Consider the following 57,671-nt stretch of genomic DNA (forward strand, 5'->3'; position numbering starts at 1 on the left):
CGCGCGGCAAACGCAAATCGTAGAGGTCGTGCAGTGAGATCGTTACCGAACAATACAGGATCGGCATCCGCGCTCTTACCGCCAGGTTGGCCTTCGACAACCCGACCCTACCGGAAAACATGATGACCGCCCGCGAAGCCGCCCGCTCGCTACAGCGCTATTGAGGGCGCGCTCGCGAGCGGCTTCGCTACCTCCGTCACCTGCACCAGGTGCGGGGACACGATCGGAACAACCCGTGAGGCATTCGAGAACATCCGAGTGAGGCAACGGCATTATTCTCTGGGAACACTCTTGGGTGAGGCAATACGAATCTCACCTTGATTGCCGCCGCGCACGAAATACCCCATCGTTTCATCGGAACTATCGTACCGGGAATGCGCCCGGAGTACACCATTGACCTGGTTCATCATCATCATGGGCAGGTGCGGTTCACGTTTCGGGCAGGCCGACCCACGATGCGAAAGGGTCTGACCACTTATCGGCGGAGCTGTCATATCAAGGCGGATGCGCTGGCCGTCGGCGCTTCGTCCTTCCACGAACGATCCTTCTCGATCGTGCTACCGCAAAAAGAATATGCCGGCGCCGAATTCCCGGACTTCTATCGGGAAGGAAGGCGCATTCGTATCGAAGTAGCTTGGCGGGAGACTGGAGCGAGTAGGCCCGTCCCCTCCCATGGACATTTCCGATACCCAATCGCCTATGCCGACACAGGCGCTTCAGCCTTCACGGGTATCGGTGTGCACTTTTCAGCGCCGTTCATCTCAGATACCGAGCGGCATGGCTTAGCGGAAGGCGCCATCCGGTGGAACGGTGACCTCATCGCCGCCTGTGACGGGCTGCTTATCCGTGCGATGCGGCAGATCCTGCCAAAGGTTGGACCTCGGGCCTTCGACTTGCTGTTGGATCCTGATCACCCGGACCTCGAGCGAACCTCCCATGTCCTGGCACTCGCACTTCAGGAGCGAACCGTTCCGAAGTCCGGCAGTAGCGTCCGGAAGCGGGAACCGGCAGCCCCGCTGGTCGTTCCGATAATCTCATCGGATCCACGTGTTATCGATAAGGACCTGGCGCGCATCGTTCCACCAGATTTCGAACAGATCGCTGCTGGCGTTCATCCGGACATCGTAGGCCTTCTGGCTTCTCGTTCTCTCCAGGGCTACGGCGAAACTCACATCGTTTTCGACGAGGAGGACGCTCTCCTTCGGCTGCAAACCAAGATGGACGCTAACCCCCGCTTTCCTTGGACCGACAAATCTGCCCATGAAAAGGCATTGGCGGATCCTAGCTTCGCTAAAATTCATCTGGACGTCATCTGGAAGCCGGTCGCTGCCAAGCGAAAAGCCGCAAAAGCGAAGGTATCCGCACCACTGCTTCCCGAAGCGTTCGCTCTGCCCAGCGCGAAGGGCAGGATCTGCTTGGTCAAGTCGATGTTCCTTTGGTCGGACATCCCTACGGACCTGCCCGGCATACTCGTTCCCCTACTTGTGGATCAGAGCTTGGCAGGACACCCAATTCTTGGCAGATCAGGGTGGAACCGCCCCACATTCACGTTCGAGGAGTTTCTGAGCAGGTTCTCGAAAGCTAATCCTTCCACTCAATCGCGGCTGGCGATGTTTAAGTGGGTCCAGCAGAATGTGAAGAAGTTGCGATCGGCGACATGGCCCGCTGTGAGAGATCTAGCGATCTGGCCCGACGCGAGCGGAAACCCGAATGAGCTCAAAGAGCTCTGCCATGCCACCCACAAGGAGAGCGACAAGGTGTTGGGGGCCGCTATAAAACGGCCATCGAGAGATCTATTAAACCTTGCCTCAGCGCTCAAACGAAGAAAGCTCAGATTTGCGTTTCGAACGCACCCCAGCGTCGAAGAACTGAGAGCTTGGGCTCATGAAAGCTTCCGGGAGTTCCCCAGGGACCGCCCTCTCAGTTCGACTGAGCGATCTCAATTCCGCAAGTTGGAGGAGGATTTGGACATCCTGTTGAGCGACGGCGCTACCGCCGAAAACATCTCCGGCATCGCCGATGAGATGCCGGCCTTAAACATGGACGGAGGACTGGGCCGCTGGTCAGAGTTGGTCCGTGATGCGGGAAGCATCCGGACCCTTCAGTTGCGGCCTGTCCACCTGCTCGATCGCCCTCGCCTTGCGCTAGACAAGTTCTTTCCGCCGCTGCCCAAGCCTACTGTGGACATGGTCAGGCACGCACTGCAGGTAGACCCCCGTAAACCTGATGCGCTTATTCCTCGGCTCCGGGTGATGTCTGAAGGCGGACCCACGGATCTCGGAGTTGGCGGCATCTCCTGCATTCCTGTTCACGGTGAGTATCGGCGTCCGAACGATCTCTCCTTCAAGGGAAACAAAGGAAACTTTTGGGGAGACTGGCGGCTTGCCATTGGTGCAACTGGACTGTCCGATGCTGACCAGCGACTTTACAAGCGGGCCGGTGTACTGTCGGCGGAGCCATCGGCCGAAACATCTTTGGCCTTTTTCCGGTGGCTTGCCGACGACCCGTCGAGAGTGGCTCGCCATCTACCACAAGTGATCCGGCATTTCGGAAGCGAAAATGGTCCGCGCTCGTGGTGGGAAATCCAGGACAATGTGCCCTGCTTGCCGGTCTCCGGGCCGGGTGGCTACCTCCTGGTCAGCTACAAGGAGGCCGTGAACAAAAGCTCAGCTTACTACGTGGACGACTTCCCTGAACTCGCCGAAGCGCTGCAAACTGGAGAATACCCCATACACCTCGTCGTTTCCCAAAGTCAGGGCGTGCGGATTTCCATTTCCGAGCACTTGCTAGAAGCAGGGGTGAAATCGTTACGGGCGACGGCAGGGCAGCCCAAGAGCGTAAGAGGCTCCGACATTCAACCTGTTCCGGCTTGGGTGATGACTATCCTGGGTGAATATCAGTCACGCCGCATTGCTGAAGACCTTCAAAAGGCGCTGGTCGCACTGGGAGTTTCTTCCGCTCTCATCAATACGCGGTGGTACAGCCAGATAGGTTCAATAAAACAGGTGGTCGGCGCACGTGATGTTATCGCTACGTACAAGATCGGCCGGATGAAGGTGTCCGGTCGCGTACGCCATGCATTTGATCCCGAAACCGGGGTCCTTTGGCTTGCCGAACTCAACGAAAGCGAAATGGAGGACGCCTTCTTCGACGCTCTTGCGGAACGGATCTTCGTTCCCAATGCCCCTGGCTACTGCGCGCCTGCTCTCGACCGAGCTCTTCGCGCCAAGATACGGCAGGCTGAGCACTTGCAGGCGGCGCAGGGCACTACACAGGACGAAGAGGATCTCGACCGCGAGAACGATGAGGTCGGCGAGGCTCCTCCGGCACATCACGATTGGAAGCCTGATCCGTCCAAGAATATCCCGAAGCCGAACGCAATTCCTGGGAACCCGGCGAAGTCCCAAGCGCGAAAAGGCTCGAAGTCCGGCAGGGCGAGACAGCGCGCTTCGGTGCCCAACGAGTTGGAGCAGATCCGGGAGCTCAAAGAAAATCACTACGCCTGGCACTGCCAGATCGCGCTCGCGACTAACCAACCGAAATCACTCGCGCCTGATGGTAGCTATGTTCAGCACCAGGAGAATCGGAAGCGCCTAATCGACGCTCATCATCCCGACCTTGTCGAGGCAGGGGGAGCCAGGCACGCTGGAAACATCGTTGTCCTGTCGCATCTAGCGCACCATCAGTATGGACGTCACCTCAGCCGGGAGAAGATAACGGCCGCCTTGAAGGCAGGAGGAAAGCCTAAGCAGGTCCAGTTCGGATCAGCGGAAAACGCCATCACCGTAGACGGCGTGATTATTAACGTGGGCCTTCCAGCGACGCAATCGTCAGTCTCGCTCTTCTTCACGGATTGGCATCGGCGGTACTGGATAGAGAATGTCTGACAACGTGCACCCGGGTCATCTGGTTTTTTGGTTGTGGCCGCCCCCTGGAGGACAGAGGCACTCTCCCACGGCCGTCGCAGATTTTTGCGTGGAAAGGCCGCATCGGCGGACATTTGATTGCCAATGCCGACTGAAAGTTTGAGTAGGTACCTGCTGCGAGTTGCAGTTCACACAGTGAACCGACCCGCCTTGATCTTCTCAGCCTGCCCTAATGCTGCCAAGCTTTCCAACAGGGGCTCTACAGCGGTTGTACGCGCGCGAATGAACCGCCGTGCAATCTGCTCGGAAGTGGCCTCGCCCATCTCTGAAAGAGCCTCGCGGACGGCAGCAATCTGTTCGGGAAGCGTATTGGGCCAAGGAGCCTTCTTGACGTTCTCAATCGCTGTAAGGTCCAATTCGCTGGTTCTGCCTTTAGCAACCAGCACCCCGGTGGGGTTCTGAGACTTGGGTCGAAGCCAGCGGACTTGGCCACGAGCCTCTTCCGAAGCACGTTCTTTGTTTAGCGCCACGAGGCGGAGGAGAACCTCTTCATCGGACAGATTTGCTGGCCATCCGTAGGCCTCGGCCACGGCAGCGTCGATCTTGTCGTGCAAGTCGCGCAAAATCCCAATTAAGCCTTGGTCGTAAATCGCACGCTCTTTGCCATTGATGGGCCGGCCGGTACGAAGCTTTTCAAGCACGTTGTACATCTGAGTTAGCGTCAGCTTGGGGTGGCCGGCCTGCTGACGTTTTCGGTGGCTGTCAAGCTGGTGCCCCAACTCGCGGAGATGCGTTTTCTGATCATCGGTGAGGCTGGGGAAGGGAAAGGGGGAAAATGTGTTGGCGCTGTTGTAGCGCGGACGGTCTTCCAGGGTGCCCGTACATCCCCTGCACCAAATCAAGTGAATCCTAGAGGACAAACAGGCAAGCACTTCGGCTTTGTTGGATGCGACGCTGTAGACCATTGCGTCTGGTATTATCTCACTGTCACAGAACTGAAAGACACGATGTTTCGCCGTGTATGTCGTTCCGATGTAGGAATCGAGCCCAACAATCGCCTTGCGAAAAGCAGGACGTGGTTCCGCGAAGATCCACCACAGCTTCTTGTATTGTGGTCTTGGGTTTTCATCACGAATTGGTTTCACGCGATCCAGAAGATGGGCGTAGAGCGTAGGAAACTCTGACTTGAGTTCATCGTAATCGACTCCAAACAAATCAATAATGAAAATACTGCGCGGGCGCTCTATAATATCTTTACCAATAAAGTAACGCTTGATCTTATCCTTCTCCTTTCTAGAGAGGCGCTTGCTAAGTTCAACGAACTCGCATTCGGAAAGCTTGAACCCATCGCCAGCGGGAACGACCCCCTGAAAGCACATCCGGAAGTTGGCTTGCAGCGGCTTAAGTTCAGAAAAATCCGGAACATCTGCTAACCGACTGTTTATTTGATCGACTACGACTTCACGCTCGCTTTCTGTTCCAGCGAACTCGAGAATGCGGGGTTGCTTGACCTTACGCATTGACGCAACCGTCATCGCAATACGGACAGCAGCCCCATCAGCGGTATCTACCCATGGATGGTTGGTGGTGGCGAACGCCAGACTGAGTTCGGTCTTCGCCGCCGAAATATACTCATCGACAAGCTTCCTAGAATAGTCTTGGGTGATGCTATTCGTTGTGATAAATCCGAACCGTCTCGCAGTCTTTTGCTTGAGAGCCTCTGCAGCTTTGGCCCACCAGTACATCACGAAGTCGACCGTGTGAGGTACGTTTCTATATGCTTCCCGCAGCGCATCGACATATTCGGGAGTAAGGGCTGACTTTATTTTCCGGGCCCCGATAAACGGAGGGTTGCCGACGATAAAATCCGCTCTCGGCCAAACCGTTGCCGTGGGCCTGATGTAGTCATAAACATGCACGCGCGCGCTCGGGTCAGGCACTTCTTCGCCCGTCACCGCATGTCGCATGGTGGTTAAACCGTCCCAGCGTGTCACCAGCGCGCCATTTCCGTCCGTCCGGGCGATAAGATCCTTCCATTGCAGCACGGCATCGGCGTTCTTAATGTTCTTGAAGTCACGCAGCACGGGTTCGGAGGGCGCGGCCTGACCATGGGTGCGGAAGTGCCATTGCAAATAACCGATCCACAACACCAACTCGGCCACGTTAGCTGCCCATGGATTCAGTTCAATTCCAAGAAATTGATGCGGATCTACGGTGATGAAGCTTTGCTGTTTTTCACCGAGCTCGGCCAAAAGTGCAGTCACTTCGCCTTCAAGGCGCTTCATCATTTCAAGCGCGACATAGAGGAAGTTTCCCGAGCCACAGGCCGGATCGAGTACTTTGATCTCGCATAATTGGGCATGAAAATCGCGGACGATGCTTAGAGCCTGATCAGGATCCCCGTCCTCGGTCAACCGCTGCACCGCCGTTTGCACGTCGCGCCAATCTTCGCGAAGCGGCTCTATGATTGTGGGCATGACCAACCGTTCGACGTAGGCACGAGGCGTATAATGCGCACCCAGTTTGTGGCGCTGACGTTTGTCGAGCGCACGTTCGAGCAACGTGCCAAAGATTGCCGGTTCGACCTGTTTCCAGTCCGCTTCGGCCGCTTCGATCAGCAGGTCCAGTTGCAATTCGTTCAGCGGCAGGGCAGACGGATCCTTGAAGAGACCTCCGTTAAATTTCTTAACCTTAGTCATGAAAGCGTGGGCGAATTCACCCTTGTCCATTGCATCCCACAGGCCAGCAAGAGCTGGTTGCGCGTCTTGCGGATGGCCCCGCAGTTTGTGCAAAAGGTCGCCAAAGCTGTTCTTGGGAATAAGCTCGACATCCTCAGCGAACATAGAAAAGAGGCAGCGCATGAGGAAGCGGGCGACAGTCTCACTGTCGTGGCCCTGCCCCTCGAAACTCTTGCCGAGTTCGGCAAGATGTTCCGCTATGTCGCGCGTGACCTCCGCGGCCTTGAGGGAGGGGTCGAGGCTAAACGGGTCGGTCCAAATGGTTCGCAGAAGGTTGAGGGTTTCCTCTTTTTGCAGATCGTCAAGGGAGACCCGATAGCGGTTGCCATCTGGGAACTGGTTGTAGCCCTGCCCCTTTCGTGAGAAGTCTGCATACAACTCGATCACATGACCCACGTCGACGATTATTAGGAATGGTGGCCAGCCACCCTCTTTCGAAACGGCTCGGGCGTAGTTGTCTGCCTGATTGCGGGCCTTGAGCATGGTGTCATCCCATGCAGCTGTTCCGCGCACTCCGTGGCCGATACGCTTTTGTTTGCGTTCGGGCGTACCTTTGGCAAGATTGGTGGCGCGGTTTTTCTTTTGATTCACGCCCTGCTTTGTTTCAAGAACAAAATGCCCACTGCGATAGACATCTATAAAGCCTGTGGAGCGTTTGTTTGTATGGGTAAAGGTGACGGGCCGCTCGAACCTGTAGTGGTCGTTGCTGTCATCGTCAGTGGCGGGATTCGGGCGCTCCACTTTCAGAAGCTCCGTTAGTTCGATAACGAAGAGCTGATAATTAGCATGTTCGCTGCCGCCGGTATCTTTCCAACGATCGATAAAGTTATCAATATTAGTTCGGAGCAATTCAGGGGTTCCCGCTTACAAACGAAGGGACTTTAGCCCCCTCTCCACACACACACAATAAGCTACGAGTCTTGCCCGCATCTGTCGTTTTGCATTTAACCGCAAGACTCCGACGACGTAGGTTCAATAAGGGGAGCGGGAAAAAGGTGGGCCTCATATCTTCGGAAAGCGTGGGCATACGATCTCAAATTAACTGCCAAGAGCTGCTGAACGCATTCTAACGGTTAACTGCCAAACGACATTCGGTGCGGCTGCCGGTGGACTGCTTTTCGATGCCATGGGCGGTCGAGCCCGTTCATCCTCGCCACAGTCCTGTTGACAGGATCAGCCTTGGTCGCCGCGCGAGCGGTCCCAGCGGGACGATGTTGAGGAGTGTCAGCGGCAGCAGGCGTTATCGACCAGCCTCCTGGGCGCCACTCGGCGAAATCTTTGTGGGCCTCAACCCGGCTGATAGCCTTTGTTGTGGCACAGCCCCTGTTCCCACATATCCCCTGTATCTCTTCTACCATCGTGGGGGAACAAGCCATCTGGCTTCCAAAGACGGGGTCAGCGGGCTACTGGGGGTTAACGTCGCTGACGGCTACGCGATCGAGAGTCTCGTCCGGACAGCACGGAGCAATGTTGGCCTGCGGACGAGAAATCGCAACTACGGACGGTTCGAGCTGGGTCGATCCTGTTGTAGAGAGCGCCGCTCTCTAGCGGCATTCGTGGAAGATTAAATAAATGTGGGAGCTCCATGCTACCATAAGAAGTTGTTCTTGCGGACCAGTCTTTCGGTCGGCATGTTTCTACAAACAATTGAGATTCGAGGGAAAATGATGCCTCAATCTACAGACGTCTCTCAAATCGACCTATTCATTGGGCATAACGTGACAACTTCTGATCTGCTTACCGTGCTTCATGTTAGCGACTTCCATTTCCACACTCGCCGAAGGAAAGAGCAGGAAATTGTAATCGAGGCATTATTGGAAGACGTGAGGTCTTTGTGCATCGGCCATCGCAAGCCGGACCTTATCGTTTTTAGCGGTGACCTGACGCAAGCTCCACCGACAGATACCCACGCAGAAGCTTACGATATCCTGCTTGAGCCACTGCAGAAGGCTGCAAACATCTCGAGCGAGCGCATGTTCATCGTAGCGGGAAACCACGATGTGGACCGCGTGGCAGTGTCCCGTCATCAAGCTCAGCATCAGAACTGGCGCGAAACGTCGAACTCTATGGAGATGATGAACCAAGCCTACCTCGAGGACGCGTTCTCCGACGCCTACTTCGACAAGTTCGCGAATTATCTCGATCTTGAGGACTACATGAGCAAAGGCACGAAGGTGTATGGAAACATCTTCTGCAGCGTCTACTACATCGACGCCCTAAACACCGACCTAGTGATTTTCAATTCATCGATGTTGTCGACGGGCGGTTTACCAGGAACCGGCCGTGACGAAGGTCTGCTGATGATTCCGGAATATGCGATTCGAGACGCGATAGCAAAGTTGACGCCCGGCTCGTTCCGCATCTTCACCACGCACCATCCTCTCAACGCGTTTACCGAGACCGGCGCTTCGTATCTTTCGAAAGAGATACAAAAACACGCCAATCTGCATCTGTTTGGACATATGCATGATCCATCTGGAGCCCAGATCATCGGTTTTAACGGTAGCGTCGTGAGCAACCAAGCCGGCGCGGTCTTCACGCAGCGCAGGGAATACTACATCGGCTATTCACTGATCTGCATCGATAAGACCAAGGGATTTGTCCAGACGCTCGTGCGAAGCTACTTTCCGGAACGCGGCATATTTAACGATGGGGTGGACCGGATCGATGAAGGTCGATTCTACAATTCTCCAGAGGCTAGACAGTACTGGCGGAGCCTGGCGAACCCGGTTGATGAAGCTAAGTTTAAGGCGCAGTTGGCCGGGCAAGTACGGGATGATCTCGTAAAGGAGTGGGACGATCTTGGCCTCCTAGACAATGGTGGCAGACAACATTTCGTCGCTCCACGATTGAATAAGATCGACATCGATTCCAACCGCGACAACAAGATCAAGCTCGACGCTCCTCTTCCGTTTCAAAGCCTCTCAACGGGACAAGCGAACATCATCCTTTACAGCCCACAGGAATATGGGCGGACAACCATACTGAGAGAGGTGCAGTACGAGTATCTCGCTGGCGCGGCTGAGCTCGCCCAGCCTCGGCTCCCTATCATGATCCGCTTCGAGGAGATTGCCCAAAACCTCCATCACATGACGCGGGTCGTGCGCAGCCGCTCGTTGATCGACACCAAGGCCTTTGACACCGATGTCCTTCTCAAGCTGGGAATGATGTGCCTGTTAGTCGATGACGTTGAATTCGCAGATAAAAAGCGGATGGCGATCCTTCGTGCATTCATATCTCAATATCCCCAGTGCCGATACATCTTCACAAGCCTGAAGAACTCGGCGGCCCCCTACGGTGCGCATGTCGTCACCGAAACACCTGTTCGCTTCGAATTCGTCGAATTGTGTGAGCTAAAGCGCAAGGAAATGCGCGAGCTTGTAAAAATGAAGGTTCCCGACGCAGGTGACGTCGAAATCATCCTCGATCGCCTCCATTCGGAAATTTCGGAAATCAACCTGCCCTTCACCGCCGCAAACGGCACGATCCTCATCACGATCTACGAGCAGAATAGCAATTTTCAGCCAATTAACAGGTCTGTGGTTATCGAACAGTTTATCGATGCGACCCTTCGCAAAAGCTCGATAGAGCAAGTGCGACGAGAAACATTCGATTATTCTAATAAGACCTCGCTCCTAGCTCACCTTGCGGGATGGATGGCGACCAACAATTGTTACACACCGACGTACGAAAGCCTTCGTTCAGAAATGCGGTCGTACGTGGACAATCTTGGCTTGGAAGTCCCCCTTGATGACCTCCTCGCCGAATTCTTCGCAGCTCGGATCATGCGGAAGCTGCCGGAAAATTGCGTTTCGTTTAGGTATCGCGCTGTTCTTGAATACTTCATCGCGACGCAGATGATCAAAAGCACTGTCTTCAAGAACTGGGTTCTCCAAGAGGACAGGTACCTGACGTACATCAACGAGCTTCACTACTACGCGGGTCTAGTTCGGAACGATGCAGACCTGATGAACGTCGTGGCTATGCGCTTCGAAGGCATTATTGCGGAGATGGAGAAGGAAAGCTCTATTAATCCCGACCAGATCGCAACGATCGAACTCCCCAGAACTGCCGGATCTGACGCGCTCGATCATATGTCAGCCCATCTGCTTGGTCAGCCATTGTCAAAGGAGGAGCGTGACGAAGCCCTTGAGGGAGAGATTCCACGCGATGTCGAAGAGCGTCAAAATGTGTTTCGACCGCGAATCGAACATACGGGACATAAGCTACTTGTAGGTCTTTTCCTGTTCTCTGGCCTCGTCAAGAACATGGAGCAGATTAACAAGAACGAAAAGCAACGACTCCTCAAGCTGGCCTGGCGGGGGTGGTCCCTGCTTCTCAGCTCGTCGCTCGCGATCGTCAGTGAACTGGCAAAGCAACGTCAGATGCGCATTAATGGCGTCCTTTACGAAATCTTCGCGCCCAAAGCGATGTCCGATGAAGACCTCGGACGGAAGATCGCGCTGAACATGCCAACCGCAATCACCAAATTCATAGCGACGTCACTAGGTACCGAGAAGCTCCAGCGCCAGCTTACCGAACCCGACCTCGAGGAAGCGGACGAACCACTCGTATACGAATTCTTCCGTTCGTCTCTCATCGCTGATCTAAGGTTGCCAGCAACTCCCAATGCCATCCGGAACGCGTTCAAAAAGCTACATGGTAGTAGCTTCCTGTCAGAAGCGCTGGTTTGGAAGATCGCGAACATGCGCAGGATGGACGAGATCAATCAGAGCCATTTTGAAGCCGTCCAGTCCGACGTGGCGGGCATGATCGCCCGTTTGGGAGGCGGGAAGCCTTCCGAGTTGGCAAAAGACAAGACCAGACAGATTGAAAAATTCCGTAAGGAGGGATTGCTACTAAAAATGCAACGACAGAAGGAAGATAAATGAAGATCGTGCGCCTTCGCCTCGTTTGACCCGATCGGACGTCTCCGTCGTTCACGATACCCTCCATCGCGTCTCGTTCGACTGAGGTTCAACGTCTCGAGCTTCTCGACGATTGACGGGACTTAACTTTCTTTCTCTCAGGTTGCACCAGTGCTACTAGGGCACGGGGTTCGGGGAATTTTACATGCCAGTTTGGTTGAACCGCGAGAACAGCTTCATGGTGATATCGCTCGCCATTGCCGGGCTGTTCGGTTGGGGCTTTTTTACTGTCGCGGGAATACCGCCCACAAACGTCAGCGACAACTGGCAACTACTGCTGGTCTTTATGATTTTCCTGATCGTCCCGTTCGCGAAGAAGCTCGACGTCTTCCAGTTCTTCTCATTTGAAGCCAGGATCGCCGAGGTCCGAAAGGAAGTCGGTGAAACCAAGGATAAAGTTGCCGATGTTCGGGAAGACGTCCGCCATGTGATCGCTCAACAGAACGCGCTGTCCGCGTCAGTTCAATCGATGAACCACCAGGCGGTCACGGTGAACAACTACGAAAGACCGCGACAAGAGCAAGTGGAAGCAGCGGCCGCGGAAGTTGCGAATGTCGATCCGGTAGAGTCGGAGACGAGCCCGCACCTCGGAGACCTGACACCTGAGGACAAGTTGCTGAAGGCTATTTTCGGTGACGTCGAGGGGAAAACAGCAGGTGATTTTGTAAAGGACCTCCGACTGGCTGATCTGTTTGTAGACATGGAGGATATCAACGAGCTGCGTAAGATAAACATGAGCGAGCAGGTAGCTATCCTGCGTATCCGCGTTGAAAGGGAACTCAAGCGGTTGCTCAAACCACATGCAAAAGAGATCGCTGCCGGAACAAGGTTTCGGGGCTTGAAATTGCCGGCTAGCCAGCTTGTGGGCGCAGCGATGAACTACCACCAGGAGCTAACGGGACAACGCGATAGCTTCGACGTATTTTTCAGAATTGCGAACGCGGCCAGCCACGCAGATGAAGTCCCCTATAAAGATTTGGAGACTGCCATTTATCTCGGAGAGCGGCTGCTAAGCCTCTTGAGTAAAATGGACCCGGGTGAATCCAACACTCCGGAGCTGCCTTTTGATTGACCGGCTACATGACGTAGGAGCGGCCGTGGTAAACCTCGGGCTGAGTAGTGTCTTCGAAATTGTGTATCTCGAAACTGGTAGTGTCGACTTTTCCATGGTCGGCGGGAAGGGACAGGTAAACGTCCTTCAACTGCTCCAGCAGAACGAAAAGCTTGATCATAAGCTGACCAAGAATCTCTGCTGAATCACTTTGGATCACGACCTCAACGTAGCCGCGACGAGACTTTTCAGACGTCAGCGCTGTCAAAACGTCCTTCCATTGGGATCGTGTCAACAAAACTTGACGCGACTCACTGTCCTCAACGATCCCAAGTTTACTGATCTCGAAACTTATAGATTGTGAAATCCGACGGTACATTCTCTGCTCACTCCGCCTCATGGCGGCTTCACATACCTGTATGATCGCGACCAGGCGGTCCATATTTCTCAACAGGCCCCCAATGGTGACATCTCGCTCTCCGGACGTCACGATATCCGCTGCGATACTCTTCATCTTCCGGATCGAGGTATACCGGAACGTGCGATCATTCTCGTTTTTGTTTGGTATATCTAGCGACCGACGGGACACTGGCCCCTTGATATTTGAGCTATGTTGTTTGGGGAGCCTCCGCTCAAGCTCCTCCAGTGTTGAGATCACCTCCGCTTGGAAGATCGACGAAAACGTATGAACAAAAGAAGTGACATGCGACTTGTCATCATCGTGCTTCACCAGGTCCAGTAAGGGAGTGCTATCGGGCAAGATGGTCTTATCGTCGATTTCGGCTCCCTTTAGTAACGCCCCTCTAAGATGGAAGCGGGCCAAGTCAGTACTACGCAAGTCTGCGCCATTGAATTGAGCTCCATCGAAGAATGCGGGATCATCGGGAGATGCAATTTCGGCCAAATCAGACAGGTTGTCGGTTTTTGCATCGCATATCGCGCGCAGTCTATCGAACATCAGTGCTCCTCCACTGATACTGCATCAGCAAGGATCACCGTCGCGAAAACATCTGAAAGGTCTCCACACGGCAGGCCCATCGAGAGTATTTCCTTTTTGATGTATTGCTCCACGGCGATTTGCTTATTCCGGCTTAGAAGCCCGCCGTTTAATATGGTCGCATCGACGATGACGATATCCTCGATGTGAAGGTCTTCACGCTTGCACCGGATTTGGACAGTTAGCTCCGGAGGATCACCTCGTTTGCGGGTGGGCTTCGTATCTCGAAGCCGCATTCTAGGAACGCTCGGGTCCCATGCAGAGCCGGCCAACGTGCCAGCTGTGCTGGATTGAATAGTGAAAACATAGCCTCCACCATCGGGCAATTTGCGATGCGCGATGCGCATCTCACCCAGCTCCTCGTCTTTCTCGACGCGCCTTGTTACCTGGGTAGCACCACTCGCACTAACTTCTGCATCAAGCCGTGGTTGGCCTCCAGCAAAGGCAGCCTTCAGCCTGCCACCGAATGAACGTGACTGCGTCGTCGTCGTTTTAGCTTTACTGGAGACGAGTGCCTCTCTAGCCACGCTACTGGGTGGGATTTCGATAAATTTCCCCTGATCGCGGATGACGTGGATTTCGGCCCTCTTGAGACTAAGCCGAAATCGAACCGGGGTCCCAGCGATAGTGTCGCCCCCTATTCGTCCTTCGTCGAAGACGACATCAATATGCAGGTCCGCCTCCGCGGCACCACCAGAGTAAGGGGTTCTCCAAACGTCAATTGATACTACTTCAGCAAATGCTCGCGGATTATTTGGGCGATCAACCATTGGGGCTTTTCAACGCGTTGGGAAAAACAACTGCAGCGGGCCCACAGTAATGGCTGGTAGCCTTTATCGTGTAAACCCTCTGCAACGAACGGCACACTGAATTGGCCGAAGGATACTGGATGCCGGATTCTCAGAGTCCCACACCGCATACGACCGTCCAACCGCGATGAGAACATGATAGGAACATTCTCACTCAGACGAGGACAGCGGTTATGATATCATCACTGAGCGCAAATCAAGCTCTTGCTCGGAAGCCGCCGCCCCTCGTGAATGATCGTTCCGACCTCCTCGCCCGCGGGGACAGACGCTCCATGGGTTTCCGTCACAGACCAGCCAGTAACCGCAACAGCGACAGCCAGGTACATGAAAGCTCCCTAGCCTTTATTCGCATCGGTACCATTAGATAACTCCCCACGCCCGAAACCTCCCCCTCCCGGTCATCTCCCGCAGGCCCAACTCCGACACGATCCGCCGCGCCGCCTGCGGCGTGACGCCGAGCGTCTCCGCCACCATGCCTGATGCCACCAGCGGCCGCGCCATCACCAGCTCTACCAGCTCCGGCAGTTTCGAAGACGTTCGTCTTCCCGCCAATTTGCGTTCCATGATCTGCCGAGCCAGCGCCAGCCGGTCGTGCTCCTTCAGGCCGATCTCGGCGGCCGCCGTAAATCCCTGAGCGATCGCCAGCAGCCGGGTGTCGCGATCGCGATGCCGGCGCCGATCGACGGGTATGGTTTTCAGGCCGAGATTGACCGCCACAAGATGCGCGCCGGTGGCAATGCCACCCTGGCGCAGCGTCGCCGCGGCCAGCAACCGGCCGAGCCAGGGCGCATGCTGTGACACCGCCAGCTCGTTCCAGGCGTCGAGGGCAACGATCGCAGCCAACACCGGCGGCAGCTCCTGTGCCGACCGCACGACGTCGCGCCATTCCTCCAATCTGGCATCCTCGTCCCAGTCGAGATCGTAAACCAGCGCCTTGGTGTCGGCGGCGCGACCGCTAGCGGCCTGGCTAGGTCGCTTTGCTTCTTCAATTGCGGCGGCCGAGCGGGCCAGCACCGCGTCGATGGCGGCGAAGACACTCGTGTCCGCGCCGTCGTCACTCTCCCCCTCCCCTCCCCAAAGTGGCAGCGCATCCGCAGCGGCGCCCTCGCTATCGTCAGCTCCGCCGTCATCACCAAATGAGGCTGCAGGCCCCGCCTGCGCCTGCCGGAGGGTGCGCAGGCCGTCGGGGGTCAGCGCCCAGCCGGGCGGCTGCGCGGCGATGCGGCGTCGGCTACGCAGCACATCGCGGGCGATCGTTAGTTCATGCGTCGGCGTGCGGATGTCATGGCCGGCGTCGTGCAGCACCAGGTCCTCGAGATGGACGAGCTCGCCGTCGATCCACAGCGAGGAGCAAGCATCGGCGAAGTGCATGCGTTCGAGAAAGCCTTCGCCGACGGCGGAGCGGGCGATGCGCTCATCGAGACGGGCGAGCCCGATGCCGGCGTCCGAAACCGGCCGCAGCAAGGTCTGGATGGGCAATTTCACGATATCGTAAGCCATTGATATCATGGTAAATGATTTGCTAAGAGAACTCTATCTCAAAATTAGGGTTCCTCACTTCGTATGCCTGATGGCTACGTCAATTGCTATCGATAGGTTTCAAGTATCGATGGTGATCGTTTTGACTCTGCAGAACCGCGATAATCGCGCTAGTCCCACGACAGTTGATCCTTCGGAAGCCGCCCACTTGGATCATGGACCTCAACTTTGTGTGGCAACTTGCTCCCCCAGTTCCAAAGCACGAGATTTCGGTCCAATTCCTCGGCGCCAGGAGCAAAGCTAGGGACAAGGACACCCGCAGTGCCGATCCCCTTCAAGCGGTCATAGATTGCCCACGATGCGGGTCTCCTCCCCTCCGCGAGCGCGGTTGCCCAACTACAGGCCATCTCTTCCATCGACACACCATGCTCGGCACGGTCTGCTTCCGAAGTGAGGTCTGCTACGTCCTGGCAATCGACCTCGTAGGAACAGAGCACGCATGGATCGATGCGATGCGCAAAGCCTTGGTTGGCCTCCTTGACCGCTGTCATAACGCTGAGCGCAAGGTAGAGGGCTGGCACTCCTTTTGGATTGAATCGTGCGCCCCGTATGGCCGCACCATCTCCCGAGACAGGTTTGAATGCCCAACGCGGGTCGTGCGCGCGGTAGCAACTTCCAACAAACCTCAAGCGAAACCACCGAGTGCCATATGGTCCAGGTAATCTCGAACGGCTGCAGCCTTCCCGTCTTTTACGAGAGATTCTGCCGTGCGTCCCCCGAATGCTGGCAAGGGCTGCGCGCGGTACCAAGCCATCGCCTGTTCCTTGCCACCCGCCCAATCGGAAACACGACTGATAATTTCCAACATTTCCTTCAGGCGGCTTTGCGTTTTCGCGCCGTGACTGCGTTCGCTCCGATAAAGCGTTTCGCGCGCAAGCCCCGCCGTCTCGGCCAACTGGGTCTTGGACATCCCGAAGCCGGTCGCGACGCGTTCCACGGCTATCTTTCCCGCCCGGTCCATGTAGGAAAGGACCAGAGGGCCGCTCTGCTCCGAAGTAAATTTCAAGGCTTGAGCCATTCTCGTTCCGCCACATCAGATAGCCGATTTATTGTGCAACATATATGGCATGTTGGCCACCAAATGCAAGCAGTGGCGACTACCGATTTTGGTCGCAGCTCCTCTCCCAGGATAGTTTTTGTTGCGGCGGCACGCCTCGTGCTGAGGCATCGGTCCGGACCAAGCTGCCACCGCCCCTGCATTTCACGAGACACGGGGATTGGCCACTCCATGCGCCGTTCAAAGAGCGGGGGCGGACATTGCATCAATTGAAATTCGGCTTGGTCCGCCAAGTGCTCAGAGGGCAACGGTCACGGGAAAGCTCGTTGGAGCCCTATCTCGAATGGCTCGACGCGCAATGGGCTGCCGGCAAGCGGAACGGCGCTGAGCTGTGGCGGCGTTTAAGAACTCAAGGCTTTCGTGGTTCGCGCCGGGTCGTGAGTGAATGGGCGACACGGCGGAAGCGGGCCGACAAGGCCGATGCGGAATCATTGACCCGCATTCCCTCCGCCCGAACGATTGCCCGCCTTTTGACAACCAGCAGAGACAACCTGACTAAATCCGAGACCGTCACGATCGCGGCGATCGAAACCGGTGTTCCCTTGCTCGTTACGGCTCGCGATATCATCGCCGACTTTCATTTGATGATCCGGCGCAAGGTGGAAAACCAGCTCGCCGTGGATCGAGCCTGCCCGCGACAGTCTGGTTTCCTCCTTTGGCAACGGCGTGGCGAAAGACATAGAGGCGGCCCGGGCAGCGATAATCTCGCAGTGGTCCAACGGACAGACAGAGGGGCAGATCACCAAGCTCAAGCTGGTAAAGCGCCAGATGTACGGACGCGGCAAACTTGATCTTCTTCAAGCTCGCCTCATCGGCGCGACATGAGAGAATTGCACCAAATCTGCGTCAGAGCCAAAATTGGACGCCGATTACCCCGCCAAGGGGATCAAATTTGCATGCCGAAACACAGACATTGCTATGTCCGTGTAAATGCACCCTGATTGTGCTGGCCGCTGGTCCGTCGAATACCCGGCAGGCTTCGCGTTTCGACGTGGGGGACCGAACGGGGGGAACCTCTAAGGTAACCCTGGCAAGGGTTCGTATGACGTGCCCATAAAAACAGACAAGTGCCCGTCGCGGGCTTCCGATTACGTGTAATTAACCAACTGTATTAGCGCCTTAAAATTCATAAACGGAAACGAAAAGACATCATGCTTCCGTCATCCGGACGCCATTTTCTTTTTCTATTCACTATCGATAGTTACTCAGTCTTGATAGTGCTGGCTCCGCGAACGCAAAGACTGGGGTCCCCGGAGCAGCACGGGGAGAATCACCTACAAGACAGAATGGACTGACCCAAGAGGCTGGTCCAGTGTGAGCGCTAGCCGTCTCCCTTTATTATCCAGATTCTCCTTCCAATGAGTTACGACGCCTTGCGATCTCGTTTGGACCTGTTAGCCAGCACGATTTCGCCCACAGAAGCCCGCTGGAGCGCTTTCTCTATCGATCACGAGCGTCCGACCATCTCCCCTTCCATTTTGCGTCTGACGGCCTCCAGTTCTAACCATAAAACACGCTTGCAAATTATCTGTTTCTCACGCACTTTCTGACCATCAATCAAGTGGCGGTCCGAAGGCGCGATGGCGAAGCAACAAACAGCTGATGTCCAACCTTTGCAGCGGCTAGTCGGTTACGCCCGCGTGTCGGCGGATGACCAGGCCAACGATACCCAGCTGGACGAGCTACGGGGCGCCGGCTGCGATCGGATCTATCAGGAGCATGGCACCGAGGTTTCGCGCGCTCGGCCCGTCTTGACCAAATTGCTGGGCGAACTCACCTCGGGAGATGTCCTCGTCGTCGTCCATCTCGATCGGCTAGCCAGATCCGTAAGCCATTTGCTGCAAGTAATCCGGGATCTTGAACATCGCGGGGTGCACTTTCGGTCACTCCACGATCCGATCGATACCTCAACTCCGCAAGGCATGTTTTCCCTTACGGTCCTCGATGCTGTCGAAAAGCTCGAGCGTTCGCTGAACGCCGAGCGAACCAAAGCGGGCATCAAGGCCGCGAAGGCTCGGGGCAGGCTGCCTGGAAACCCGGGTCTTCGAGAAAGGCGGCCGGAGGCGATTGCCGCGGTTTCAAAGGCGCGGGAGAAACTCTATCTCGATGAGCTTATCGCGTCTTCACAGGCGTGGCTTCCGATGGTGCGGCAGCTCCGGCCTCAGCACAGCTGGGATAACGTCGTTCGCGTTCTCAACCGACGTGGCCAGGACTGGACCGTCGAACGCCTTCGTCGCGCCGTGCATCGCATGGTCCGCGCAAAGCTCGCAGAAAATGACCTCCTCGCCCGATCCCCGCGTCGCGCGCCGGAAGACCATTTAATGCAACTGGTCGCGGCGATCGCGATTGCCGATCCCGATCTGTCGCTCCGCGAAATTGCCGCCGAACTGGACAAACTGGGAGAGCGGCCGAAGGGAGGCACCAGAAAATGGGTCACCTCCTCCGTCCGAGACTTGCTGGACGAGGCGCACCGGTTCGGCCTCATGCGCCGCTGAGGCACAATCAATCAGGCGCCAAAGCCGGCATTCTGCCTACGGAATGTCTGCGACGGCGAGCCCCTGACGTGACACGATCACTGCGCCGAACCCGCCTTGCTTGCGTGGCCGCCAGTGATCGAGTGGACGGCCTGCGCGATGCCGAACTTAAAGACGAGCTCGAGCCCCGCCTCCCAAGGGTCCGTGCCGCGGCAGTCCCCTCCCCCCGATCCCCCCCGGCCATACATGGACAACGGCCAGCCTGCCCAGACAGGCGCGGCCGCCACGCAGGCCGCCGCTACGACAGTGCCACAGAGCGCCGACAGTCAAGGCAGCGCACGTGAACATTCGTTACCCGGGCACACCCGCATTCTGATGCATGACCATCGGTTCACGTAGGCCCAGCTCCGTTCGCGCACGCAAGCACGGGGTACGGTCCATGCCGTTCCAAACGCGAACCTGATCCGAAACGTAATCATGGTGCCCAACAGGTTCCCTTGCTTTGCTTGTTGACCCAACCGTCTCAAAAGGTTGAAGTGCACTCACATATCGGTGAGGAGTTTGGCCCTGAAGCGCATCCACGATTTTACAGCAGCTGGGCCAATTGAGCGCCTAATCGAAACCTACAACTGGCAGGCCAGCCCTATCGGACCCAGGGAGCGTTGGCCAAACTGTCTAAGCGCCGCAATGGATATTCTGCTGCCGGCGCAGGCCCAGATCGTGCTGTTTTGGGGCGAAGAATTCGTCGCCCTTTACAACGAAGCCTATGCACCCACCATCGGTGATAAGCACCCTCGCGCATTTGGACGTCCTGCCCGAGAAAACTGGGGTGAACTCTGGAACGATCTGGAGCCCCTGCTTCGACGGGTCCTTGACGGCGGGGAGACGGTCTTTGCGAAGGACCGTCCCTTCTACATCGAACGCCATGGCTACCCGGAAACAGTCCATTTCGACATCTCCTATTCGCCCGTCCGCGATGAGGAGCGCCGCGTTCGCGGGGTTCTTTGCATCGTCAACGAAACAACGGACCGGGTGAAATTCGAGAGTGCATTGCAGGCGAGCGAAGAGCGACTGAGGGCGATTTTTTCGCAGTCCGCCGCAGGGATCGTGCAGACAGACCTCACGGGCCGCTTTCTCCTGGTCAACAACCGCTTCTGCGAGATCCTCGGCTATAGCGAAAGCGAGCTGCTATCGATGCGAATGCGGGATATCTGCGTTGCCGGAGACATCGCCGAGGCAGACCGGCTCTTCAATATGATGGCTGAACGCGGCCAGAGTTTCGAGATGGAGAGCCGCCTTCTGCGAAAAGATGGCAGTTTGGTCTGGATGGCGAGCTCGGTTTCGGCGCTTCGCGACAAAGATGGCGGTTTCCAGCAGGCGACCGCCATCATCGTCGACATAACCGAACGCAAGCGCGCGCAGGACGTCGAGCGTCGCCTGGCCGCGATCATCGCTTCGTCCAACGATGCCATCCTTGGCATCGACCTAGGCATGAAAATCACGAGTTGGAACTCCGGCGCCGAACGGCTCTACGGATATACGGCTGACGAGGTCATAGGCCGATCGGTCCTCGTCTTGGTTCCTGAGGACCGCCAGGGTGAGGAGCCTGCGATTTTGCGCCAGGTCAGCGCCGGCCTGAAGGTCGAGCCCTACGAAACGGCAAGGCTCCACAAGGACGGCAGAAGCGTCCCTGTCCTCCTCAGCGTCTCACCGATCTATGACGCCTATGGCGTGATCGTCGGCGCATCGAAAATTGCGCATGACATCTCGGCCCGAAAAGACGCTGAACGCCTGCAGAGCGTCCTCGTCGGTGAACTGAACCATCGGGTGAAGAACCTTTTTGCGACTGTCCTTGCGATCTCGCGCCAAACGCTTGGCCACGGCCAAATAGATGCCGCGGACGTGCGCTCATTCGAGGCGCGGCTATCTTCAATGGCACGCGCTCATAATCTTTTGACCCACGGGACATGGGAGCAGGCCGAATTACGAGCGATCGTTGAACAGGCGATTTCACCCTATTCGCCGGCTCGATTTGCGGTCACCGGCCCTGCAATCCAGGTCCCTCCAAGGGCGGTCGTGTCGATCTGCCTGGCGCTTCATGAACTCGCCACGAATGCAGCCAAGTACGGCGCACTTGCGGTCGACCAGGGCCGCGTCTCGATCGCTTGGACAGTACAAACTGGGACCGGGTGTCACGCCAGACTGGTCCTGCGTTGGGAAGAAACCGGAGGCCCGCCTGTGACCCCACCGACCCGCAGAGGTTTTGGATCCCGGCTCATTGAGAGCTTGTTGGCCGCCGAGCTCAATGGCACGGTCAAAATCACCTATGACCCAAAGGGCGTCGTATGCGAGGTCGATGCCAATCTTCTTAGCGAATGGGATCAGCAGCCAAAATCTCATTGAGCAAAAAGCCTGGGGTGCATCTCCTGCCATCAAGGTCAATTGGGTGCGCGATCGCATTCATCCCCGAGCGGACCTTTTCGTTTTCCCTCACCGCCGGTGTCATCGCCGCGGGGCAAGTAGCCAGTGATCGTTTGAGGTAGTTTTTCCGGAAGCTGGGCGGCGCCATGATCTGCGTCCTTATCACCTGCGCGTCCGAATGCTTTTGAAGCCGCGCTGGCTTTGTTCCCTGATCGCACATGTCGAAGGAAATACAATAATCCGTCACGATTTCTGTGGCGGGCTGCTGGTCGGTTTAAAGGCCGACGGTCGTTCTCATTTGCGCCGACGCGCAGTGTTTTCTGCAAAGAGCTGAACAACGCGCAGGTTCCCCAGTGCCGGCGTCACAGCGAAGCTTCAGTGACCAGTTCAAACCATGAAACCGTAAATTCCAGAACCCTGACAGCTGTCAGGGTTTGATGGAAATCACGCGGCAAACCGCGCAGGGGAGCGTGGTGCTTTGGGGCCCTGTGCTGGCAATCTGGGGCACAAGGCGTCCGGCACCTTCATCACGGTTGGGAGGCCCGGTATGCAAAAACCCTGACAGCTGTCAGGGTTTCTCGTCGGCCAGTCCGTTCAACCCGCCCACCCGGAGCCCGCTTCATGCACGACATCCATCAGTAGACGGCACCGCTATGGAGCGCTCACGTCGCGCAAAGGAGCAAATATGCATGCGAGCACGCCCGTGAACGCCGGTCGCGTTTGCCCGCAATCCTAACTCCGCTCTCGCCTCCGCCCTCTCGTCAACCGTAGCGACACTTCATTGTCCGGGTCGTAGCCAACACGAGAACCGCCAATGGACCAAGCCGGACCGGGTTTCTGTTCAGCGGATGCTTGCGATCTGCGTACCGGGACGGGTGAGATCGATAGCCAGCTCAGTGAAAGGGAAGGCGGAGTGAATGACCAATGAAGCCGCTTTTCACCTTAGTCACGAACAGCCGCCATTGAGCACCCCACAATGTCCAATGGTCGAACGAGCCATTTAAGTGTCAGACGCTGATTCTCACCACGTTAAAATTGCCGCCCTTTGAGATCGGGCCCACCATACCGATCGGAAGCCGTTTCTCGTCATCAGGTCCGTTTCCATTTCGGCAGCGATCAGCTCGTTTCGCGAACTGATTTCGATCTACAGCGACAAGAGATGGTAGCCGGCTGAGAGCTCACCCAGCGCGCCGATCCGAGCCTCCATTTGCCCTCAACAAAGCCATCAGCATTGGGCCGAGGGAGAATTCGCCGAGCCGCGCCTTTGTCGTCAGGTCGCGCAGGTAACCTCCGGCCGAATTGATGTGTCCTGCCCGCTCAAGGATGCAAGCGACCGCAACCGCTGCATTTTCAGGCCCCATCACATCGCAAGCGTCCTGGTAGGCGTTCGGGCTCACTCCCAACATCGAACGCACCACAATGGCCGCGGACATCAGGTCACGCCAGCTCGATATGGCACCATCCTGGCCGTACAGTGCGATCTCGGGGCAGGCCCGCATCACCATACTGAGCGGAAAAGCCTTGATCGGCTCGTTCACCACCAGCTTTGCTGGTTCGGTTTTTTCCTCCAGCTCCTCTCCAGAGCCAGGTTCAAGTTCATATAAGGATTCGGTATGTGAATTCTGTATGTGGCGCTCATTTTGGGCATCATTGCTGCTCAAATTTCCGGAATTATCCAAAATATCCAACTGATTGACGATCTCCGCGCAAAGCAGTTCCATCTCGTCGAGGATTGGTGTCAGGTCGTGGATGGTTGGAGAGCGCGGTATCCGGGCAACGAGCGCTTGATAAATACCTTCGATCTTTCTCCAATCGCCGCAGGCACCTTCTTCAATTGCCGCAGAGATGAGTTTGCGGGCGTCGCGTCTACGGATCGTAAGCGCTTCTTTGGTTTTCCGAAGCAAGGCGTGCTCGGCCGCCACCTGCTGCGCCAACTGCGCAAGTTCCTCCGATCGGACGAGAAGTGGGGAAAGATCGAAACCGAAAGCATCCTGAACATCGCCAGCCCTGTCCTTGCGGGCGTAGCGCTTCCCGTTCGCACTGTCTTTGCGATTGATCAGTCCGGCATCAACAAGCGCTGCCAGGTGCCGCCGCAGCGTCGCGCCGGCAATACCGTGCGCACGCACCGACAGTTGGGCATTCGAAGGAAAAACGATGAGAGAATCTCCCTGTCGGAGATAAGTCTCAGGATAGAAGCTCAAAAGCGCGTCAAGGACGGCAAGAGCACGATCCTGTAGCCCAAGATGCGCCCTGGCTTCACAGGCATCTCGGAACACTTTCCATTTGTCGGCCGATTTGTTCGGCCTGATCTCGATGGACGCTCTTTGTCGCTTTAACAGCGCAAGCGTCATCGGCCGCCGCCCAAAAGGCGTCGTCACACTTCCACTTTGCATCTTCCTTCACCCTTCAGAAGGCAAAAGATGTCCGCTCACCCAAATCGGTGCCAAAAACTCTTGACTGGGATTCGTGGAAATGCGATTCTCAGATTGTCCAGATATGAGAGAGGCTTCCACGACGGCAACGTTAAGGGGGCCTTTTTCTTTTGCGGTATTCCTTTCCGTATTTTCCTTGTCGAATAGACCAGCTGACAGCTTGGCTATAACGTCTAGCTTTGACGCTCACGCGAGAAGCGTTCGATGAGAGCCGGCAATTCGTCGCCGACGAACTTCACGAAGTCCTGACCGAGCGGGCCATCTGCAGAAATCCGAAGCTCCTTGGTCGAAATTTTCCAAGAGCCGAGCTTCGATCCTGCCTGGTCCAAAAGTTCACGACTGTCCTCCCGCGGAGGGCTCGAAGGCTTTATTGCCTCGAACGCACGCTGGAAGCGTTGATCCGATAGGGAGCCGCCTTCACGGGCTTGCAAGAGGACCTGCCGCACCACGCCAAGCGATCCAGGATCGCTCGCTATCGTTCTTGCAAACTCTATCCAGCGCGGCCGACCCACTTTGGGGGCACGTCCAATCGCTTCGATCACGTCTGCCGGGATCGTTCGATAAACGCCGCGCATTCGAGCAAGTTCTGCGTCCGCAATCGACAGTGCCGCATAGATGTTGCGGGCCTTGATGCCGGCGTCATCCATTCGCGATGCAAACAATGTGCGCTCAATCCAGGTCAGATCTTGCCGGCTCGCGTTCTCGATGCCTTGTGCGACGACGAGATCGAGATCGGAGATGTCGACCTCAAGCGCGCGAACGCCCCGCCCCAGCTCCTTGGCAGCACGCCAACGCCGGTGACCGTAGACAATTTGATACCGCCCTTTAGATGAGGGATGCTGCCTAACCTGGATGGGTACCTTTTGGCCCTCGGCCTCGATCGAGCGTTTGAACGTCTCGAAATCGCTGCCGTCATCATCCGACAATCGGTCCGGGTAGGGCGAAGGATCGATCAGCGCGGGATCGAGCTCAAGGACCGTTCCGCCGCCGGCTTCGACGATTGCCTTTAAACGGTCCCGCTCTGCCCTGATGTCGTCGATCGCACGATGCGCTGCGCCGACAACGCCAGCCCCGACACGCGGCGACGGGGCTGGCGGCGCAGGTTGCGGATCGTCCGCGAGCTTGTTCTCCAATTCTTGCGACAGCAGACCGAAGCTCGCGACAATTGATTTGCGAGATGACTTGCTCATGTCCGCCCCCAGCTATCGTTGATAAGGCGGATAATCGCCTCGTTGACCGAGTCGACGGCTTCACGGGCGCGCTTATGGGTGTCACGACCAATCTGGCCCATTTCGAGCTCGTAAATCGAGCGCTTGGCGAGGCCCGCGGCTTCGACGGCCGTGCTTTCGATGGCGGTCGGCAAAAGGACGTCTGTCCCGAACATATGTCGCAACATCGCAACGACCTGCGATTGCGGCGCATCGTTCGGATCATGCCGCGTCACGAGATATCGGATGAAATCCTGGTCGAGCTGGGCACCGCTTTCATTCAAGACGCTGATCAGATCGCCCATCATCAGCAGGAACTGGCTCATGGACGCCACGTCCAGCATCGCAGGATGGACCGTGATGACCATACTGGTTGCCGCATAGATCGCGCTTAAGGTCAGGAAGCCAAGGGAGGGCGGGGTGTCCAGGATGACGACGTCGTAGTCCTGTTCGACGTCTGCCAAGGCAAGCTTCAGGCGTTCGAAAAAGATCGCGCCAGAGCTCGACTTGTTTGCCAGAACACGAGGCGTTTCGTGCTCGTATTCCATGACTTCAAGGTTGCCCGGAACAAGATCGACGCCATCGAAATAGGTTTTACGAATGATGTCCTTGATCGGTCGCCGCTCGGCGTCATCGTAGCGAAGTGCTGCGTAGATCGTTTCGTTCGCACCGACATCGATTTCCGGCTGCGCACCGAACATTGCAGAGAGCGATGCCTGGGGGTCAAGATCGAGTGTGAGGACGCGATAACCATGGAGGGCAAGGTAATGCGCCAGATGAACACACGTCGTGGTCTTGGCACTACCACCCTTGAAGTTCGCGATCGCCAGCACCTGGAGGTGTTCACCCGGTCGGCGGCGAGGCAGGAAGCGGAGTGCTTCCGCAGGCTTCTGCTTGGCAAACAGCTCTCGCAGTTCGTTGATCTGTGCGAGCGTGTAGACGCGATGGTTGTTCTCAAGGCGGCCCGGCGTCGGCCCGCGCCCTTCCGATGACATCAGCTTCAGGGTCGAATCCGGTATGGACGTCAGCTTCGAGACTTCGTTCGTGAGAAACGACCTCAAGGCCTTTTCCGACCTCGGCGGGTACATCCGTGTCCGCAGTTGCTGCAGCTGGTTCGACAAAAGACCGGCGTGCCGCAAGATCTTCGCGGCTGCGTCTTCCTTGAGTTGAACGTCATTTTCTGCGCGTTGAGCTATCGCCATTTTTCCCTCTTGGCGGTCAAAGACCGGTTTGACGGCCGTTATCCGCCAAGAGATAGAACACGATTCTCCTGAACCGTCCAGAATTATAGGGTTAACAAAGCTTTAACGTCGATTGTGACGACTCGGTGACCAAACCAGCGCTACTCGTTGGAATCGCGTGGGTTTTTGCCAAACGCAACGCTCCCGGCGGCTGAAATTGCGCACACATTTGTTGCGTTCGACGCCGTCAGTTGCAGGACGATCACCGGTGCGTTGTCCTCCTGTCACCCGAATCAGTGTCGGCAATGCGACAGGAATTATCAACGCCCGCCGCCTTACAGCCTGGGCCTGTGCCTGTGCCTGTGCATGTGCATGTGATTGCCGGATCGGGAGAGACGGTCTTCCCCGCCTAACCTCACCCCCCTGGAATAAATGTAACGAAATCTCGGGAGCGCCTTTCACCCTCATACGATTTCTCCAATCCTAGCCTCCCCGACGTCTGTCGGTGCTTGGTCGGACGCAGCTATTGTCCGTGTTTCGGCAACGCGCCTCAAAGGCAGCATTTTGCCCGCATAGTGCGAATGGTCGGGAGTGCGCTGCCAACGCGAGGGCCTCACGTGCCTGATAGGTGGAACGCTACGGTCGGGGGCAGTCGGTCCCGCTTTCCCTTCGGGCCACTATGTTAAAGCTCCTGCGGCGGCCCTTTTCCCGCCCTTCGCGTGACGCGAATTCCCGCTTTCCCGCTGAAGCGCCGCTATGCTGAAAGCTCCGATACGCTTCATTGTTGGTTGACCGATCGATCCCGATCGGTCGAGGGGGCCGAGGGTCTTTGCCCCTTCTCTCCCCTAAACAGTCTTTCGCCCACCTTCCTTCGCTTGCGCTTTCGTGCAGGCGGTTCCCCGCAAAGACTGTTTTCCCCTCCGTCCCCACCGCTCGCGCGGCCCCGGGAAGCAGGACGCGGCCCTGCTTCGCGGTCCAAGGGAAAAGGAGAAATGACAGTGAGCATCTACGCCAAAACTGCCCGATTTGACACCGGTCGAGCTCTCACCGAGGACGAGATGCGTGGCTTTGCACCTTCGATATTTGCCACCTCAGCGCACGAGAGCCGCTCCGAGCGCTTCAAGCCGATCCCGACAATCGAGATTTTGCGCGGTCTCGCAAAAGAGGGGTTCATGCCGGTCGGAGCGCGCCAATCGGTTAGCCGCACCGAAGGAAAGGCGAATTTTACAAAGCACCTCATCCGGCTTCGCCGTCTCGATGATGGCAATATCTACCACGTCGGCGATACCGTCTGCGAAATCCTTCTCAAGAATGCAAATGACGGAACGAGTGCATACGAATTGCTCGCAGGGCTTTTCCGCGTGTGCTGCCTCAACTCGCTCGTTGCGCAAACGGGAACGATCGACGCGATCAAAGTCCGACACTCCGGTGATGTTCAAGGTAAGGTGATCGAGGGCACTTATCGCGTCCTTGGGGAGGCGGAGCGCACTCTGGCGGCGCCCCAGGACTGGTCAGGCTTAAGAGTGGGGCGTGAGGCAAGGGAAGTCCTGGCCGAGGCTGCACATCTCGTTCGTTTTGGCGACACCGAAGGGTCGGTGACGAACCCGATCAAACCGGAGCAATTGCTGGTGCCACGCCGCATCGAGGACAGGGCAGAAGACCTTTGGACCGTGTGGAATGTCGTTCAGGAGAACAGCGTTAAAGGCGGATTGCGGGGCGTAAGGCGTGATGAATTCGGCAGAGCGCGCCGATCGACGTCTCGACCGATCAACGGCATCGATCAGGACATCAAGCTCAACAAGGCTCTTTGGCTCATTGGTGAGAGAATGGCCGCGTTGCTCCGCCGCTGACCTTCTCGCGGCCGATCGATCTCCTCGCGTCCGGTATCCATCTGGACGCGAGACGATCGCGTGCCTTGAGGGGCGCCCCAAAGCCCCGCCCCTCAAACTCCCCTGCCCACCCGGGAGACGCCAGCGCGAAGGACGCTCGCGTCGACCTGGACAGTTTGCCTGGTCGGTCTGGCACTGGATGTGCAGCAACGCTGGATCGGGACAAGCGCCAGTGGCATCCATCAGGCAACTGAAGGATGCTCGCTCTGACATTGAGCGGCGACAACTGTGGCGGCGGACGGGCCCTGTTCTTCCGGAATGGCTGCGATTGGTTCGTCGGGCACGCGCAGGTCCATCTTTCCCCAGATCGACGCCTTTTGCGCCTTGTTGCGCGGTTTTCTAGACGGCTTGATTTCAACGACGAACGGTCTTGTCTGCTGGCGCCTGTCTCCTCCGCTGGACGGGCCGCGATCAAACGAATTGGCGCGCGACGGGATTGGCAGCTGCGCCTTGTATCGAGGATGGAGACAGCAACGGCGAAAGTCGGTTCCGGCGGCATTCGCCGACAGTGGACGACCGCCGAACGTTTTGATCGGTGCTGACCTGGTTCGTTGCCATGGAGATGTTTCTTCCGTGCCTCGGGCGCTCCCTGCGCGGGCTCGATGGGGCGTGTCTGACCGGAAAACGGCTGACGCCTCGATCGTCCGCCCGCAACGGCAAGCGCACTTTTCTTGCCCCTGGCGGCTCACGCCGCCATTACCCGCCAACCAACAAAAGTGTGCCTTGTCGTCCTCCATTTCATTGCGGCCCAATGGGTGCGGTCCGATCGTCTCCGGTCCTTTCGACAGCCATCGAGGCCGCGAAGGGCGCGGCCCGAAACCACAGAAAGGAACTTCGACATGGCAACCATCGGCACTTTCACCTCCACTGAAAATGGCTTCAACGGCTCGATCCGCACCCTGGCCCTCAACGTCAAGGCTCGCATCGCCCGGATCGAATCTCCTTCCGACAAGGGCCCCCACTTCCGCATCTATGCCGGCAACGTCGAGCTCGGGGCGGCCTGGCAGAAGAGCTCCGAACAGACCGGTAAAGACTACCTCTCGGTCAAGCTCGATGATCCTAGCTTTCCTGCTCCGATCTACGCGACACTTGCGAGGGGCGAAGGTGAAGATGGCTACCAGCTGATCTGGTCGCGCCCGAACCGGGACTAACAAGCAGCGGGCCCTGCCGCCAGGCGGGGCCCCTCTTCCAACGCCGGGAGCCGACAATGACCATCGAACAGTAGATCGAGCCACGCGGGCCGAAATCAGGAATGCGCGCTGCTTCCTGGCGTCGTTGGTCCATTGGTGAATCCTGCAATTTCGCGGTCGAAATACGTCCGCTGTGATCCAGATTTCCGATCTGAAGCGCAGAAATGACCGGCCGACGAAGAGATCCGGCCCTGAGCCAGGACGCCGTCGATCGGGAATTGGCCCGCTCCTGAGATGGAGCCTTCTATATGTCGCACGACCTTTCTCTTGCACAGGCCCACGCGTTCCAGCTTTCCCGCGACCTGATGGTCCCGGTCACCGTCTTCGAAGTCGACGGCGAATACGGCGTCCTTCCCTCTGACGAGATCGACGCTGGCGATGACCTTGAGGTCATCCACGAGCTCTATCCCTTTGCGGCTCATTGAGCCTCCCGACGAATTTCTGCCGAACATGGGTTCGGAGGAGTTCTTGTTATGCCTGTCGCGCCAGGCGCTGGAAGGCTCTTGCGCGGAGGCGTCCGTCCAGCCCCGGCCGAAGGTACGTGAAACCCGTGCGGCGCTCGTCGAGCAGTTCGCAAACGAGCACTTCGTCCATGCGTTGGGCCGCTTCGCGCCGCCAGCCGACGAGCTGCTGGGCTGGGTCCGCGCCGGCGCTGCGACCGATATCATTGGCGCGGGACCTCAGAATGTGGCGTCGGCGATGGGCACGATCCCGCCGAAGAGGATCACGACGACGCAGTCGATGGCGATCCACTGGATTCTACCAGCCGACGAGAAGAATGATCATGACATCGATAAGAGGGCTGCAGCATGACCCTCCGCCATTCAATCGACATCGCATCACCCACGGGGGTGGAGTTTTCCAGCAGCGCGGATGTTTTGGCCGTTGCCCGCATTGGTGATCTGGTGCTGGATATAGTCACGGCATCCAGCGCCTTTACCTGTCTCGTGAGTGCTGTCGCTGTCCGTCGGCCGCTTGCGACGATGACGCGCAGCGGCATCTCGATTGCCCTGACCCGGCAGATTGCGGCGCCTGCCGAAAGACAGGCGACGACGGTGAAGGTCCGGAGCCGGAAAGGCGCCGATCCAATCCCCGTCTCTCGCATCTGCCTGACCTTCGAATGATGGCGGGAACTCGACGCCGTTGCAAACAGGCAAGCAGGTTATCGGCGAGCTTGAGGATCGCGATCATGCGGCTGTGGGGTACAGGCGGGAATAGGCGGACCTGAGACGACGGCGCCAGTGCTACACTTGCCCGGTTTCGGTCGGCATGCCGGGCTTGGCCATGTCGTCTTCGCTCGGTCTGGAACTGATATCGGGCCCGAACCGGATTGCCAACACCAGGTCATCGCAACCTCGCCGCGGCACCACCCTCGCAATGGTCCGCCTTTCCTGCCCCCACGCCACCCAGGCTTTGAAGATCGCCGAAAGCTTCGGACAGCAGTCGTCGACAGCGATGGCATCCGCAGCCTTCATGAACGGTTGATCATCCACACTTCCAAGTGCCTCTCCGAAGGCCTGGGCTAAAAGGCCATGCAGATCCATCTGCAGCGCATCGTCGGGACCTTTGTCGGATCGGCGCACGGCGCTGGACAGTTTTACTCCCGCGCCGTGACCGAGCCGCGCGACGCCACCGCCAAGGCGTCCAACGGTGCCCTCGATGGCCCGGTTGGCTATGACAGCGCCGCCCAACGCAAGCGGGAGTTCGCGGCCGACATGGAGGTCCAGTCCCACGCTCAGAATGGCAGCGGAGGGCGCAGTGGCCAACGACAAACAGGCGATTTTCCAGGCGGCGGCTCACGCGCAGCGCGCCGTCAGCTTCCTGCATTCGTTGCAGCCAGAGGCGGAAGTGAAGGCAGCGGCATGATGTTCATGCTTGAGCGCGGCCGTCACCACCGGTGGCGGCCGCCTGATCCGTATCCAACGGCTCCTTGAGACCTTGTGCGATGATGTCAGCGTCCAGCCTTCCCCAGATCGATGGTCTCTCGGCATCGGGTTTGGGTTTGCGGGACGGTTTGCTTTCGACGATGAACGGCTTGGTCTGCTGACGCATTGATCCTCCAGGCTGCGACAAGCGAGAGCAACGATATCCCACCGGGTATGTCGGGCAAACGGGCACATTGAGGCGGAAGCGGATGCCCCGATTGACGCGGGTTGACAAAGGCCATGGTGGGTCAAGGCGACGGGTGCCGTTTGTGCACCGGCGAGCGCTGCGACACGCCTTTGCCATATCCCTTCACGTCAGAGTTTCCGGCAACCCATCTACGGACTCGATGAGGCATGTCTGACCGGAGACCGGCTTCGCCTCGATCGTCTTGCCGCAACGGCAGCCTCAGATTTCTTACCCCGGAGCCGACCTCCCCCACTCGACAAGTCGAGCGAGGACCCCAGCTCGGTCTCCTCCTCTCCCACTAACAAATCTGCGACTTGCCGCCCTCCATTTTATTGCGGCCTAATCGCCACCCCAACGCGCGGGCGCGATGGGGACCCCGGCTGGGTGCGGTCCGATCGTCACCGGTCTTTGCGACAGCCATCGAGGCCGCGATGGGCGCGGCCCGATACACAAGAAAAGGAATACGACAATGGCAACCATCGGCACCTTCACCTCCACCGAAAACGGCTTCACCGGCTCCATTCGCACCCTCGCTCTCAACGTCAAGGCGCGCATCGCCCGGGTCGAGAACCCTTCCGACAAGGGCCCGCAGTTCCGCGTCTACGCCGGCAGCGTTGAACTCGGCGCCGCCTGGCAGAAGACCTCCGAGCAGGGCCGCGACTCCCTGTCGGTCAAGCTTGACGATCCGAGCTTCCCTGCCCCGATCTACGCAACGCTCGCTGAAGTGGAAGGCGAAGACGGACTCCAGCTCATCTGGTCCCGCCCGAGCAGGGACTGAGGTTTCCAGGGGCCTCGCCGCCGGCGGGGCCCCCAGCAATGCAGGAAAACATGGCTCCGTCTTGGCGGTTTTGGTACCGGAAGCGGGATTTCATCAGTTGCAAATTTCTCGGGCCGGTTTTGTGCAGTCCGAATATCTGCAAAGGCGCGCCAACCGCCGTACCTACCCGATGTTGGGATTTGCTCTTGCGCAGTTTGTCAGATTTCTTAAACACGTCTTAATGCGTCTCGATGACCTACAATCGACATCGATTTGTTGTATCCCGGATCGAACGAATAGCCATGGCCACCCAGCTATCTCTTCCACGCAACCGAATTTCCGTGCTTCCAGGAATTTGGCGAAGCGCGTAAAGGATGTCGTCCGCGTATCAGGAAAAATCCCCTCAGCTTCAATGACGACATAGCCCGTATCGCCATGAATTTGAAGGAATTCGCCGACGATGTTCACTCCGCGCGACATCAATTTGGCGAACCTAGCCGGAACTTTGGCTCGAGCTCAGTTTGCCGCGGTCGGTGTAGGAGCAACAGGCGCGGGTGGCTTCGCGCGCCGGTGAGGCCTCTTCTTGTGTCGAGAAGACGAAGACGAAGCCGGACCCGGCATCGAGCCCGGTCCGGCTTTCTTGGTGCCATACGGCTTGCGGAAAAGCTGCTCAGAATATCCGATTGTACCAAGCGGGCATGCAGGCCTCAAGGACGAGCGGTGCCCCCAATTTCCTCCCGCAGCCTGATTGCTGCCCCGGAAATCGGCTCCCCCACTCGCCGGCTCTACCGGTCGCTGTTGCGATCCCTGACTCCGCCATCCCCTTCTCGGGACTGTCGGTCATCTTTCACAAACGTCAGGGAAACGAAGATGACCCATTCTCTCGAAATCCAGATCGAAGAACTGCGGGCTGAACTGACCGGGACCATCAGCGACAGTGAACGGCGCGAGATCAAAATTGAGCTGGAACTGGCGCAAGCCGAATTGGCAATCATCACGGCGGAGCAGGAAGACAGAGCTGTACCTGAGCCGCCCTTCTAAGCCGGCATTTCCCATTCAGTGTCTTGCCAGCGGCTATGGATCGAAGATGGAATCGAGTCCGCCGGACTCGGTCTCTTTGCATGCGAAGGCCGCCATGGCGGCCTCCGCATGCAAAGAGAGTTTTCGCGACGCGCCCGATCGCGCACGCGAACAAAGCTCATTGGTTCAAGGCATCTTTCAACGCCTTGGCGGGCGCGAAAGTGAGCTTTTTGGCTGCCGCGACCTTGATCGTCGCTCCCGTGGCCGGATTGCGTGCCTCTCGTTCAGGCGTATCCTTCACCTTGAACTTGCCGAAGCCCGGAATGGAAGTCTCGGCGATCCCGCGGCAGTCGTGATCGCAGAGAAAACTGCTTCGACGATCGCCTTGCTTTGCACTTTGGTGAGGCCATGGTTGGTGCGATCTTGTCGGCGATTTCATTCGTTGTCGTCACCCGCTCTTGCCCGCGCGGGCCTATACGCCCCATGGCTCGAGCATCGCCGATCGGGCAGTTGCACCTCCAACGACTTATATGAATCGATCGCAGCCAATCGATTCACGAGGGTGATGTTTCGTAAAGGTGGCTTCAAATGGAGCCGCTTGCCGGGGATAGTCGGTCCCGGGTTCCGCCTGGCGGCGGCGCTATGCTAACCCTCCTGCGGCGACCCTTTTAACCGGTCAAGCGGCGCGCGAATTGGCGCCGGACGCAGGATGCGTCCTCTGCCTGATACGCTCATTGCCTCAAGGGTGGCGGGGCGAAAGCCGCGACAGGTCTCATCGCCTTCGGCTGCGTCAGTTGCACCAGCTCCGACGCTGTCCCTCCCAGCTGCGCGCCAGGCCCTCGGATATCATGATTTCGCCGAGCGATGATCCGTTGCGCAGCACTGTCCGCAGCTTCCGGCCGTTGCGATCTGCATCGCGCAAGCCGCTGGTGAGCGAAAATTCCCCGGCATCTAGGAGCACGAGCAGACGGTACTTTGCGGCTTCACCGAGCTCTGCTTCGCGCACGCAACGCGGCGGACTGAGCTCCGGTGTGTCGATGTCGGCGATGCGGATTTTTTGACCGCGAAACCAGAAGGTGTCCCCATCTACGACGCAATTGACGCGCGGGGCGCTGGAGCAGATCGAAAACTGTGCCGAAAGGCTGTCACGCGCCGCGGCATGCGAGACTGCCGGCCCAGCCATACAGAGCAGCGTGCCCGCGATGGCCAACGAGCCTTTGAGAAAATTCATGCTTGCTTCCTATTTCATTTTTTCGAATCTGTTTTCCGCTACGCAACTTTTCATGTCTGCACGGCGAAACCAAATCGCTCGGCCGCAGCGAAGCGGCGGATTGCCAGCAGTAAATACGATCTGCTCGTCGGCTCGCATTTGCAGCACTTCGTGCGGCTGGATCAATGGTCTTGCCGCGAGTTGCTTCGAACGTGTCCGCGAGGATCCCCGTGACTGGAAACTGCGGCTCACCTGATCGATCTCGACAGTCGTCATTCCGCATCGCCGGGAAATGTAGTCGGCGGTTTCAGGATCGTTGATGGCAGCGAAACTGATCCAGCTTACACTTTCGAACCACTTGCTTGCCGCGTCGCGCCCGCCATAAGCTTCTCGCATCTGACCAATCGACTGATAGATCATCGTGAGCGTGATACCGTACTTGCGACCGGCGTCCCTTGCCGTTTCAAGAACGCGCATGTAACCGAGCCGGGACACCTCGTCGAGAAGGAACAAGGTGCGACCGTTCATCTCCCCATTGCGATTGTAGATCGCGTTGAGCAACGCGCCGATGATGACACGGGCAAGACCGGAGTGGCCTTCCAATGTTTTCAGATCCACGTTGATGAAAACGTCCGCGTGTCCGGTGGCAATCTCTCCGGTTGAGAACGTCGAGCCGGATACAAGTGCGGCGTAGTTTGAGTAGGACAGCCAATGCGTTTCCCTAACCGCGTTTGCATAGACGCCCGAAAAAGTCTCCGGCGTCATGTTCACGAAGGCCGCAACGTTCTCCTTCACGAAGTCGGAATCCGAATTATCATAGATTGTTTGCAACCGCTCGCGAAGCTTCGGCTCCGGTTCGGAGAGGTTCTTGCGTACCTGACGCAAAGTTTGGTCCGCTTTGTCAGTGCGTCCCGACAGGCACACATCGGCGATCAGAGCCGTCAACAACTGTAGCGCTGACGCGCGAAAGAAGTCATCGCGCACGCCACGTACACCACCGCTTTCGCTCATGATCCACGAAGCGACCGACGCAATATCCTCTTCCTTCGTTCCACCAAACCGACCGACCCAATCCAACGCGTTGAATCCTGTCTCCGGGGCCATTGGATCGAGGACGAAGACGTCCCGGTCGGCGTCTCGCCTATGCTTCGAGACCATTGGCGCTACTTCTTTCGACGGATCAAGGATGACTACCGAACCACCCCATTTGAGTGCCGTCGGGATCGTCACTGACGTCGTCTTGAAGCCGCCGGATCCGGCGAATACGATCCCGTGTGAGGAGCCGAATGACCCGTCGAAGCAAAGGAGCGGCGATTTGCCACCGGCACCCCAGGTGTCGGGACTATCCGCGCGAAACGACTGTGCTGCAGTGCTATCCTTATCGACCCGGTAAAGCTCTCCGACAACGATTCCTCCGGATTCGGGAAAAAGCCTTGCGGCCGATGCGAGCTTCATCCAGTCCGCTTCTCCATGAAGTGCCCGTCTTCCGTTGACACGCTTCGGTTCTGGACGCGCAAAAGCGGCGTTGCCGATCAACACGACCCTCAAAGCGAAAGACGCCGCCATCAGCGCGATCGCAGCGCCGAGCACTGTTGCGGGGTCAAGAGAAGCCGCCAGGTTCTTGCCTGCCGGCATCTTCCCCGCAAACGCGGCAAGACGTACCGCTTCACACAACGCGGCGATCAGGATTGTTGCACCGCTCCCGGCAACGACACCCCAGCCGGAAAAGCGGACACTTGCCGAACCAGCAGACGCGAATAGGAAGACGACACCCACCGCCGACGCTGCAATATACGGCGCAGAAATTCCAACGCGACTAAGAGCGACCTTTGCCGCTTCCGTGTTTCCGAAGCCTCGAAGCCAAGTCTCCATTCCGGTCGTGACAAAGATGGCGGTCACCATGAGTGCGACCGGTGCGACGACCAACAGGGTCCTAGTCGCCGTCATTGCTGAAGGCCTCCGCACCGATAGCGATCAGCCTGGTTCGCTCGCCTTCATCGTATTTGAGGCGGCGAGAGAGTTCGATGAGCGCGCCCAGGATAAGCGCGCGCTTCTCGTATCGCAGACCTGCTTTGACGATCAGGTCGCCAAGTTCGATCTTGTCGCGCGTGTCCTTTTTGCGCGCCTTTGAAGTCGTAGTGCGGCGCATGCGCTCAAGCCTCGTGACCGCTCCCCGAAGTCGCGCCAGCCGAGACCGTCGCACTTTCCGTCGTGGCCGCGACGCCAACCCCTGCCCGCCCCTTTCCGTTCGATCCGACTTTGCCTCCGCGAAAGTGTTTGGCCATATCCTCGAAGGCCTTCTGAAGATCCGCCTCCTCGATCTCGATTTCACCGAGTCCGGCCTTGAGTGCGATGCGACCGATCCGTTCGGCTTCACGCGTCTCGGCGTGCTTCAGCTGTTCCTGAAGCTTGGCGATTTCTTCGCGGATCCTGGAGGAGGGCTTCTTCATTTACGGTTATCCCTGTCTGATGTTGTTTGGATTTGAACAGCATCAGGTTCCTTCAGATCGGCGTGCCGATCCACTAACAGAAGTGCGAGTTGGCGCAGCCAACGCCTTTGATCATGATCCCGGCCGTTCCGAAGGAGCGGATCCGAAGGGCGCAATTATACGTCGCTGACGCGACGCTTTGCTTTTTGGCCCAGCGGGGCCGCCGCTCACGACGAATGTATTGAATTCGCTCGATCACAGGAACTTTCGTAGCGATGGCCGCTCCGCATTTTTCCGTCAGTATCGTCGCACGCGGCTCCGGCCGAAGTGCGGTGCTGTCGGCGGCCTACCGGCACTGCGCGAAGATGGACTACAAGCGTGAGGCCCGTACGATCGACTACACCCGCAAGCAGGGACTTCTGCATGAGGAGTTCGTCATCCCCGCTGATGCGCCGGAATGGCTGCAATCGATGATTGCCTATCATTCGGTGTCCGGCACCTCGGAAGCCTTCTGGAACAAGGTCGAGGATTTCGAGAAACGCTCGGACGCCCAGCTTGCCAAGGACGTAACCATCGCCCTGCCGATCGAACTTTCGGCCGCGCAGAACATCGAGCTCGTGCGGGATTTTGTTGCAAGACATATTACGGGTCAGGGCATGGTGGCGGACTGGGTCTTCCACGACGCGCCCGGCAATCCGCATATCCATCTTATGACGACATTGCGGCCCCTGACCGAAGATGGGTTCGGTTCGAAGAAGGTTGCTGTCACAGGTCCGGACGGCAAACCGCTTCGTAATGATGCTGGCAAGATCGTCTACCAGCTTTGGGCCGGAAGCCTCAACGACTTCATTGTGTTTCGAGATGGCTGGTTCGCCTGCCAGAACAGGCATCTTGCGCTCGCCGGCCTCGACTTGCGCGTCGATGGCCGCTCCTTCGAGAAGCAGGGTATTGCGCTCATGCCCGCAATCCATCTCGGCGTCGGCGCCAAGGCCATGGAGCGGAAAGCGACTGGTTGCGGAGAGGTGGCAGCGCTCGAACGGTTGGAGCTCCAGGCGGAACGTCGCGCCGAGAATGCGCGTCGGATCCAGAGAAATCCTGGTATCGTGCTCGACCTGCTCACCCGTGAGAAGAGCGTTTTCGACAGCCACGACATCGCGAAGATCTTGCATCGCTATATCGACGACGCCGGCCACTTCCAGAACCTGATGGCGCGCATTCTGGAGAGCCCGGAGACGCTGCGGCTGAATCTCGAGAGGATCGACTTTGCGACGGGTTTGCGCGCCCCGGCGAAATACACCACCCGCGAGCTGATCCGGCTGGAAGCCGGGATGGCCAATCGCGCGATCTGGCTGTCGCAGCGGTCCTCGCATGAAGTTCGCCGGCCAGTGCTCGACGCGACATTTGCACGTCATGACCGGTTATCAGACGAACAGAAAACGGCGATCGAGCATGTCGTGGGTAAGGCACGCATCGCTCTTGTCATCGGCCGCGCCGGTGCGGGCAAGACGACTATGATGAAGGCGGCGCGGGAGGCGTGGGAAGCCGCCGGTTATCGTGTCGTCGGCGGCGCACTTGCCGGTAAGGCGACCGAAGGTCTGGAGAAGGAAGCGGGCATTGCCTCGCGCACGCTTGCGTCCTGGGAAATGTGCTGGGGCAAGGGTCGCGAGCAACTCGACGACCGTTGCGTTTTCGTTCTCGACGAGGCGGGCATGGTCTCATCGCGGCAGATGGCGCTGTTTGTCGAAGCCGTCACCAGTTCCGGTGCCAAGCTCGTTCTTGTCGGCGATCCGGAGCAATTGCAGCCGATCGAAGCGGGCGCCGCCTTCCGGGCCATCGCGGATCGGATCGGTTATGCCGAGCTCGAAATCATCTACCGCCAGCGCGAGCAATGGATGCGCGATGCATCGCTCGATCTGGCGCGTAGCAATGTCGGCAAGGCGGTCGAAGCCTATCGCGCCAACGGCAGGATGATCGGCGCAGAACTGAAGTCGGAGGCAGTCGCAGCTCTCATTGCCGACTGGAACCGCGACTTCGATCCTGCGAACTCTTCCCTGATCCTCGCTCATCTACGGCGCGACGTCCGGATGTTGAACGAATTGGCGCGGGCCAAGCTCATACAGCGCGGCATCATTGAGTCGGGTGCCACATTCAAGACAGCAGACGGCGATCGCAGTTTCGCAGCGGGCGACCAGATCGTCTTCCTGAAGAACGAGGGATCGCTGGGCGTCAAGAATGGCATGCTGGCCAAAGTCGCCGATGCGGCTCCCGGTCGCATCGTTGCGGAGATTGGCGACGGCAAGCATCGCCGCCAGATCTCGGTGGATCAGCGCTTCTACAGCAATGTCGATCACGGCTACGCGACCACCATTCACAAGAGCCAGGGTGCCACGGTCGACCGGGTGAAAGTACTCGCTTCCCTCTCGCTGGATCGTCATCTGACCTATGTGGCGATGACGCGCCATCGCGAGGATCTCGGCGTCTATTACGGCCGTCGTTCTTTTGCGAAGGCCGGCGGCCTGATCGCGATCCTGTCTCGCAAGAATTCGAAGGAAACCACGCTCGACTATGTGAACGGCAGCTTCTACCGCCAGGCCCTCCTTTTTGCCGAAGCTCGGGGATTCCATCTCGTCAATGTCGCGCGCACTTTAGCGCGAGACCGGCTCGTTTGGGTTGTCCGGCAGAAGCAGCGGCTCGTTGAGCTCGGCGCTCAACTGTCTGCCCTCGGCAAAGCTTTGGGCCTGTCCCCAATCAAGAAATCATCCGAAACAGCGAGCGCCATCAACGAGGCAAAGCCCATGGTGTCAGGAATTAAGGTATTTCCAAAATCGCTTGAGCAGACGGTAGAGGATAGGCTTGCAGCCGATCCCGGTCTGAAGAAGCAGTGGGAGGAAGTCTCATCTCGCTTCCACGTTGTCTACGCGGAGCCGGAAGCCGCATTCAAAGCGATCAATGTCGACGCCATCCTTGCGGACGAAGCTGCCGCGAAGTCCGCGATCGCGAAGATCAACACGGAACCGGAAAGTTTTGGTGCGCTCAAGGGCAAGACAGGAATGTTCGTGAGCAGCGCCCACAAGCAAGATCGAGAAAAGGCGACTCTGAATGCCCCCGCTCTCGCGCGCAATCTGGAACGCTACCTGCGCCACCGCGCGGTGGCCGAGCGCAAGCACGAGACGGAGGAACGGTCGATCCGCGCAAAGTTCTCGATCGACATTCCCGCCCTCACGCCGTCCGCCAAGCAGACACTCGAACGGGTTCGAGATGCGATCGATCGGAATGATCTTCCGGCGGGTCTGGAGTTTGCGCTTGCCGAGGGACAAGTGAAGGCGGAACTCGATGGTTTTACCAGGGCGGTGTCCGAGCGGTTTGGCGAACGGACCTTCCTCACACTGGCTGCGAAAGAGCCGAACGGCGAGACGTTCCAGAGGCTGACGTCGGATATGAACCCATCGCAGAAGGGCGAGGTCCAATCTGCTTGGAACGCCATGCGGACCGCTCAGCAGCTCGCCGCGCATGAGCACACCATGACTGCCTTGAAACAGTCAGAGACATCTCGTCAAACGAAGAGCCAGGGGCTCTCACTGAAATGACCCTTGCACTATTTGGACATTCGGGTCGGCCATCACGCGCAAGCGTCCGGTCGAGGAGTTTTCTGGTCGTCACCCTGGCAATTCCGATCATTGTCGGCTTGGGCGGGCTCCTCGGTTATCGTGTGAACCTGACACCAAGCGAGCCGTTGGGCGTCTGGCGTATCAGGCCGCTGGAGCGGCCGGCAGCCCGCGGCGATCTCGTCTTCATCTGCCCTCCGCAGGCGAGGTCTATGGAGATCGCGCGCCAGCGCGGTTATCTGAGGGCGGGACTTTGCCCAGGCGGTTACGCTCCGCTTATCAAGACGATCGTGGCCTTGCCAGGCCAATACGTTCAGATCGGTCACAACGTCACCATCGACGGTATTCCCGTGTTGAGCTCCACGCTTTCATCGAAGGACGGGGGAGGCCGACGATTGACAGCTTTCAGTGGCGGCAGCGTGCCGTCGGGCACCGTGTTCCTGCACTCTGGTTTCCGGGGCTCCTTCGATTCTCGCTACTTCGGCCCGGTGCCGGCGTCGGGCATCCTCGGTTTGGCAGAGGAGGTTATCACTTATGCCCCATAATTGGTTCCGACCTCTCCTGCAGGTCATCAGTGCTGCGGCCGTCGGATGGGTTGGCTGGAGCGGTGAAGTGCTGCTGCTGCCGGTCTCGGCATTATTTCCCGCACTCTGGTCCACGGCGGAAAACAGAGCGCAGGCCGCGCTGGTTTCCACCGCTTACTTTCTGTCGGCGTCGCGTGGCTTGCCGCAAGGCGTCGCAACGTTTTACGCGTCCGACCTCTGGCCCGGATTGATACTGTGGTTGATCGCCTCGAGCGCCTTCGTCGTCGTCCATACGTCCTGTTGGACCGGAAGAAGTGGTTGGCGGCGCGGGATTTTCTATCTCGGCGCATCCGTCCTCATGGCGGTCCCACCATTTGGAATTCTTGGCTGGGCGCACCCGATCACCGCCGCAGGCGTCGTGTTCCCGGGATGGGGTTGGTCGGGACTGGCGCTGATGGCAGCCGGCCTCGCCGTCATGACGACTTGGCTTCGGCCGGCTGCAGCCATAGCCTTGATGAGCTTCTGGCTCTGGTCCGCCGCTGAGTGGACGACGCAGAGTTTACTTTCGGGTTGGCATGGTGTCGATCTTGATTTCGGCGCCTCCCTCGGTCGCGTGAGCAATCTTGACCGCCACCGTGCTCTTGCAGCAACGGTCCGGGCAGCAAACCAAGGCCAAGGTTCGGTTGTCGTTCTTCCCGAGAGCGCGCTCGGTTTCTGGACGCCGACGGTCGAACGCCTCTGGAACCATGAGCTGAATGGAACCGGTCTCATCGTGCTCGCTGGCGCAGCGGTCTTGAATGACGATGGATACGACAACGTCTTGGTGTCGATTTCCGAAAAGGGTGGTGAAGTCGCTTATCGTGAGCGAATGCCGGTTCCCGGTTCCATGTGGCAGCCGTGGCGGGCCTGGACAGGGGGAGACGGTGGCGCCAAAGCACATTTCTTTGGCGATTCCGCCGCCTTCGTTGGCAATACCCGCATCGCTCCCCTGATTTGCTACGAATTGCTTGTCGCCTGGCCGTTCCTGCAATCGATGCTCCGTGATCCCGACGCCATCGTCGCCGTCGGCAATGGGTGGTGGACGGCTGGAACCTCAATCGTCGACATTCAACGCGCCAGCGCTCAGGCCTGGGCACGGCTCTTCGACAAACCTCTCGTCATTTCCTTCAATACCTGAACCGGGAGATCGCATGATGGACATTGCGTTGATCAAAGAATGTGCCGACCCCTCACTCAGGCCGGCGATCGTAGAGAAGTTCGTTGAGGCAGCCGGCTCGCCCGATCCGCTTACCATTACCGTGAATTCGGGCGGGCGATTGATCCTCGTGCCGAAGGCGACAACAGCGGACAGCGCAATGGAGATCATTCGGCAGAATGTAGGGCGCGCAGTCGTTCGCGTGGGCCTAACGCAGTTTCCGGCAGGAGTAGTCTTGAAAGAGGCGTACGAACTGAAATCCGACCTCGTCGAACCATGTGCGAACCTGCGAATGGGCACGCTGATGTTTGCGAAGATCCTGCGGATCGTTGCCAAATGGTACGGCAATCCGAGGAGCGATGACGTCTTTCCGCAGATTTTCGAGGATGCGGTCTATGCCTGGAAGACGGGAGAGTTCGAAGGCGTAAGCGTGTTCGAGGCGGAGGACCCGGGAGGTTCAATCGAAATGCCGAAGCAAAGCAAAGTGCATTCTATCGATGATGAGGAAGCAGCAATGACTATACCCGCGAACGGGACGAATGAGGATCTTGGACGCGCTGGAATTCGCATTGACCTGTCCCGCATCGGCGGAAATTGACATTCATCCCGTTCCCTGTGTCGTCAGAATGGGATTGTGATATCTTCGCCGATCTGGATGGCGCCGTACGTGAGACAGTCCCTAAGGCGGTCCAATCCCTCTTCCCTCATCATGCCAGCTCCGGCGCGAATGGCTTCCTGCCATTGCGGACCGCGTTCCCACGCCTCGTTGTATACGAGGGCTAGGTCCGATGCCCTCCTCGTCTGCTGCAGGGCCTCGAACAGAAGTTCGGCCTGTCGGATATCCTTGTCCCGCTTCGCAGCCCCCTGCACGTCGTTGTGTCGGCGGCTGGCGACGATGAGCTTATGGACGGCATACCGCTCGGGGGCTGGGACAGTCACAGGGACACCGGACTTGTGAAGCAGCATTGTCCGCACCGGATCGCGGATCAGGAAATCGAGAAAACGCAGCGGATCGGCACGAGCTCCACCCAGAGCTGGCATCTTAGCGGGCTGGTCGAGGTAATCGTCTGAGCCGCGGTTCGATGTCAGAAACTCGACTCTGTAGCCGTTGGCGGTTCGGAAAGCGGACGAGGACGCGGCGCCCGATCGATGGGGCACCGGGATGAAGGTGGGATCCACTGACTGCAGCAGTTCGAGCATCGGCGGCAGGGTGTCTTCAACCTCACGAGAGATGGCGTAGTCCTGTGCGATGTCCGCATCGCCTGTGAGGAGCGCGGCCATCGGCAGGCGAACACCGAGGATTCCGGCGTAAGTCTGAAAAGCTACCGTGCCGATGAGAACGCCCCGCAGCCGAAATAGGCCTGCAGCCGACAGCGCCTCGACGATATCGCCCGTCATTGAATCCGGAGCGATCATGCCTCCTTCGCGGGTCAGCGACGCCACCATGCGCCTGCGGGCGCGAAGGTCGTCTTTCTCTCGCTTGTGGGTTTCGACGCGCTTTGCGATGTCCGGATCGTCCGCAGGACCAACGTAGCGGCGTGTCCTGCCCCCAGTTCCATCAGGGATATCGAAGTACCAGTAGCGGCGATCTTTCACTGTGACCGGCGTGAACCTGCCCTCAGGGGGGAAGTCGGCCGTCCATGCGGCGTCGAGCGAGCGTTGGCCGAGTTCGGCCAGCATGGTCTGGTACATGAGGTCGATTTGCTTCATTGGCGAGCTTTTTTCCTCGGATTTCTGCATCTCGATTGCGTAGCAGGATAGGCAAGCCGCTTGTCGCCGAGCGGATAGACCGCCACTGGCTCTCTCTTCGGGAGGATCTCGGCTTATTTTTCACCGGACTCAGCTGCCCGTGTCGCATTCCTCGACGTTATACCTTTTATCAAAAAAGGTATAACTGGATGGGAATCCAGGGTCAAGGATAGGACTGATGTTCGTCGAAAAAATCAACGTTATACCTTTCCACAAAAAAGGCATAACCCCTTCGTCCAAACACCCAAGATCGTTGGCCGCACTGCGGCGTTTGAGTCCAAAGCATAAAATTAGGGCGATTCAGATACTTGATATTAGTGTTTGTCGAAGGCGCCAAATAAAAGCGCAACAATGCACGGAAATAGCGAGCCGCTAACCGTGCGCCGTCGCTCAACCTGCGGAAATCGATCAACAACCGACGAGGTTCGTCTAATGGCCGTGCTCAGCTAGCCCTTGTAATGGGATGGGAAGATAATGTCCTGGTCAACGAGAACGTTGAACCTGTAGCCCGGCCTGATCCGGATTGTCGGCTGCACGTTGAGATTCTTGGAGATCGTCTGCTCGGCGACGCGTCCGAAGGTTTCTGCGAAATTCCTGCGCGCTGCGTCCGAGGCGCTATCCTGTGTCGCAAGGGTCGAGCTTTCCGGCATTGAAGCATCGATCCCGGTGCCGATGAGCGCAATAAGCGCCGCCGATCCGAATGTTCGCAAGAGGTGCCGGTCGACCCGGTCTCTAAAGCCGCCATAGCCCTCGGCATCTGTGCCGGCCATGCCGCCGATCTGTAGTGTTGAGCCATTCGGAAGAATGAGATCGGTCCACACAACGAGCACGCGCTGCTGGCCGAACGACACCTTTGAATCGTAGCGCCCGAACAGTCTTGCACCTTGCGGGATCAACAGGCGGTGTCCGGTTGCGCTGTCATAGACGTTTTGGCTGACCTGCGCTGTGATCCTTCCAGGTAGGTCGGAGTTCAAGCCCGTAAGCAAGATCGCAGGAATGACTGAGCCGCGTTTCAGCTCATAGGGAGAAAGCGCCGGCACGACCTGGTTGGGCAGGTACCCGAGATCCTTGATGTCCTGATTGAAAAAGTCTTCCTTCGATGTTTGTCCATTTGGATCGGCATTCTGGCCCATCACACTGGACTTCATCGCGGCTGCATAGAGGTCAGAAGCGCTATTGGGGGCGCGACTTGAGCTCTGGCTGCCGCTGACACGATCAGCCGTAGACGTCCGAGCGTTGGAGACGTCGACAGTCAGAGGTGAATCCATTGCGGTAGCACGCGCCTGCAGGCGGGCCATTCGTTGGCGCTGGGCTTCCCGGATATATTGTTCGTCCTGCTCGCGCTTCAGTCGAGCTTTCCAGTCTTCCTCGGACTCCAGCCGTTGCCGCTTGCTATCGCGGACCTCTGCTTGCCGCTCGATGTCCGGCTCCCTCGCCTGCTCTTTCTCGACAACGGCTGGCGTCGGCTGGACGCTTTCTTTGCCTTCAGGCTCCCCGATAATCCCGTCCGGCACACCGCGCTTCAACTGGTCTCCGAAATTCGTAGCGCTGCCGTTTGCCGCGCTTTCAAGCTCATTGGCTCGATTGAACGATAGTCCGCGCCATGAAAGTCCAATCACGACAACGCCGAGGAACAGCGCAACGATCATGACTGTGACGATGATTGGCAGCCGGTTGAGGCGGCGCATCCCATGCTGATCGTCGCCATTAGGGGATGCACCGAGCTGTAGCGATTGAACCAAAGTCGCCTCCTGTCATCCGCGCTGCATGATCGAAAGCGGGCTCGTCGGCGTCGCGCCTGTCGCAGTGGGCGTGTAGGCGCGGCCAAGCGAGATCGAGGACGTGGTCAGACGCGCGAATACCTGGCCGTCGATGCTATCGATTGAATAGGCGAGTTCGATCGGGTTCTGATCCTTGGCAGCTTTTCCATCGGCAACGATCGTGTGCCCCCACCCCTTCAAGGCGGCCTCGAGCGCGGCCGCATATTCGGACGGCTCTCCCTGCAACTTGATGGTGGCCGCGCCGGCGGACCTGATTTGCTCGGCAAACCTGCTCGCCATGTCGCCTGCTATCGCGCTTGCAGCCGGCCCGGTGATGGCGATGGGCTCTCCTATCACCGAGTGCTGTGGATCGGCGGTCTGGCAGCTTGCAAGAAGGGGTGCCGCAACGAGAGCGGCGAAAAATCTTGGCACGGTTCAACCTCCTCGCCTGATCGTGATTTTCTGCTGACGCCAGCCAACACCAGAGACAAGGATTGCCCGATCGATGGTGTAGTCGACGATCATCATGTCGTTCTTCATGCGGTAATTGACCACGCGGTTCTGGCCGCCGCTGACGACAAAGAGAACCGGTGCATCCTGCCCGGCGATTGAACGTGGAAAGTGGATGTAGGTCTTGCGGCCATCGGAATAGACGCGCTTCGGCTTCCAAAGCGCGCGTCCGCTTACCGTATATGAAAAAGTCAGCACCTCGGGCGCCGCCGACCCGAAGCTTCCGGCCTCCAGTCGTGAGTTGATATCGGCGAGCTTGTGCGCGACATCCTCCGGATACTCAAACCCCACCCTGGCCATATATTGGTTCGGATGAGACTTCAGCTGGATGTGATAGGTTCGCCGCGACGTCGTGACGACCATTGAGGTCACGATGCCAGGTTCGGATGGCTTGACGATGAGATGGATTGCCTGCCCGCCGGCAGCACCTGATGTCGCCGGCTCGACCTTCCATCGGACCGTATCGCCAACGAGCACGTCGCGAACGATCTCGCCGCCTTGCAGTTCGATATCGCAGACTTGGAGCGGCGAGCAAACCACCGAGGGCTGGATTTGCCCAAAGAGGAAGATGACTTTGCCGTCGGGCCCCTTTGTAACGAGCCCCGGCGCGCCACGCCATTTGGCGGATAAACTCGTGCCCTTTGCCTCGCTCGTCGTCATTTCTTGCGCGAACGTGCCGCCGACAAACGCGAGCCCGGCCATGCAGCCTGCCGCCGCCATCAATACTGATTTGTGCATTTGAATGTCCCTGCCCTTAAAGCTGCGCGGTCCAGTCGAAGTCCTGGACGTAGAGGCCAATGGGATTGATGCGGATGATCGCCTCGTCCTGCGGCGTCGTCAGCGTGACAGTTGCGATCCCGCGGAACCGGCGCGTGCCGGATTCCTTGCCCTTGCGGTCGCGCTCGTATTCCGTCCAGTCGATTTGGTAGGTCTGGTTCGAAAGCGCGACAACGTTGTTGACCTCGATGGCCACGGTCGACGACTTGGCCTTCTCAAACGGCGAGTTGCCGCGAAACCATGAGTTGATCTTTTGGGTAGATGGATCCGATGTGCGAAGGAGGGCGTAAGTGCGGTCTATGTACTGCTTCTGGACCACTGCATCCGGGGAGATGCTCCGGAAGCTCGCCACAAAATTTGCAAGCGTCGCACGCACCACGCGCGCATCGGCATACTCTATCTGCTCCGGGAAACCCGCGGCGATCGGTGTGCCTAGCTTGTCGACCTCGACGATGTAGGGCACCAGCCTGACCTGGGTGCTCAAATACATTGCGTAGCTGAATCCGATAACAGCCATGGCAAGCCCGAGAATGCCAACGATGCGCCACGCGGCGGCCGCCTTGACATAGGAGCCGTATCGCTCGGACCATTCCTGACGCGCAGCAAGGTACGGGTTTTCGGGGGCGCGGTTTGCTGCCATTGGTATATTCCTTCGATAAGCTATTCATCGTTTCGCTCAGGCATCGCCTTGCTCCGGCCGGCGCGCCCGCGTGCCTTGTCGAGTTTCGCGTTGGCAAGTCCGAGCAGTGACCCGGCATAGGCACCAGGCGATCCGATCGCTTTCTCTTTGGCGGCAGACCCCATTGCCTTTCCACCGGAGCCGAGAGCGGCTCCCATCCCGCGAAGCGCTGAGGCGGCGGTCGTTGAGCCGCCTGCGCGAGCGGACTGGGCCGCTGCGGTGCCGGCGCCGACCGCACCGGCTGCCAGTGACGCCGCACCGGCGGCGAAAGAGGCAGCTTGGCCACCATGACGAATTGTCTCCATTCCACCAGTCACAGAGGCCCCCTGGACCAGCCCTTGTAAGATGTTGGGCACATACATGGCGATGATGAAGACGACGACGGAGATGCCGGCTATGGCAAGTGTCGTGATGAATTGGTCGGACGTTGCGGTTGGCGCTCGCGCCAGTCCGAGCAGCACGTTTGATCCGATATTTGCGATCATCACGAGGGACATTAGTTTCATGCCGACGCCGAAGGCATAAACGAGGTAGCGTACCGCGAAATCCTTGGTGAAGGACGAGCCACCAAAACCGAGCATGATCATGCCGGCGAGCAGACCGACATACATCTCGACGATCACTGCGACGAAGATCGCGGCAACGAGCGAGAAGCAAATAACCACGACCCCCATGGCGAGAACCGCGGCGACCGCCAGTGCGTTATCCTCGAAAACGCCGAATTTGGCCTGCTGCGACATCTGAGAAGCAACGCGAATGCCTGCATCGAAGACTTCGGCCGGCGACGCCGATCCCCCGCCTGCCCCAATCTGAAAAAGACTATCGACCACTGCTCTGGCGAAGGTCGGTCCCTGATCAAGAACGAAGGCGAAAAAGCCGACGAACATAATCCGCCGCGCGAGTTCGGCGAACCAACCGTCGAGCGATGCCGCCTGAAGGGCCAGCCAAACGGCGCATATCCCGATCTCGATAGCCGCGAGGATCCAGAACAGGGATCGCGCCGCGTCTATGATGGTGGTCTCCCACCCTTTGGCGGCGACGACGACCTGGTTTTCAAGCTCCGTCAGCACCTGGCCCGCTTGGGCATAGACAGGCGCCGCGGCCACAAGGGCAATCACGCACCCTAGGATGAGTGTCCGGTCCGATGAGCGTGTCACCATCTCGGTTTCATCTCCTGCCCCTTTTTGATCGGAGGCAACTCTGTGCTGGAGCCGAAAAAACTCTCGCGGGCCTCTCTCTGTTCGTCGGACATGACGCGCTGACCAGAGGCGAACGTGTTGAGGACGACGGCTGTAACGGCTGATAGGACCACAGCGGCGACGACTAGCCCCACAATTGCAATTGTGCGGTTCACCAGCGGGGCTCCATCTCTTGACCTTCAGGAATCTCCTTCACAGGTGCGTCGAAGAACCTTTCCCGTCGCGCCTGTGCCAGATCCTTGTCAGTCTGTTCCGACTGAAGCCACGTGCCCATCATCGTCATCTGCTGCGAGACGAGACCGCGCAGTTTCTGCATCTGGCTTACCTGTTGTGCAGCGAGCTGATGACCGACTTGCAACGCCTTCATCTGTCCGTCCGCGGACTGTGACATCGACCGGATCTCGCCCATGGTGCCCTCCTCCGTATCGAACTGGTCGGCGGTGAGGCTTGCTGCCCTCAGAGTGCCGGCGATTGTGTCGCGGTTTGTCTCTGACCAGGCCCGGTAGGTCGACGAGAAACTCTCACCGCTAGGCAGGTTCTTCTTCAAGTCTGCGTAGCTCTTGAAGCGCTGCTGCAGAACGTCGTCCGCGTTACCCATCGAGAAGGCTATGCTTTGCCCATTCTCCACGATGCCGCGCAACTGGTTCAGGTCGCGCTCGACCTCGCCCCAGATATGATCAGGTAATCGCGCCGTGTTCTGGAGCATGTTGTCGTAAATCTTCAGCTGGTTCTGGATTTGCTCCGCCAGCTGGCTGATCTGGGTCAGTTGGTTGTCGACCTGCAGGCCACTGCTCTTGAGGAGATCGACGAGCTGAGCGTTGTTGGCAAGCTGCGTCCATTCTGTGGCAACGCCCGTTGCCGAGCCGGAGCGTGCCGGCAGCGGGGACAAGGATGCCATGGCAATGGCGACTAATACCGGAACCACCCTATTCGATATTGAGCAGTGACGCAGCATCCTGAACTCCTCTCGTTTTCAGCCATTGTGTCGGCCAGTCCCGGCCATGTTCCGATCTGAGCTCGCGAATGCGCTTGAGGTCCTCCTTGCCGGACGCGCCAACGAAGCTGAGCGCAAAAGGACCCAGCGCCATATCGAAAAGCCGGCGGCCCTCGGGCGTCACCACGTAGTATTCGCGCTTTGGAGTGGCCATCGAAACAATCTCGATCTGCCGCTTGTTGAAGCCAATCCGCTCGTAGAACGCTCGAGTGCCGGGTTCCCGCGCAGCACCGTTTGGAAGGCAAATCTTGGTTAGACAGGATTCTTTCAACACGTCGATGATGCCAGAGCGCTCAGCATCCGAGATCGACTGGGTCGCGAGCACAACAGCGCAGTTTGCCTTCCGCAAAACCTTGAGCCACTCACGGATCCTGTCGCGGAAAACCGGGTGGCCAAGCATCAGCCAGGCTTCGTCGAGCAGTATCAAGCTTGGGGATCCGTCGAGACGCTTTTCGATCCTTCGAAACAGGTAGGTGAGCACTGGAACGAGGTTGCGCTCTCCCATGTTCATGAGCTGTTCGATCTCGAAGCATTGGAGCGATCTTAAACTGAGCCCGTCATGCTCGGCGTCGAGCAGCTGGCCCATCGGACCGTCAACCGTGTAATGATGCAGAGCATCCTTGATCTCACGAAGCTGAACGCCTGAGACAAAGTCAGACAGCGAACGGCCGGGCGCACTGGCCATGAGCCTGATTTGCCTGGCGATCGCGTTGCGAAGGTCCGGGGTGATCGTGACGCCTTGAAGCGCCACAAGCATCTCGATCCATTCGGTCGCCCAAGCGCGATCTTCGTCGGTGGAGAGCTCCGAAAGCGGGCAGAACGCCAGTGCCCTCCCCTTCTCGTCGCTGCCGATCTCATAATGGTCGCCGCCTGCGGCAAGCGTCAGCGGCAGAAGTGAGTTTCCTTTGTCGAAGGCAAAGATCTGGGCATGTTCATAGCGTCGGAACTGGGCAGCGATCAGCGCCAGCAAGGTCGACTTGCCGGAGCCAGTGGGGCCGAAAATCAAAGTATGACCGACGTCATCGACATGCAGGTTCAACCGAAAGGGTGTCGAACCGCTGGCGACCTGCATGAGAGGCGGCGAGTTCTGCGGATAAAACGGGCTCGGGGCTACCGGATCACCCGACCAGACCGAGTTCAACGGGATGAGGTCAGCGAGATTGTTGGTGTTGATCAGAGGCTCACGGATGTTGCAGTACCAGTTGCCCGGGAGGCTTCCGAGGTAGGCGTCCGTCGCGTTTAGTGTTTCGATCCTGGCGCCGAAACCCTCGGCCTGAACCAGCCGGCGGACCGCCTCCGCCTTTTCTTGTAAGGCTTCTTTGTTGCCATCGAACAACACGACGACAGTCGTGTAGTAACCGTAGGCGACCAGTTGCGACGATGCTTGGGCGATGGCGTCCTCAGTCTCCGCCACCATGGTGAGAGCATCCTGATCGACTGATCGGCTCTGCGTCTGGAAGAGCTGATCGAAGAACGGCCGCACCTTCTGCTGCCATTTCTTCCTCGTCCGCTCGAGTTTCTGTCGAGCTTCCTCCGCATCGAGGAACACGAAACGCGACGACCAACGATAGGCCAGCGGCATCAGGTCAAGACTGTTCAGGATTCCCGGCCAGCTCTCAGCAGGAAAGCCATCAATCGCGACGACGCCGAGGAAGCGGCTTTCGACCATCGGTGTCAGCCCGTGCTGAAGCTCGGCCGTCGCGATCCAGTCCAAATACATCGGGACGTCTGGGAGGCGGATTGGATGGTTTTCGCCGGTAATGCAAAACCGGGCGAACTGAAGGAGTTCGTCATAGTGGGCTGTTCGTGCGCCGCCTCGATCGGCGACGGCGCGGGTTCGCATTCTGTGCATGGATAGGGTGTTTGCGAAGTATTGCTCGACCTCGCGGACAGCGTTCTTGAACGCGATGAGAACCGTGTCGGCGTAGGACTTCTTGCGGCTCTCTTCGTCGGAGTAGATATATTTGCTCAGCACTGCTTTCCTGGACTCGGGCGGCCGATACGTCAGCACCAGGGCGTGCTTGCTCTCGAAATGCCCGTTGTCGCGCGCGAAATGCATGCGGCGTTCCGCATCGATTGCCCGCGTAACTGGGTCCGGAAAATGGCAACGTTCTTGCGACGGGTAGTTGACGGTTGGAATCCGGATTGCTTCGACCTGGATCATCCAACCGCTGCCCAGCCGCGACAGGACGGCGTTGATCTGGCGAGAGAGCTCGTTCCTCTCCTGATCTGTCGCGCTTTCCAGGTCTGGCCCGGCAAAGTACCAGGCGGACATGAGGCTTCCGTCTTTCAAGAGAAGGACGCCGTTATCCACCATACCGGCATAGGGTACGAGGTCGGAAAACGAAGGGCCTTTGGCCCTGAATTGCTTGAGCGCGACCATGCTCGCCTCCTCAATACTTACGCCATGGCGAGGCGGTTGGTCTGTAAGAGGGTCTATAGGAAATGTGGCGGAGGTAGACCTTCCGCATCAGCGGATCCGACTTGGCCATGATGCGTAGCGCGCCAACGACCATGATCCAGACAGCGATCCCGAAGAGCGCCGAATAGATCGTTAACACCACGAAGATAAGGATGACGGCGGCAAGGCCTGTAATCAGCACCAGTTCGCGATCTGCACCAAGCAGAAGGTTTGGTCGGGAGAGGGCCCGATGTATACGGTTGCGTTGAAGACCGGTTTCAGCCACGCGCCGCCTCCCAACTTCCATCCGAACGCACCGATTCTGCCTGCGACTCCGACAGTGCGATGGTGGCTCCGGTGGCGCCGAAAAGGGCGACGATCTGTGTGGCACCGAGCAGGACCCCGGCGACCAGGACCACATACACCAGCCGTCGTGCGAAGTCGTTTAGCTCGCCACCAAAGATCAGCATGCCGCCGGCGATGGCGACTGCCGCGAGCGCGATATAGCCGGCGACTGGACCAGTGATTGACTCCTGAATCTGCTCAAGCGGCCCTTCCCATGGAAGTCCTCCGCCCGAGCCCGCGACCGCGGGGCCAGCAACAGCGATTGCAGATAGTGCAACAATGCTGATTGGAAGAAATCTGCGGTCAGGCTGCATTGCGTGCTTCCTCGGCGTAGGGCTCGATCTGGTACTGGCCGCCGGCAAATCGCTCGACGTGAAGGATTTCCAGGACGCGACGTCCATTCGGTGTCCGCTCGATCGAGATGATCAGATCGACAGCGTCCCCAATCACCGCCTGCATCGGTTGCTGGCTGACCTCGGCCGTAAGCTGCTCGAAACGCCGAAGTGCAGAGCGCGCCGTGTTCGAGTGTATCGTCGCAACACCACCTGGATGGCCGGTGTTCCAGGCCTTCAGCAGCGTTAGGGCTGCTCCGTCGCGGACTTCACCGACAATGATGCGGTCGGGACGAAGTCGCATCGTGCTTTTGAGGAGACGGGACATGTCAATGGCATCGCTCGTGTGGAGGCAAACGGCATTTTCCGCTGCGCATTGGATTTCGGCCGTATCTTCAAGAATGATCAGGCGATCCTCTGGTGCCTGGGCGACGATTTCGGCAACGATCGCGTTGGCAAGCGTCGTCTTGCCTGATCCCGTGCCGCCGGAGATGACGATATTCAGCTTGGCGGCCACCGCACTCCGAATGACTTCGCCCTGTGTGGTCGTCATGACTTTGCTGGCGACAAACTCGTCCAGGGGGATGAGGCGTGCGGCACGGCGCCGGATCGTGAAGGATGGTCCCGACACAACCGGCGGAAGAAGACCCTCGAAGCGGTGGCCGCCAATTGGAAGCTCGCCCGTAACGATCGGGCGTTCGTCGTCCACCTCGCAGTTCAGTACATGAGCGACGGTGCCGATTACGGTTTCGGCCGCAGATCGAGACAGCTCGCCGGCCGTTGTGATGCCGTGCCCCAGGCGTTCGATGAACAGTTTTCCGTCGGGATTCAGCATGATTTCGACTACGCTTGGATCATCGAGAGCGACGCAAAGATGATCGCCGAGAGCGTTCTGAAGTTTGCTGATGAGGCGAGGAAGTGAGCGATTGAGGGGTGTCATCACGATGCAGCTTTCTGCTGAAGAGGAAACAAGACGATCGGACGACCGGACGCGAATGAAAAGGGAACATCGGGAAGTTCGGTGTCGAAGCTGCACGTCCCGGTAGTTGCTCCCGGTCTGGGGGTGTCACGGCACGCAATCGGACTGGTTTCGCAACGAGTCATCGGGGTGACAGGCATCAAGTAAATCTCCTGTTCGTTTCGTCGGGGAGATTTGCAGCGTCGCGCGGATCAATCTACTCGCAGAAGTGTTAGTCGCCCCTCGCCGGGAGGATTGGCCCGTCGGGCAAAGCCTCGGTGGCAGCAGCATCTAACGCTTGGGTTGCGGCGAGTCGGAGAGTGTTTAATATTGTTTCGATCGACTGCCTATTGAACCGCGAAGCTAGAGCCCCCTCCGACCATGATGAAATCCAGCCTGGATCACCTTCCCGAAGCCAAGCGGCGCCAGCTCGCTCGGGTATTGGAGATCCTGCGCGATGAGTTCGACGATGCGCTGGCCGAAGGCGCTGCGGAGTTCAAGAAGAAGGGACGCATACTGAAGGTCATCCTGTTCGGCTCCTATGCCCGCGGCGATTGGGTGGACGAGGTTCACACCGGGAAAGGTTATCGTTCCGATTTCGACCTGTTGGTCATCGTCAATAATCGTAAGCTGACGGATTTCACGGCTTACTGGAACAACGCTGCCGATCGCTTGCTGAACGATAAGATGCTGAAGGGTATGCAGGTGTCGTTCATCGTGCATTCGCGCCGGGAGGTGAATGAGGAGCTCAAGCGGGGTAACGGGTTCTTCAGCGACATCCGTCGGCAAGGCATCGCACTATATGAGCTCGACAACGAGCCATTGGCCGAGCCGCGCCCGATGTCAGCGGCCGAACAACTGGCGGTCGCGCGAGAACACTTCGACACCCGTTTCCAGCACGCAGAAGGATTCTTGATAGGCGCGGAGTTCCATTGGAAGGGTGCGCGCCCCAACCATTCTGCCTTCGAACTTCACCAAGCGATCGAACATGCCTATTCGACGGTGCTTCTCGTTTTGAAGAACTATGGTCCTCCGACACACAATTTGCGTTCCCTGCGCGGCTTTGCGGAAGAACTTGACCGTAGTCTGGCGGATGCCTGGCCCCAGGACCGCCAGCGCTATGTTGCCTGGTTCAACACGATAAACGAAGCCTATGTGAAGGCGCGGTACTCGAAGCACTACCAGATAACCGACGAGGCGCTCGCTTTCCTTGTCGAGCGCACGCAAGTCCTCCACGCGTTGGTCAAGAAAGTCTGCGAAGACCATCTCAATGCGCTCGAAGCTCTGGCTACGAAACTCGAAAGCTAGGTGGGGAGGATATGTTGGGTGAGCCGTTTCCCGGGAAGACCGTCAGGCAAAACGTATCCGTTGCGAAAAACGATCCGGCGCGTCTATCCAGAGCCGAGCGTGAGTATCCGATGAGCCCGTGGGGCGAAGTCGATGGCGCTTGGCACGATCATGTTTGGTGACATCACCATTGTCGGCCTTAAGTCGAGCGCAGGAGCGCTGAGAGCCTATATAGAGTGGCGGACCGGCGCGTCAGACTTCTCATCGTACCATTTCCCGAGTTGAACCCGTTGGACTTCTTGTCTGACTATCGCCTCTGGAAAAATTGTAAGCTTCGTGCTACATATTCGGCCAAATTGTAGTGCGAAGGTAGCAAATGCCGACACCTCATAATCCTCCGGCCGCGGTGCGGCGCGCGCTGCGCAAACTGGGCGCAGACATACATGACGCACGTCGGCGCCGGCGGCTGCCGATGGCTGTGGTGGCCGAACGTGCCTTCACGTCGCGCTCGACACTTCAGAAGATCGAGGCAGGCGACACCAACGTCAGTATCGGCATTTATGCCGGCGTCCTGCACGCGCTTGGCCTCTTGGATGGGCTGAGCCAGATCGCCGACATCAGTAACGACAGTGTCGGTCAGTCGCTGGCCAGCGCCCAACTACCTAAGCACGCTCACCCGAGGCGATTGCCGGGATCATCGCGAGATGGCTGATTTCGAAGTTCACATCGACCTTCACGGCCGCACGCGCCCGATCGGGCTGGCGCGGAGCAATCGCGTCCGTGGCGCTGAGACTATCATGTTCGAGTATGACCGCGCCTGGCTAGAGGACCCCGACCGCTTCTCGCTGGAGCCGGCTCTGGCCCTCACTCGGGGAGCTTTCGCGCCGCCCGCCGGCCTCACGACCTTCGGCTCCATCGGCGATTCGGCACCTGACACCTGGGGCCGCCGCCTCATGCAACGCTCGGAACGACGCATTGCGGAGCGGGACGGCCGTGCCGTGCGCACGCTAGCTGAAAGTGACTATCTGCTGGGCGTCGCCGACGAGACCCGGTTGGGTGCACTACGCTTTCGCTGGGCCGGCGAAGAGCCGTTCCAAGCTCCGGTCCGCGCCGGTGTCCCCGCCTTTATCGAGCTCGGTCGCCTGCTGCAGATCACCGAGCGCATCCTGCGCGATGAGGAAACCGACGAAGACCTCCAACTTATCTTTGCGCCTGGCTCGTCGCTTGGTGGGGCTCGGCCGAAGGCCTCCGTCATCGATCAACATGGCCACCTCTCGATTGCCAAGTTTCCCAAGGAGACCGACGAATATAGCATGGAGACATGGGAGGAAATTGCTCTGCGACTGGCTGATCAGGCCGGCATTGCGACGCCCCTCCATGAACTCATAGACGTGGCCGGTAAGAAGGTCATGTTGTCCCGTCGCTTCGACCGCGATGGTACCGTCCGAATTCCCTTCCTGTCGGCAATGGCGATGATGGGCGCCAGGGACGGTGAGCGCGGTAGCTACCCAGAGATCGTGGACGCGTTGGCTGAACACGGAGCGCAAGGAAGAACCGATGCCCACGCCCTTTATCGCCGCGTGGCCTTCAATGTGCTGATTTCCAACGTCGACGATCTCCTGCGAAATCACGGCTTTCTCTGGCTCGGTAAGGTCGGGTGGTCGTTGTCCCCTGCCTATGACCTTAATCCGGTGCCGACCGACGTCAAGGCACGGGTGCTGACGACCAATATCGATCTCGATGAGGGTACCTGCTCGCTCGATCTGCTGGAAGAAGCCGCCGGGTTCTTCGCCCTCACGCTCGCCCAAGCTCGCACTATCATCAAAGAAGTGGCGACCGCCACCGCGACTTGGCGGGAGACCGCGAAGGTGGTCGGTGCGCGGTCGGCCGAGATCAACCGCATGGCCAGCGCGTTTGAGCACAACGATCTGCAGCGGGCGCTAGCCCTGTGACGAGGACCTTCCTCCACAGCTTCGATCCGTCCTCCTGCTACATGGGGCTATCTGGGCGCGACGTATCGCCTCTCGGAGCAACCTCCTCGCCACGCT

General features: G+C 58.3%; 46 protein-coding genes and 5 pseudogenes. 23 read left to right on the forward strand and 28 right to left on the reverse strand.

Annotated features, from left to right (window positions below):
• Positions 1-317: 317 nt before the first annotated feature.
• Positions 318-3,887: a hypothetical protein gene (locus BLU15_RS26305; protein ID WP_143034262.1), complete on the forward strand. Its 3,570-nt coding sequence runs from the start codon at positions 318-320 to the stop codon at positions 3,885-3,887.
• A 167-nt stretch (positions 3,888-4,054) separates the two neighbouring features.
• On the opposite strand, the gene BLU15_RS26310 is transcribed toward BLU15_RS26305, so the two are convergent.
• Complete coding sequence (locus BLU15_RS26310; RefSeq protein ID WP_090299485.1) at positions 4,055-7,453, reverse strand: class I SAM-dependent DNA methyltransferase; 3,399 nt, start codon at positions 7,451-7,453, stop codon at positions 4,055-4,057.
• Positions 7,454-7,815: 362 nt separating this feature from the next.
• Between BLU15_RS26310 and BLU15_RS40910 the strand changes: the two genes are divergently transcribed.
• The 3 genes from BLU15_RS40910 to BLU15_RS26320 all read left to right on the forward strand — a co-directional run bounded on the left by BLU15_RS40910 (position 7,816) and on the right by BLU15_RS26320 (position 12,604).
• The gene (locus BLU15_RS40910; protein WP_371590074.1) at positions 7,816-8,172 is read left to right on the forward strand and encodes a DUF6615 family protein; all 357 of its coding nucleotides are present in this window, start codon (positions 7,816-7,818) and stop codon (positions 8,170-8,172) included.
• 39 nt (positions 8,173-8,211) lie between these two features.
• Positions 8,212-11,496 carry a metallophosphoesterase gene (locus BLU15_RS26315; RefSeq protein ID WP_143034263.1) on the forward strand — a complete coding sequence of 1,095 codons (3,285 nt, stop codon included), beginning with the start codon at positions 8,212-8,214 and terminating at the stop codon, positions 11,494-11,496.
• A 181-nt stretch (positions 11,497-11,677) separates the two neighbouring features.
• Positions 11,678-12,604: a hypothetical protein gene (locus BLU15_RS26320; protein ID WP_143034264.1), complete on the forward strand. Its 927-nt coding sequence runs from the start codon at positions 11,678-11,680 to the stop codon at positions 12,602-12,604.
• A 4-nt stretch (positions 12,605-12,608) separates the two neighbouring features.
• Here the strand turns inward: BLU15_RS26320 and BLU15_RS26325 are convergent, their stop codons facing one another.
• From BLU15_RS26325 to BLU15_RS26345, 5 genes are all read right to left on the reverse strand, one after another.
• On the reverse strand, positions 12,609-13,541 hold the full coding sequence (locus BLU15_RS26325; protein ID WP_090299491.1) for a pentapeptide repeat-containing protein: 933 nt from the start codon (positions 13,539-13,541) through the stop codon (positions 12,609-12,611).
• A complete protein-coding gene (locus BLU15_RS26330; RefSeq protein ID WP_090299494.1) occupies positions 13,541-14,350 on the reverse strand; it encodes a hypothetical protein in 810 nt (269 codons plus the stop codon). Before BLU15_RS26330 ends, BLU15_RS26325 begins: the two co-directional genes overlap by 1 nt.
• Before the next feature lie 399 nt (positions 14,351-14,749).
• A complete protein-coding gene (locus BLU15_RS26335) occupies positions 14,750-15,898 on the reverse strand; it encodes an RHE_PE00001 family protein (RefSeq protein WP_090299496.1) in 1,149 nt (382 codons plus the stop codon).
• A 140-nt stretch (positions 15,899-16,038) separates the two neighbouring features.
• Complete coding sequence (locus BLU15_RS26340) at positions 16,039-16,557, reverse strand: RES family NAD+ phosphorylase (RefSeq protein ID WP_090299499.1); 519 nt, start codon at positions 16,555-16,557, stop codon at positions 16,039-16,041.
• Entirely contained in the window at positions 16,554-16,946 is a 393-nt protein-coding gene (locus tag BLU15_RS26345) for an antitoxin Xre/MbcA/ParS toxin-binding domain-containing protein (protein ID WP_090299501.1), read from the reverse strand. Before BLU15_RS26345 ends, BLU15_RS26340 begins: the two co-directional genes overlap by 4 nt.
• 215 nt (positions 16,947-17,161) lie before the next feature.
• On the opposite strand from BLU15_RS26345, the pseudogene BLU15_RS26350 reads away from it, so the two are divergent.
• The 3 genes and pseudogenes from BLU15_RS26350 to BLU15_RS26360 all read left to right on the forward strand — a co-directional run.
• Positions 17,162-17,810 (forward strand): annotated as a pseudogene (locus tag BLU15_RS26350) (transposase); the annotation flags it as partial.
• A 755-nt stretch (positions 17,811-18,565) separates the two neighbouring features.
• Complete coding sequence (locus BLU15_RS26355; protein WP_090299504.1) at positions 18,566-19,480, forward strand: recombinase family protein; 915 nt, start codon at positions 18,566-18,568, stop codon at positions 19,478-19,480.
• Positions 19,481-20,146: 666 nt separating this feature from the next.
• A complete protein-coding gene (locus tag BLU15_RS26360) occupies positions 20,147-21,862 on the forward strand; it encodes a PAS domain S-box protein (protein ID WP_090299505.1) in 1,716 nt (571 codons plus the stop codon).
• A 1,196-nt stretch (positions 21,863-23,058) separates the two neighbouring features.
• Here BLU15_RS26360 and repC read toward each other — a convergent pair.
• The 3 genes from repC to repA form a co-directional block, all read right to left on the reverse strand.
• Positions 23,059-24,273, reverse strand: a complete 1,215-nt coding sequence (repC, locus tag BLU15_RS26370; protein ID WP_090299511.1) for a plasmid replication protein RepC — start codon at positions 24,271-24,273, stop codon at positions 23,059-23,061.
• A 212-nt stretch (positions 24,274-24,485) separates the two neighbouring features.
• Positions 24,486-25,502, reverse strand: coding sequence for a plasmid partitioning protein RepB (repB, locus tag BLU15_RS26375; RefSeq protein ID WP_090299514.1), 1,017 nt, complete (start codon positions 25,500-25,502; stop codon positions 24,486-24,488).
• Positions 25,499-26,722 carry a plasmid partitioning protein RepA gene (gene repA, locus BLU15_RS26380; RefSeq protein ID WP_034796864.1) on the reverse strand — a complete coding sequence of 408 codons (1,224 nt, stop codon included), beginning with the start codon at positions 26,720-26,722 and terminating at the stop codon, positions 25,499-25,501. The genes repB and repA overlap by 4 nt, the downstream gene beginning before the upstream one ends.
• 977 nt (positions 26,723-27,699) lie before the next feature.
• Here repA and BLU15_RS26385 point away from each other — a divergent pair.
• From BLU15_RS26385 to BLU15_RS39625, 7 genes and pseudogenes are all read left to right on the forward strand, one after another.
• Positions 27,700-28,551, forward strand: coding sequence for a DUF932 domain-containing protein (locus BLU15_RS26385; protein ID WP_090299687.1), 852 nt, complete (start codon positions 27,700-27,702; stop codon positions 28,549-28,551).
• Between the two features lie 878 nt (positions 28,552-29,429).
• Entirely contained in the window at positions 29,430-29,741 is a 312-nt protein-coding gene (locus tag BLU15_RS26395) for a DUF736 domain-containing protein (RefSeq protein ID WP_090299517.1), read from the forward strand.
• A 287-nt stretch (positions 29,742-30,028) separates the two neighbouring features.
• On the forward strand, positions 30,029-30,205 hold the full coding sequence (locus tag BLU15_RS39620; RefSeq protein WP_029742947.1) for a hypothetical protein: 177 nt from the start codon (positions 30,029-30,031) through the stop codon (positions 30,203-30,205).
• On the forward strand, positions 30,192-30,593 hold the full coding sequence (locus BLU15_RS40155) for a hypothetical protein (RefSeq protein WP_371590077.1): 402 nt from the start codon (positions 30,192-30,194) through the stop codon (positions 30,591-30,593). The genes BLU15_RS39620 and BLU15_RS40155 overlap by 14 nt, the downstream gene beginning before the upstream one ends.
• Entirely contained in the window at positions 30,590-30,904 is a 315-nt protein-coding gene (locus BLU15_RS26405; protein WP_090299521.1) for a hypothetical protein, read from the forward strand. The genes BLU15_RS40155 and BLU15_RS26405 overlap by 4 nt, the downstream gene beginning before the upstream one ends.
• Positions 30,905-31,157: 253 nt before the next feature.
• Positions 31,158-31,562: pseudogene (locus BLU15_RS26410) on the forward strand (hypothetical protein); the annotation flags it as partial.
• Positions 31,539-31,646 (forward strand): annotated as a pseudogene (locus tag BLU15_RS39625) (antirestriction protein ArdC); the annotation flags it as partial. The pseudogenes BLU15_RS26410 and BLU15_RS39625, both read left to right, overlap by 24 nt.
• A gap of 3 nt (positions 31,647-31,649) precedes the next feature.
• Here the strand turns inward: BLU15_RS39625 and BLU15_RS26415 are convergent.
• Entirely contained in the window at positions 31,650-31,832 is a 183-nt protein-coding gene (locus tag BLU15_RS26415; protein WP_090299524.1) for a hypothetical protein, read from the reverse strand.
• A 529-nt stretch (positions 31,833-32,361) separates the two neighbouring features.
• On the opposite strand from BLU15_RS26415, the gene BLU15_RS26420 reads away from it, so the two are divergent.
• Positions 32,362-32,670: a DUF736 domain-containing protein gene (locus tag BLU15_RS26420; protein WP_090299527.1), complete on the forward strand. Its 309-nt coding sequence runs from the start codon at positions 32,362-32,364 to the stop codon at positions 32,668-32,670.
• A 307-nt stretch (positions 32,671-32,977) separates the two neighbouring features.
• Here the strand turns inward: BLU15_RS26420 and BLU15_RS40915 are convergent.
• Positions 32,978-33,126, reverse strand: a pseudogene (locus BLU15_RS40915) (phosphoglycerate dehydrogenase); the annotation flags it as partial.
• Positions 33,127-33,519: 393 nt separating this feature from the next.
• On the opposite strand from BLU15_RS40915, the gene BLU15_RS39630 reads away from it, so the two are divergent.
• Complete coding sequence (locus BLU15_RS39630; protein ID WP_176960363.1) at positions 33,520-33,690, forward strand: hypothetical protein; 171 nt, start codon at positions 33,520-33,522, stop codon at positions 33,688-33,690.
• Positions 33,691-33,847: 157 nt separating this feature from the next.
• On the opposite strand, the pseudogene BLU15_RS26425 reads toward BLU15_RS39630, so the two are convergent.
• The 5 genes and pseudogenes from BLU15_RS26425 to traC all read right to left on the reverse strand — a co-directional run bounded on the left by BLU15_RS26425 (position 33,848) and on the right by traC (position 37,329).
• Positions 33,848-34,121: pseudogene (locus BLU15_RS26425) on the reverse strand (HU family DNA-binding protein).
• A 338-nt stretch (positions 34,122-34,459) separates the two neighbouring features.
• Positions 34,460-34,900: a thermonuclease family protein gene (locus tag BLU15_RS26430; protein WP_090299530.1), complete on the reverse strand. Its 441-nt coding sequence runs from the start codon at positions 34,898-34,900 to the stop codon at positions 34,460-34,462.
• Positions 34,901-34,909: 9 nt separating this feature from the next.
• Complete coding sequence (gene traG, locus BLU15_RS26435; protein ID WP_090299533.1) at positions 34,910-36,826, reverse strand: Ti-type conjugative transfer system protein TraG; 1,917 nt, start codon at positions 36,824-36,826, stop codon at positions 34,910-34,912.
• Positions 36,813-37,028 carry a type IV conjugative transfer system coupling protein TraD gene (traD, locus tag BLU15_RS26440; protein ID WP_090299536.1) on the reverse strand — a complete coding sequence of 72 codons (216 nt, stop codon included), beginning with the start codon at positions 37,026-37,028 and terminating at the stop codon, positions 36,813-36,815. Before traD ends, traG begins: the two co-directional genes overlap by 14 nt.
• Before the next feature lie 4 nt (positions 37,029-37,032).
• Entirely contained in the window at positions 37,033-37,329 is a 297-nt protein-coding gene (gene traC, locus BLU15_RS26445; RefSeq protein ID WP_060520078.1) for a conjugal transfer protein TraC, read from the reverse strand.
• 254 nt (positions 37,330-37,583) lie between these two features.
• On the opposite strand from traC, the gene traA reads away from it, so the two are divergent.
• The 4 genes from traA (at position 37,584) to BLU15_RS26465 (ending at position 43,230) form a co-directional block, all read left to right on the forward strand.
• Positions 37,584-40,895 (forward strand): Ti-type conjugative transfer relaxase TraA, encoded by a 3,312-nt coding sequence (traA, locus tag BLU15_RS26450; RefSeq protein ID WP_090299539.1) that lies wholly within the window; start codon positions 37,584-37,586, stop codon positions 40,893-40,895.
• 62 nt (positions 40,896-40,957) lie between these two features.
• Complete coding sequence (traF, locus tag BLU15_RS26455) at positions 40,958-41,458, forward strand: conjugative transfer signal peptidase TraF (RefSeq protein ID WP_060520161.1); 501 nt, start codon at positions 40,958-40,960, stop codon at positions 41,456-41,458.
• The gene (locus tag BLU15_RS26460) at positions 41,448-42,614 is read left to right on the forward strand and encodes a conjugal transfer protein TraB (RefSeq protein WP_090299544.1); all 1,167 of its coding nucleotides are present in this window, start codon (positions 41,448-41,450) and stop codon (positions 42,612-42,614) included. Before traF ends, BLU15_RS26460 begins: the two co-directional genes overlap by 11 nt.
• A gap of 13 nt (positions 42,615-42,627) precedes the next feature.
• On the forward strand, positions 42,628-43,230 hold the full coding sequence (locus BLU15_RS26465; RefSeq protein WP_029742461.1) for a TraH family protein: 603 nt from the start codon (positions 42,628-42,630) through the stop codon (positions 43,228-43,230).
• A 23-nt stretch (positions 43,231-43,253) separates the two neighbouring features.
• On the opposite strand, the gene BLU15_RS26470 is transcribed toward BLU15_RS26465, so the two are convergent.
• From BLU15_RS26470 to trbB, 12 genes are all read right to left on the reverse strand, one after another.
• The gene (locus tag BLU15_RS26470; protein WP_090299547.1) at positions 43,254-44,342 is read right to left on the reverse strand and encodes a nucleotidyltransferase family protein; all 1,089 of its coding nucleotides are present in this window, start codon (positions 44,340-44,342) and stop codon (positions 43,254-43,256) included.
• Between the two features lie 485 nt (positions 44,343-44,827).
• The gene (gene trbI / locus BLU15_RS26475) at positions 44,828-46,123 is read right to left on the reverse strand and encodes an IncP-type conjugal transfer protein TrbI (protein WP_090299550.1); all 1,296 of its coding nucleotides are present in this window, start codon (positions 46,121-46,123) and stop codon (positions 44,828-44,830) included.
• Between the two features lie 12 nt (positions 46,124-46,135).
• The gene (trbH, locus tag BLU15_RS26480) at positions 46,136-46,573 is read right to left on the reverse strand and encodes a conjugal transfer protein TrbH (RefSeq protein ID WP_090299553.1); all 438 of its coding nucleotides are present in this window, start codon (positions 46,571-46,573) and stop codon (positions 46,136-46,138) included.
• Between the two features lie 3 nt (positions 46,574-46,576).
• Positions 46,577-47,389, reverse strand: a complete 813-nt coding sequence (gene trbG, locus BLU15_RS26485) for a P-type conjugative transfer protein TrbG (protein WP_090299554.1) — start codon at positions 47,387-47,389, stop codon at positions 46,577-46,579.
• A gap of 16 nt (positions 47,390-47,405) precedes the next feature.
• Positions 47,406-48,068 carry a conjugal transfer protein TrbF gene (locus BLU15_RS26490; protein ID WP_060644937.1) on the reverse strand — a complete coding sequence of 221 codons (663 nt, stop codon included), beginning with the start codon at positions 48,066-48,068 and terminating at the stop codon, positions 47,406-47,408.
• Positions 48,069-48,088: 20 nt separating this feature from the next.
• Entirely contained in the window at positions 48,089-49,267 is a 1,179-nt protein-coding gene (trbL, locus tag BLU15_RS26495; protein ID WP_090299556.1) for a P-type conjugative transfer protein TrbL, read from the reverse strand.
• Positions 49,261-49,461, reverse strand: coding sequence for an entry exclusion protein TrbK (gene trbK / locus BLU15_RS26500; RefSeq protein ID WP_090299559.1), 201 nt, complete (start codon positions 49,459-49,461; stop codon positions 49,261-49,263). Before trbK ends, trbL begins: the two co-directional genes overlap by 7 nt.
• The gene (gene trbJ, locus BLU15_RS26505) at positions 49,458-50,204 is read right to left on the reverse strand and encodes a P-type conjugative transfer protein TrbJ (protein WP_371590086.1); all 747 of its coding nucleotides are present in this window, start codon (positions 50,202-50,204) and stop codon (positions 49,458-49,460) included. Before trbJ ends, trbK begins: the two co-directional genes overlap by 4 nt.
• Positions 50,205-50,232: 28 nt before the next feature.
• On the reverse strand, positions 50,233-52,683 hold the full coding sequence (locus BLU15_RS26510; protein WP_090299563.1) for a conjugal transfer protein TrbE: 2,451 nt from the start codon (positions 52,681-52,683) through the stop codon (positions 50,233-50,235).
• 10 nt (positions 52,684-52,693) lie between these two features.
• Positions 52,694-53,008: a conjugal transfer protein TrbD gene (locus BLU15_RS26515; RefSeq protein ID WP_060644942.1), complete on the reverse strand. Its 315-nt coding sequence runs from the start codon at positions 53,006-53,008 to the stop codon at positions 52,694-52,696.
• Positions 52,980-53,360, reverse strand: a complete 381-nt coding sequence (locus BLU15_RS26520) for a TrbC/VirB2 family protein (RefSeq protein WP_090299566.1) — start codon at positions 53,358-53,360, stop codon at positions 52,980-52,982. The genes BLU15_RS26515 and BLU15_RS26520 overlap by 29 nt, the downstream gene beginning before the upstream one ends.
• The gene (gene trbB, locus BLU15_RS26525; protein WP_090299569.1) at positions 53,350-54,318 is read right to left on the reverse strand and encodes a P-type conjugative transfer ATPase TrbB; all 969 of its coding nucleotides are present in this window, start codon (positions 54,316-54,318) and stop codon (positions 53,350-53,352) included. The genes BLU15_RS26520 and trbB overlap by 11 nt, the downstream gene beginning before the upstream one ends.
• A gap of 402 nt (positions 54,319-54,720) precedes the next feature.
• Between trbB and BLU15_RS26530 the strand changes: the two genes are divergently transcribed.
• From BLU15_RS26530 to BLU15_RS26540, 3 genes are all read left to right on the forward strand, one after another.
• Entirely contained in the window at positions 54,721-55,644 is a 924-nt protein-coding gene (locus tag BLU15_RS26530) for a nucleotidyltransferase and HEPN domain-containing protein (RefSeq protein WP_090299693.1), read from the forward strand.
• Between the two features lie 355 nt (positions 55,645-55,999).
• Positions 56,000-56,335 carry a helix-turn-helix domain-containing protein gene (locus BLU15_RS26535; RefSeq protein WP_029742477.1) on the forward strand — a complete coding sequence of 112 codons (336 nt, stop codon included), beginning with the start codon at positions 56,000-56,002 and terminating at the stop codon, positions 56,333-56,335.
• Positions 56,328-57,575: a type II toxin-antitoxin system HipA family toxin gene (locus BLU15_RS26540; protein ID WP_090299572.1), complete on the forward strand. Its 1,248-nt coding sequence runs from the start codon at positions 56,328-56,330 to the stop codon at positions 57,573-57,575. Before BLU15_RS26535 ends, BLU15_RS26540 begins: the two co-directional genes overlap by 8 nt.
• The last annotated feature ends 96 nt before the right edge of the window (positions 57,576-57,671 follow it).

It is taken from the genome of Ensifer sp. YR511 (genome assembly GCF_900103045.1).
Taxonomy (GTDB): Bacteria; Pseudomonadota; Alphaproteobacteria; order Rhizobiales; family Rhizobiaceae; genus Ensifer; species Ensifer adhaerens.

Excerpts from the sequence above, each read along its gene's own strand:
- BLU15_RS40910 (WP_371590074.1), top strand. The coding sequence starts at position 7,816 with ATGTTGAGGAGTGTCAGCGGCAGCAGGCGTTATCGACCAGCCTCCTGG.
- BLU15_RS26320 (WP_143034264.1), top strand. The coding sequence starts at position 11,678 with ATGCCAGTTTGGTTGAACCGCGAGAACAGCTTCATGGTGATATCGCTC.
- BLU15_RS26325 (WP_090299491.1), bottom strand. The coding sequence starts at position 13,541 with ATGTTCGATAGACTGCGCGCGATATGCGATGCAAAAACCGACAACCTG.
- BLU15_RS26330 (WP_090299494.1), bottom strand. The coding sequence starts at position 14,350 with ATGGTTGATCGCCCAAATAATCCGCGAGCATTTGCTGAAGTAGTATCA.
- BLU15_RS26335 (WP_090299496.1), bottom strand. The coding sequence starts at position 15,898 with ATGATATCAATGGCTTACGATATCGTGAAATTGCCCATCCAGACCTTG.
- BLU15_RS26345 (WP_090299501.1), bottom strand. The coding sequence starts at position 16,946 with ATGGCTCAAGCCTTGAAATTTACTTCGGAGCAGAGCGGCCCTCTGGTC.
- BLU15_RS26355 (WP_090299504.1), top strand. The coding sequence starts at position 18,566 with ATGGCGAAGCAACAAACAGCTGATGTCCAACCTTTGCAGCGGCTAGTC.
- BLU15_RS26360 (WP_090299505.1), top strand. The coding sequence starts at position 20,147 with ATGGATATTCTGCTGCCGGCGCAGGCCCAGATCGTGCTGTTTTGGGGC.
- repC (WP_090299511.1), bottom strand. The coding sequence starts at position 24,273 with ATGCAAAGTGGAAGTGTGACGACGCCTTTTGGGCGGCGGCCGATGACG.
- repB (WP_090299514.1), bottom strand. The coding sequence starts at position 25,502 with ATGAGCAAGTCATCTCGCAAATCAATTGTCGCGAGCTTCGGTCTGCTG.
- repA (WP_034796864.1), bottom strand. The coding sequence starts at position 26,722 with ATGGCGATAGCTCAACGCGCAGAAAATGACGTTCAACTCAAGGAAGAC.
- BLU15_RS26395 (WP_090299517.1), top strand. The coding sequence starts at position 29,430 with ATGGCAACCATCGGCACTTTCACCTCCACTGAAAATGGCTTCAACGGC.
- BLU15_RS39620 (WP_029742947.1), top strand. The coding sequence starts at position 30,029 with ATGTCGCACGACCTTTCTCTTGCACAGGCCCACGCGTTCCAGCTTTCC.
- BLU15_RS26405 (WP_090299521.1), top strand. The coding sequence starts at position 30,590 with ATGACCCTCCGCCATTCAATCGACATCGCATCACCCACGGGGGTGGAG.
- BLU15_RS26415 (WP_090299524.1), bottom strand. The coding sequence starts at position 31,832 with ATGCGTCAGCAGACCAAGCCGTTCATCGTCGAAAGCAAACCGTCCCGC.
- BLU15_RS26420 (WP_090299527.1), top strand. The coding sequence starts at position 32,362 with ATGGCAACCATCGGCACCTTCACCTCCACCGAAAACGGCTTCACCGGC.
- BLU15_RS39630 (WP_176960363.1), top strand. The coding sequence starts at position 33,520 with ATGACCCATTCTCTCGAAATCCAGATCGAAGAACTGCGGGCTGAACTG.
- BLU15_RS26430 (WP_090299530.1), bottom strand. The coding sequence starts at position 34,900 with ATGAATTTTCTCAAAGGCTCGTTGGCCATCGCGGGCACGCTGCTCTGT.
- traG (WP_090299533.1), bottom strand. The coding sequence starts at position 36,826 with ATGACGGCGACTAGGACCCTGTTGGTCGTCGCACCGGTCGCACTCATG.
- traD (WP_090299536.1), bottom strand. The coding sequence starts at position 37,028 with ATGCGCCGCACTACGACTTCAAAGGCGCGCAAAAAGGACACGCGCGAC.
- traC (WP_060520078.1), bottom strand. The coding sequence starts at position 37,329 with ATGAAGAAGCCCTCCTCCAGGATCCGCGAAGAAATCGCCAAGCTTCAG.
- traA (WP_090299539.1), top strand. The coding sequence starts at position 37,584 with ATGGCCGCTCCGCATTTTTCCGTCAGTATCGTCGCACGCGGCTCCGGC.
- BLU15_RS26460 (WP_090299544.1), top strand. The coding sequence starts at position 41,448 with ATGCCCCATAATTGGTTCCGACCTCTCCTGCAGGTCATCAGTGCTGCG.
- BLU15_RS26465 (WP_029742461.1), top strand. The coding sequence starts at position 42,628 with ATGATGGACATTGCGTTGATCAAAGAATGTGCCGACCCCTCACTCAGG.
- BLU15_RS26470 (WP_090299547.1), bottom strand. The coding sequence starts at position 44,342 with ATGAAGCAAATCGACCTCATGTACCAGACCATGCTGGCCGAACTCGGC.
- trbG (WP_090299554.1), bottom strand. The coding sequence starts at position 47,389 with ATGCACAAATCAGTATTGATGGCGGCGGCAGGCTGCATGGCCGGGCTC.
- BLU15_RS26490 (WP_060644937.1), bottom strand. The coding sequence starts at position 48,068 with ATGGCAGCAAACCGCGCCCCCGAAAACCCGTACCTTGCTGCGCGTCAG.
- trbL (WP_090299556.1), bottom strand. The coding sequence starts at position 49,267 with ATGGTGACACGCTCATCGGACCGGACACTCATCCTAGGGTGCGTGATT.
- trbJ (WP_371590086.1), bottom strand. The coding sequence starts at position 50,204 with ATGGCATCCTTGTCCCCGCTGCCGGCACGCTCCGGCTCGGCAACGGGC.
- BLU15_RS26510 (WP_090299563.1), bottom strand. The coding sequence starts at position 52,683 with ATGGTCGCGCTCAAGCAATTCAGGGCCAAAGGCCCTTCGTTTTCCGAC.
- BLU15_RS26515 (WP_060644942.1), bottom strand. The coding sequence starts at position 53,008 with ATGGAAGTTGGGAGGCGGCGCGTGGCTGAAACCGGTCTTCAACGCAAC.
- BLU15_RS26520 (WP_090299566.1), bottom strand. The coding sequence starts at position 53,360 with ATGCAGCCTGACCGCAGATTTCTTCCAATCAGCATTGTTGCACTATCT.
- trbB (WP_090299569.1), bottom strand. The coding sequence starts at position 54,318 with ATGACACCCCTCAATCGCTCACTTCCTCGCCTCATCAGCAAACTTCAG.
- BLU15_RS26530 (WP_090299693.1), top strand. The coding sequence starts at position 54,721 with ATGAAATCCAGCCTGGATCACCTTCCCGAAGCCAAGCGGCGCCAGCTC.
- BLU15_RS26535 (WP_029742477.1), top strand. The coding sequence starts at position 56,000 with ATGCCGACACCTCATAATCCTCCGGCCGCGGTGCGGCGCGCGCTGCGC.
- BLU15_RS26540 (WP_090299572.1), top strand. The coding sequence starts at position 56,328 with ATGGCTGATTTCGAAGTTCACATCGACCTTCACGGCCGCACGCGCCCG.